The organism is Streptomyces sp. NPDC048623 (assembly GCF_040650755.1).
Taxonomy (GTDB): Bacteria; Actinomycetota; Actinomycetes; order Streptomycetales; family Streptomycetaceae; genus Streptomyces.
Genome location: NZ_JBEZHV010000009.1, coordinates 169,954 through 227,624, shown reverse-complemented (window position 1 = coordinate 227,624; position 57,671 = coordinate 169,954). Strand labels below are relative to the sequence as shown.

Below are 57,671 nucleotides of genomic sequence, written 5' to 3'. Positions count from 1 at the left end.
GCCATGACGTTGAGGTAGTAGAGCGGGTGGCCGGGCTGGGCCACGGACGGGCCGTGCCAGCCGTCGGGGACGAGGACGGCGTCGCCGGTGCGCACCTCGGCAAGGAGTTCGGCGCCGCCGGGGCGGGAGGGGGTGATCCGCTGGTAGGCGTAGCCGGAAGGGGCGGACACCTCGTAGTAGTAGATCTCCTCCAGGACGGACTCGGTGCCTTGGCGGTGCTCGTCGTGCTTGTGGGGCGGGTAGGAGGACCAGTTGCCGCCGGGGGTGATCACCTCGACCGCGATCAGCCGGTCGCAGTCGAAGGCGCCGGCCGCGGCGAAGTTGCGCACCTCGCGGGTGCGGTTGCCGCTGCCCCGGGTCTCGACGGGTACCTCCGGCGCGGAGCCGTAGCGGGCGGGGAGTCGTCGCTCGCACTTCGCTCCTGCCAAAGCGAAGCGGCCTCCCGCACCGGAGGCGATCTGGGCGTGGGCGTCCCTGGGCAGATAGGCGAAATCCGAGACCCCGTCGAACGGGCTCTCCCGGCCCTTCAGTTCGAGAACTTCCCCGTCGACGCGCACCGTACCGCCCCCGGACAGCGGAAGCACCACCCATTCGCTGTTCCCTGTCTCGAAGCGGTGGGTCCCGCCGGGCGGGAGTTCGAGAACGCGCAGCGAGCTGTACGTCCAGCCGGCCCGCTCGGGGTCGATGTCGACGGCGTACGGGCCGCGGGCGGCCGTCCCGGCCGGGACGTGGAGGTTGAGCGTCGAGTCCATGATCTGTCCCTACCCGCGGTCCGGGGGCCTCACCGCCGCGTCCGGGTCATGTCCGGGTCCGGTCCGGGACGCCGTCCGGGACGCCGTCCGGGACGTGTCCGGGTCGTGTTCGAGGTGTCCCGGAGGGTCATCGGGGGCGCTCCGGGATCGAGGCGTCGCCGGTCGCCAGGGCCAGATCGATCTCCTCGGCGTACGGCATGGCGGGCGAGCAGGCGAGCCGGCCGGCCACGATCGCGCCCGCCGCGTTGGCCCGGCGCAGCACCTCCTCCAGGCCGAGGCCGGCGAGCAGGCCGTGGGCGAGCGCGCCGCCGAAGGCGTCGCCGGCGCCGAGGCCGTTGACCACCTCGACGGGCAGCGGCGGGACCTCGGCGGCGGTGCCGTCGGCGGACAGCGCGAGCACGCCCTTGGGGCCCTGTTTGACGACGGCGAGCCGGACGCCCGCCGTGAGCAGGGCGCGGGCGGCGGCGTACGGCTCGCGCTCGCCGGTGGCGACCTCGCACTCGTCGAGGTTGCCGACGGCGACCGTCGCGTACCGCAGCGCCTCCGCGTACAGCGGTCCGGCCTCGGCGGGGGCGTCCCAGAGGGCGGGGCGCCAGTCGAGGTCGAGCACGGTGAGCGGGCCGGGGTCCGCGCCGGTCATGGGCCCGGCCCCGGCCCCGGTCGCGGCGGCGGCGCGCTCGCGCAGCGCCGTGAGGGTCGCGGTGCGGCTGGGTTCGGCGCTCAGGCCGGTGCCGGTGACCCACAGGGCGCGGGCCGCCCGGATCGCCGGGAGGTCCAGCTCGTGGGGGTGGATCTCCAGGTCGGGGGCCTTGGGGCGGCGGTAGAAGTGGATCGGGAAGTGGTCGGGCGGGAAGATCTCGCAGAAGGTCACCGGGGTGGGGTGGGCGGCGACCTCGGTCACCCAGCGCTCGTCCACCCCGAACGCCCGCAGCTCGCGCCGCAGGTACTCCCCGAACGGGTCGGCCCCGGTCCGGCTGATCAGCGCCGTGCGGCTGCCGAGCCGCGCGGCGGCGACGGCCACATTGGCCGGGGAGCCGCCGAGGAACTTCCCGAAGGTCTCCACCCGGGCCAGCTCCACCCCGCTCTGCAGCGGGTAGAGGTCCACTCCGAGCCGGCCCATCGTGATCAGGTCGTACGAGGCCGGGTCGTACGAGTCCGGGCTGTACGAGGCCGGGTCGTGGGGCCGGCCGTCCGGCCGGTGCTCCGGTTCCGCCGTCATCGGCACGTCACCTCTCGCCCGGACCGTGTCTTGTGGATCTCGCCGGGGGCTCACGCTCCCAGGTCTATCCACGGCCCCGGGCGGTGTCAATGACATGTCCTGACATTCGGACGTGCCGCCGGACGCCGTCTTGACGCCCTCCGGAGTCCGCCCCAAGGTGGCATTCATGACGAATCCGTCGCTTCCGCCGTCGCCGTCGTCGCCCCAGCCACCGCCGTCACCGTCCCGGATCCGGGTCGGCTCCGCCCCGGACTCGTGGGGGGTGTGGTTCCCCGACGATCCGCGGCAGGTGCCGTGGCAGCGGTTCCTGGACGAGGTGGCGGGCGCCGGATACAGCTGGATCGAACTCGGTCCGTACGGCTATCTGCCCACCGATCCGGGTCTCCTCGCCGAGGAGACGGGGAGCCGGGGGCTGCGGGTCTCGGCGGCGACCGTGTTCACCGGTCTCCACCACGGTCCGGCCGAGTGGGACCGGACCTGGGCCCATGTCGCCGAGAACGCGGCGCTCGCCCAGGCCATGGGTGCGGAACATCTGGTGGTGATCCCCTCCTTCTGGCGGGACGACCGCACCGGCGCGGTCCTGGAGGACCGCGTCCTGACGGCCGGGCAGTGGCGGCAGCTGACCGGTCTGACCGAGCGCCTCGGCCAGGAGGTGCGCGAGCGCTACGGGCTGCGGGTCGTCGTCCATCCGCACGCCGACACCCACCTCGACACCGAGGAGAACGTCACCCGCTTCCTCGACGCCACCGATCCGGAGCTGGTGGCGCTGTGTCTGGACACCGGGCACTACGCCTACTGCGGCGGCGACAGCGTGAAGCTGATCGAGACCTACGGCGAGCGGATCGGCTACCTCCACCTCAAGCAGGTCGACCCGGCGGTCCTCGCCCGAGTGGTGGCCGAGGAGCTGCCCTTCGGCCCGGCGGTGGCCCAGGGCGTGATGTGCGAACCGCCGGCCGGCGTGCCGGCCCTGGAACCGGTGCTCGACGCGGCGCGGGCCCTGGGCGTGGACCTGTTCGCCATCGTCGAGCAGGACATGTACCCCTGCGATCCGGACGCCCCCTACCCCATCGCGGTCCGTACCCGGCGCTTTCTCCGCTCGTGCGGCCTCTCATGACCATGCGTCACTTTCGTCACGACCGTCGCCCCTTCGTCACGCATATCTCCATTACGCGGGTTTTCCGTCACAGGCGTTCGACAGCCGCTCCCCTCCTGTCGGAAGGGGCCGTTGACCGGGCACAGGCTCAGTGATCACGGGACACGAGTGATCACCAGTGACGTCCGGCAGCACCCCCGACGGCTCCCCCCGCCGCTCTGCCGGGCACGCAGGAGAGGTGCCACGCCATGACGGACAGAAGACTCTGGTCGTACAAGGACATCGCCGCGCACATCAAGGTGCAGCCGGACACCGTCCGCTCCTACCGGAAGCACGGACTGCTGCCCGCACCCGACCACGTGGAGTCGGGCAAGCCGTACTGGCAGCCCGACACGATCCGCCGCTGGGTCGCGAACCGGCCGGGGAACCGGAGCCGCCGGGACTGAGCCGCTCCCCCGTACCAGAGCCTCGGCTCCCGAGGGCCCCGCACCGCGCACCCGCGCGGTGCGGGGCCCTCGGTCATCCGGCGACGGTCTCCTTCTCGGCCCTGTTCCCGCCGCCCTCGCCCTCGGTCTCGTGGCCGGCCGCGCCCGGTGCGGGGGCGGGCGCCCCGGGTATGCCGCCCTCGCTGATGCCGAAGCGGGCATGGAGCCGGCGCAGCGGCGCGGGCGCCCACCAGGTGAACCGGCCGGTCAGCTTCATCACGGCCGGGACGAGCAGGCTGCGCACCACCATGGCGTCCATGAGGACGGCGAGGGCCACGCCGAGGCCCAGCATCTTGGTGTTGGTGACCCGGCTGGTGCCGATGGCGACCATGACCACGGCCAGGATGACGGCCGCGGCGGTGATCAGCCCGCCGGTGCGGCGCAGTCCGTGCCGGACGGCGCCCTCGTGGTCGCCGGTGGCGTCGTACTCCTCCTTGATGCGGGAGAGCAGGAACACCCCGTAGTCCATGGAGAGTCCGAAGGCGACGCAGAACATCAGGACGGGCAGGGTGGTCTCGATGTCGCCGGTGGAGGTGAAGCCGAGCAGTCCGGCGAGGTGCCCTTCCTGGAAGACCCAGACGACCGCGCCGAACATGGCCGTGAGGCTGAGCGCGTTGAGCACGACGGCCTGGAGCGGGACGACGACGCTGCCGGTGAGCAGGAACACGAGGACCAGGGTGACGACAGCGATGATCGCGGCCGCCCAGGGCAGCCGCTCGCCGATGGCGTCCTTGGAGTCGACCAGGACGGCGGCGGCGCCGGTGACGGAGGTGGCGAAGGGGGCCGGTTCAGCGCGCAGTTCGCCGACCACCCGCTGGGCCCCGGCGCCGACGCCCTCGCCCTCGGGGAGCACGGTGTAGGAGGCGTGGGCCTGCTCGCCGGTGCCCGCGGTGACCGGCCCGTCGACCCGGGCGACCCCGTCGAGCGCCTCGATCCGGGCGCGGTAGTCCTGGTACTGGGCGCCGGTGGCCGGGCCCTCGGCGAGCACGGTGAGCGCGCCGCCGGGGTTGCCGGGGAAGCCCTCGCGGAGCTGGTCCTGGACGACCCGGGACTCGGCGGTGGCGGGCAGCTGGCGGTCGTCGGCGGTGCCGAACTTCACGCCGAGGAAGGGCAGTCCGAGCAGCACCAGACCGGTGGCGGTGGCGACGGCGAACCACGGCGCCCGCCGCATGACGAGCCCGGCGGCCCGTCCCCAGCCGGCCCCCTCCGCGCGATCGGCACGATCGGCACCGGGAACGGCCCCGGTCTCGGCCCCAGCCCCGGTCTCGGCCCCGGCCTCGCGCCGCCGCCGGCGGAACACCCGACGCAGGTCCAGGGCGTTGACCCGGTCGCCGAGCAGCAGCAGCGCGGCCGGCAGCAGGACCAGGGCGGCCGCGGCGGCAAGAAGCACGACGGCGATGCCCGCGTACGCGAAGGAGCGCAGGAAGTACTGCGGGAAGACCATCATCGCGGCGAGCGAGACGGCCACGGTGAGAGCGGAGAAGAGCACGGTCCGCCCGGCGGTGCGCAGGGTGGTGGCGACGGCCGTGCGGGTGTCGGCGCCGCCGTCCAGCTCCTCGCGGAAGCGCCGGACCACGAACAGGGCGTAGTCGATCGCGAGTCCGAGGCCGAGGGCGGTGGTGAGGTTCTGGGCGAAGACGGAGACGTCGGTGAACTCGGTGAGGCCGCGCAGCACGGCGTTGGTGCCGAGGATGGCGACGATGCCGATGCCGAGCGGGAGCATCGCCGCGACGGCGCTGCCGAAGACCATGACGAGCAGGACGAGGGTGATGGGCAGGGCGATCATCTCGGCCTTGAGGAGGTCCTCCTGGATGATCGTCTGCATCTCGTGCCGGACGGCGAGCGGGCCGCCGACGGAGACCTCGACCGGTCCGTGGGTGCCCCGGAACTCGGGGGCTATGCGCTGCAGGACCGCGCCGGCAGCCTTCTCCTCGCCGTCGATGCGGGCGGCGATCAGGGCCTGCCGCCCGTCCTTCGAGCGCAGTGCCGACGAGCCGGTCTGCCAGTAGGAGCCGACGCCGTCGACGCCCTCCTGGGCGTCGAGCCGCTCGGCGAGGCGGCGGGCCTCGGCGGCGACCGCGGGGGCGTCGACCCCGGCGGGACCCGCGTCGACCAGGAGCAGCAGATTGGGCTGGGAGGCGGGGAACTCCCGCTCCAGGACCTGGGTCGCGTACGTGGATTCGGCGTCCGGGTCCTCCCAGCCGCCGCTGCCCATCCGGTCGGCGACCCCGCTGCCGGCGAACACCGCGAGCGCGGTGAGGACGAGGGCGACGAGGAGCGAGAGCCGGGGCCGGGCCGTGACGATCCGCGTCCAGCGGCCCGGCCCGCCCCCGGGACTCCCCGAGCCTCCCGCGGCCCCCACGGGCCCCGTGCCCTCCGTGGGCAGGGCTTTCTTGACTTCGGCCATGACGCGGTGTCCCCTTCACCGTGACCCGTGCAGACCCGTGCAGGGGTCGCCTATTGCCATAGACTGGCAAACACGAGCGATCACTCGCGTTTCTCCAGAATGCGAGCGACCTCTCGTGTTTGTCAAACGTGTCGAGGGAGGCTGGGGACAGCCATGTCCGAGGAACCGAAGCCGCGCCGTCGCCAGGCCCGCGGCGAACGCCGGATCAGCCAGCTGCTCCAGGCCGCCGCGAACGTCTTCTGCGCCAAGGGCTACACGGCCGCGAGCACCAACGCGATCGCCCGCGAGGCGAGCGTCTCGCCCGGCACGCTCTACCAGTACTTCCCGAACAAGGAGGCCATCGCCCTGGAACTGGGCGACCGGCTGCTCGCCGAGATGCGGGCCGCCCACGGTCAGGCCTTCACTCCCGCGAACCTGGGACTGCCGCTCCCCCAGCTCGTCGACGCCGTCCTCGACCCGCTGATCGAGTTCAACTGCCAGAACCCGGCCTTCCTCGCGCTCATGCACGGCTCGGAGGTTCCCGGCCGGATCGCCGAGGAGCACGACGCCGTGCACGCCCAGCTGCTCGCCGCGGTCGGCGAGCTGATGGTCCACTACCTGCCCGACAGCGCGCCCGCCCAGCGGGCCCGTATCGCCGACATGATCTTCGCCATCGTGAAGGCGGGACTCACGCTCGTCCTGGCCGCGCCCGAGGGCGCGGAGCGGGACGCGGTCGTCACCGAGCTGAAGACCGTCCTGCTGCGCTACCTCGCCCCCCTTCTCGCCGACCAGCCGTCCACCGCCACCGCCACCGCCACCGCCACCGCCACCGCCACCGACCAGCCGGTCACCACGACTCCGAGCCCGTGACCCGCTCCGGCGCGGACGAGGGCCCGACCCTCCAGTCGGCAGGTCCACCCCGCGATCCATACCCCCTAGGGGTACACTGGGTGGTAGTACGGCGTACGGACCGGCGAACCGCCGGGCCACGCCCCACACAGCGCACCGCCCTCGAAGAGGAGAAGCCATGACCGCCGAGACCCGGACCGAACTCCCGCAGGTGACCTCCTCCTGCTGCTCCTCCACCGGCGGCTGCGGGGGCGGCGCGGCGGACGCGGCCTCGGCCGAGGGCATCACCACCGTCTACGACGTCAAGGGCATGACCTGCGGTCACTGTGAGGGCGCGGTGGCCGGCGAGATCTCCGAGATCGCCGGCGTCGCCTCGGTCACCGCCGTCGCCGCCACCGGCAAGGTCACCGTCGTGTCCGCCGCCCCGCTCGACGAGGAGGCCGTCCGTGCCGCCGTCGACGAGGCCGGTTACGAGCTCGTGGGCCAGGCCTGAGCCGCCGCCCGGGTCGGGCCTGAACCCCGCCTGACCCTCCCCGGGCCGTACGGCCCTCCGTCTCACCCCCGCAGGGCCGTACGGTGTCTCCGTACGGCCCTGCTCCTGTTGGGAACCATCCATGGCACCGCTCACGACCTCCACCGTCACCGAGCTCACGATCGGCGGCATGACCTGCGCGTCCTGCGCCGCCCGGGTCGAGAAGAAGCTCAACCGGATGGAGGGCGTCACCGCGACCGTCAACTACGCCACCGAGAAGGCGCGGGTCGAACACCCTGCCCAGGTGCCGGTCGCGGACCTCATCGCCACCGTCGTCAAGACCGGTTACACCGCCGAGGAGCCCCCGCCGCCGGAGCCCGAGCCCGAACCGGAGACGGAGTCGGAGTCGGAGGCCGGGTCCCCCGAAGGCCGGGAGCAGGACCCCGAGCTCGCCTCGCTGCGGCAGCGACTCGTCGTCTCCGCCGTGCTCTCACTGCCGGTGGTGCTGCTCGCGATGGTCCCGGCCCTGCAGTTCGACAACTGGCAGTGGCTCTCGCTCACCCTCGCCGCGCCCGTGGTCGTCTGGGGCGGGCTGCCCTTCCACCGCGCCACCTGGACCAACGCCAGGCACGGCGCCGCCACCATGGACACCCTGGTCTCCCTCGGCACCCTCGCCGCGTTCGGCTGGTCGCTGTGGGCGCTCTTCCTCGGGGACGCCGGCATGCCCGGCATGCGCCACGAGTTCGACCTCGCCGTCTCCCGCGACCACGCCGCCTCCACCATCTATCTGGAGGTGGCCGCCGGGGTGATCACCTTCATCCTGCTCGGCCGCTATCTGGAGGCCCGCGCCAAGCGGAAGGCCGGTGCCGCCCTGCACGCCCTGCTGCGGCTCGGCGCCAAGGACGTGGCCGTGCTGCGCGGGACCTCGGGAGGCGGGACCACGGAAGTACGGATCCCGGTCGGCGCGCTCGTGGTCGGCGACCGCTTCGCCGTACGCCCCGGGGAGAAGATCGCCACCGACGGCACCGTCGTCGAGGGCTCCTCCGCCGTGGACGCCTCCATGCTCACCGGCGAGTCCGTGCCGGTCGACGCCGCCCCCGGCGACACCGTCACCGGCGGCTGCGTCAACGTCTCCGGCCGGCTGGTCGTCGAGGCCACCCGGGTCGGCGCCGACACGCAGCTGGCCCGGATGGCCAAGCTCGTCGAGGAGGCCCAGAACGGCAAGGCCGAGGTGCAGCGGCTCGCCGACCGGATCTCCGCCGTCTTCGTGCCCGTGGTGCTGCTCATCGCCCTCGGCACCCTCGTCACCTGGCTCCTCGTCACGAGCGACACCACGGCCGCCTTCACGGCCGCCGTCGCCGTGCTGATCATCGCCTGCCCCTGCGCCCTCGGTCTCGCGACCCCGACCGCGCTCATGGTCGGCACCGGGCGCGGCGCCCAGCTCGGCATCCTCATCAAGGGCCCGGAGGTCCTGGAGTCCACCCGCCGCGTCGACACCGTCGTCCTCGACAAGACGGGCACGGTCACGACCGGCCGGATGACCCTGACCGGGGTGCATGTGTACGGGGGCGCCTACGGCGCCGACCGCACCGGCGAGGACGAGCTGCTGCGCCTCGCGGGCGCCCTGGAGCACTCCTCCGAGCACCCGGTCGCCCGCGCCGTGGCGGCCGGTGCCGCCGCACGGGTCGGCGAGCTGCCCGTACCGAAGAGCTTCGAGAACGTGCCGGGACTCGGCGTGCGCGGCTCGGTCGACGGGCATCTGGTCCTGGTCGGGCGGGCCGCGCTGCTCGCCGCCGAGGAGATCGAGATCCCGGCCGGGGCGGCTCCCGGGGCCGTGCACGTCGCCTGGGACGGGCGGGCCCGGGGCACCCTGACGGTCGCCGACGCGGTCAAGGAGACCAGCGCCGAGGCCATCGAGCGGCTGCGCGCCCTCGGTCTCACCCCGATCCTGCTCACCGGCGACAACAAGGCCGTCGCCGAGGCCGTCGCCGCCGAGGTCGGCATCGACGAGGTGATCGCCGAGGTCATGCCGCAGGACAAGGTCGACGTCGTCAAGCGCCTTCAGGCCGAGGGCCGCACGGTGGCGATGGTCGGCGACGGCGTGAACGACGCCGCGGCCCTGGCCACCGCCGATCTGGGCCTGGCCATGGGCACGGGCACGGACGCCGCGATCGAGGCGAGCGACCTGACCCTCGTACGGGGCGACCTGCGGGTCGCGGCCGACGCGATCCGGCTCTCCCGGCGCACCCTGGCCACGATCAAGGGGAACCTGGGCTGGGCCTTCGGCTACAACGTGGCCGCGCTGCCGCTGGCCGCGTTCGGGCTGCTCAACCCGATGATCGCCGGCGCCGCGATGGCCTTCTCCTCGGTCTTCGTGGTGACGAACAGCCTGCGGCTGCGCCGCTTCCGCTAGGGCTGTCGCGTGGATCGGGCCGGATCAGGCCGGATCGGGGACCGGCGTGACCTGTGCTCCGTACGGCGCGTGATCACGCGAATTCACCTACACGTGACGCACAGGACCTTCACAAAGAGATCTAGATCACAGATATTGGGGGGTAACCATCTGGGCTGTTCGCGAGTCTAAGTGGGCGATGCCAAGAACGTCTTGGGGGACGTTCATGGGGATGTCTTGGGGGACGTCCCTGGGCAAGCGCGGCCGGGGCACGTGCACCGGGGAGCTTTGAGCGGCCCTCCCGTACGTACGTACCCCGGCAGACCGCGCGAACAGACGCCCGGCCCGGATCCCGTGGGGGGAATCCGCACCGGGGATATGGGAAGCGCCCCGCTCGCCGACCCGTGGGGGGATCGGCGGCGGGGCGCTTTCGCTACGCGCTCCGGACGCACTCCGGGAGGCGGGCCCGTGATCGGGCCGCCTCGACCGGGAAGCTGCTCGCCCGGGAAGAAGGCGCGGACGAGGACGTCGCGGACCAGGAAGTCGCGGACGAAGGTCAGCGGGCCTCGACCGGGACGAAGTCACGGAGGACCTCGCCGGTGTAGATCTGGCGCGGGCGGCCGATGCGAGAACCCGGCTCCTTGATCATCTCGTGCCACTGGGCGATCCAGCCCGGGAGGCGGCCGAGGGCGAAGAGGACGGTGAACATCTCCGTCGGGAAGCCCATCGCGCGGTAGATCAGACCCGTGTAGAAGTCCACGTTCGGGTAGAGGTTGCGCGAGACGAAGTAGTCGTCGGAGAGCGCGTGCTCCTCCAGCTTGAGCGCGATGTCGAGCAGCTCGTCGGACTTGCCGAGGGCCGACAGGACGTCGTGCGCGGCGGCCTTGATGATCTTGGCGCGCGGGTCGAAGGACTTGTACACCCGGTGGCCGAAGCCCATCAGGCGGACGCCGTCCTCCTTGTTCTTCACCTTGCGGATGAAGGCGTCGACGTCGCCGCCGTTGGCCTGGATGCCCTCGAGCATCTCCAGGACCGACTGGTTGGCGCCACCGTGCAGCGGGCCCCACAGGGCCGAGATGCCGGCGGAGATCGAGGCGAACATGTTCGCCTGCGAGGAGCCGACCAGACGCACGGTGGAGGTCGAACAGTTCTGCTCGTGGTCCGCGTGCAGGATCAGCAGCTTGTCGAGCGCCGAGACCACGACCGGGTCCAGGTCGTACTCCTGGGCCGGGACCGAGAAGGTCATGCGCAGGAAGTTCTCGACGTAGCCGAGGTCGTTACGCGGGTAGACGAACGGGTGACCGATCGACTTCTTGTACGCGTAGGCCGCGATCGTCGGCAGCTTGGCGAGCAGCCGGATCGTGGAGAGGTGACGCTGCTTCTCGTCGAACGGGTTGTGGCTGTCCTGGTAGAAGGTGGACAGCGCGGACACCACGGAGGACAGCATCGCCATCGGGTGGGCGTCCCGCGGGAAGCCGCGGAAGAAGTTCTTGACGTCCTCGTGGACCAGCGTGTGCTGGGTGATCTCGCCCTGGAAGGTGGTGAGCTGGTCCGCCTTCGGCAGCTCGCCGTTGATCAGCAGGTACGCCACCTCCAGGAAGGTGGACTGCTCGGCCAGCTGCTCGATGGGGTAGCCGCGGTACCGCAGGATGCCCTGCTCGCCATCGAGGTAGGTGATGGCGGATTTGTAGGCGGCGGTGTTGCCGTATCCGCTGTCCAGGGTGACCAGACCGGTCTGGGCCCGCAGCTTTCCGATGTCGAAGCCCTTGTCACCGACGGTGCTCTCGACCACCGGGTAGGTGTATTCACCGTCCGCGTACCGCAGTACTACAGAGTTGTCGCTCACGTCATCCCTCACCGACGTAGTGCCTCTTCTTCGAGGTGCCCTGACTGTCTCTACCATCCCCCATTTGGCAGAGCAGAGTGCACTCGGGGTCGCCTATTGGGCCATTCGGCGGCACTCAGTGCCGCCAACCTGCATATCCTGCCCCCTTCGCCCCGGTTCCGGTAGTCCTCCGTGATCTTTCACACGACCGTGCCCCCTGCGAGCCGATGGGCCAGTGAGGTGAAGCGGCGCCCGGCCGAAACCGTGCGCACCGCCTGGGCGATCGCCTTGCGCGAGCCGACCAGGACGACGAGTTTCCGGGCGCGGGTGACGGCCGTGTAGAGCAGATTGCGCTGGAGCATCATCCAGGCGCTGGTGGTGACCGGGATCACGACCGCCGGGTACTCGCTGCCCTGCGAGCGGTGGATGGTCACAGCGTAGGCATGGGCCAGCTCGTCCAGCTCGTCGAAGTCGTACGGCACCTCCTCGTCCTCGTCCGTACGGACGAGGAGCCGCTGTTCGACGGGGTCGAGGGCGGTGACCACGCCCACGGTGCCGTTGAAGACGCCGTTGGCGCCCTTCTCGTAGTTGTTGCGGATCTGGGTGACCTTGTCGCCGACCCGGAAGACCCGGCCGCCGAAGCGCTTCTCCGGGAGGTCGGGGCGGGCCGGGGTGACGGCCTGCTGGAGCAGGCCGTTGAGCGCGCCGGCGCCGGCCGGGCCCCGGTGCATGGGCGCGAGCACCTGGACGTCGCGGCGCGGGTCGAGGCCGAACCTGGCGGGAATCCGGCGGGCGGCGACCTCCACGGTCACCCGGGCGGCGTCCTCGGTCTCCTCCTCGGCGAAGAGGAAGAAGTCCGGCAGGCCGGTGGTGACGGGCGGCAGGCCCGCGTTGATCCGGTGCGCGTTGGTGACCACGCCGGACTCCTGGGCCTGCCGGAAGATCCTGGTCAGCCGGACGGCCGGGACGGGGCTGTCCGGGGCGAGCAGATCGCCGAGGACCTCACCGGCGCCGACCGAGGGCAGCTGGTCCACGTCCCCCACGAGCAGCAGATGGGCGCCCGGAGCCACCGCCTTGACCAGCTTGTTCGCGAGGAGCAGGTCGAGCATGGAGGCCTCGTCGACCACGACCAGGTCGGCGTCGAGCGGCTTGTCCCGGTCGTACGCCGCGTCGCCGCCGGGCTTCAGCTCCAGGAGCCGGTGCACGGTGGAGGCCTCGGCGCCGGTCAGCTCGGCGAGCCGTTTGGCGGCCCGGCCGGTGGGGGCGGCGAGCACCACCTTGGCCCGCTTGGCGCGGGCCAGCTCCACGATCGAGCGGACCGTGAAGGACTTGCCGCAGCCCGGTCCGCCGGTGAGGACGGCGACCTTACGGGTGAGGGCGAGGCGGACCGCCTGCTCCTGCTCCGGCGCGAGCGAGGCGCCGGTGCGGTCCGCGAGCCAGGCAAGCGCCTTGTCCCAGGCGACGTCCTGGAAGGCGGGCAGCCGGTCCTCCTCGGCGGCCAGCAGACGGCGCAGCTGCCCGGCGAGGGACAGTTCGGCGCGGTGGAAGGGGATCAGGAACACGCCGGTGACCGGCAGGCCCTCCGGGCCGGGCACCTTCTCCCGTACGACCCCCTCCGGGTCCTCGGCGAGCTCGCCGAGGCACTCGATGACCAGACCGGTGTCGACCTGGAGCAGCTTCACCGCGTCGGAGATCAGACGCTCCTCGGGCAGGAAGCAGTGCCCCTGGTCGGTGGACTGCGACAGCGCGTACCGCAGGCCGGCCTTCACCCGGTCCGGGCTGTCGTGCGGTATGCCGACGGCCTGGGCGATCCGGTCGGCGGTGAGGAAGCCGATGCCCCAGACGTCGGCGGCGAGCCGGTACGGCTGGTTCTTCACGACGGAGATCGAGGCGTCCCCGTACTTCTTGTAGATCCGCACCGCGATGGAGGTGGACACCCCCACCCCCTGGAGGAAGACCATCACCTCCTTGATCGCCTTCTGCTCCTCCCAGGCCGCGCCGATCAGCCGGGTCCTCTTCGGCCCGAGGCCCGGCACCTCGATCAGGCGCTTCGGCTCGGTCTCGATGACGTCGAGGGTGTCGGTGCCGAAGTGGTCCACGATCCGCTCGGCGATGCGCGGTCCGATGCCCTTGATCAGACCCGAGCCGAGATAGCGGCGTATGCCCTGGACGGTGGCCGGCAGCACCGTCGTGTAGTTCTCCACGGTGAACTGCCGCCCGTACTGCGGATGCGAGCCCCAGCGCCCTTCCATCCGCAGCGACTCCCCCGGCTGCGCGCCGAGCAGCGACCCGACGACCGTGAGCAGGTCGCCGGCCCCACGGCCGGTGTCGACGCGGGCGACCGTGTACCCGCTCTCCTCGTTGGCGTAGGTGATCCGCTCCAGGACCCCTTCGAGCACCGCGAGGCTCCGCACTTCGCTGGACATGCCCCGAAGGTAGCGAAGCCCTCGGACAGCGCGCCGGTCCTGTGGACAACGCCCGCCACCGACGGCGGGGGGACCGCCACGCCGAAGAATTTACCTAAAACCTATTGACTTATGGCATACGGCGCGTAGTAGTGGTTAATAGACGACAACACCGAAAGAGCCACAAAGTCGACGAGGACGTCTAGTCGGCGGAGTGACTTGGACAGGATGTTGTTCAGGCCCCCGGCAAGCCGGCGCGATACCGAGGCGACAGTGACGACTGAAGCTTCAGGACACGTGCAGCACTACCGGGGACTGTTTTTGCCCACGGAGCCTTCGCGCAGGCCTGGGCGCGACGCGAAGGGTCGCCAAACCCGGGGGGCCCCTTCGAGCACCGCGAGGCTTCGCGCTTCGCTGGGACATGACCCGAAGGTAAGCCCTCAAACAACGGGGCGGGCCTGTGGACAGCCGCCTGCGGACGACGCCCGCGCGCAGGCGCGGCCAGCTACCATGTATGGAAGGTGGGATTGTGTCCCACATGACACACATGGATGGTGATCATGGGTGTGACCAACGTCGACGTGGACGACGAGGTGCTCGCCGAGGCCGCGCGACTGCTGGGTACGACCACGAAGAAGGACACGATCAACACGGCACTGGAAGAAGTGATAAGGCGCCATCGACGCAGGGCCGCGTACCAGCGCCTCGCGGAGCGGGGCGCACGAGGTGAACTGGAGCCCACACGTCGAGCCTGGGAAGCCCGCAAGGCCGCCCAGCACGGCGAGGACGCTGAGTGATCACGTACCTCATCGACACCAGCGCATACGTTCACCTCAGCACCGATCCCACCGATCACCGACGCTGGGACGCCGAGATCGAGACGGGCGCCATCGGCATGTGCGAGGCCACCCGAGCGGAGATCCTGTTCACCGCCACCGGCCCGGACGACCGCGACGAGATCGATGAAGACCTCTCCGCCCTGTTCGCGGCCGTCCGTGTACCTAAGGACGCCTGGCGATGGGTGGAAACCGCGCAGTACAAGCTGACCCAGAAGGGGCAGCACCGTGCGGCGGGCGTCGTCGATCTCCTGCTCTGTGCCACGGCGGTCCATCACGGGCTGACCATCCTGCACAGGGACAACGACTTCGCCACAGTCGCCCGCGTCCTCAAGGAGGTCGAGCAACAGGACGTGCGGCTCTTGGTCTGACACCTGGACGACGGTCCGGGCGGGGCGGTTCCCCAGCCTGGTGTCTCGGCAAGCCGCCGTCGGAAAGCGGCAGCTCGTAGACGGCTCGATGTCGGAGCTCTGCGGCGAACTACGCTCGGCGGCTTGGTGAGGCACCAGCCTGATGGCGAGCGTCCTCACCAAGCCGGCGAAACCCACAGCCAACACGGTTGCCGGAAGACCCGACTTCCCGTCACCGAGGCAGCTCAGGGTCTCCAGACTGACCGAACTGGCCGAGGCCGATGTCGTGTTCCGGCCGACGCCCGAAGCCAAGACCGGCGCCCCGGCAGACGCGGTCGGCAGGAAAGGAACCGCACGGTGAGCACGGAGCAGCAGCACAGCGCGAGGTGGGCGCTGACCTCGGTCGCCCTGGTGGTCAGGGGGCCCGAACTCGACCCGGACGCACTCACCGCGAGGCTCGCTCTCCAACCGACCGCGACCCGGCCCCCGGGGCCGAGCCCCTGGGGTCGCCCGGACGACGTCGACGGCGAGTGGCGGCTGCAATGCGACGAGCGCATGACCCGGGACTTCGCGGCGCAGCTCGACACCGTGCTGACGGCGGCCGAGCCGTACGCGGAGCAGTGGCGGGCTCTGACAGCCGAAGGCGTCTCCGTCGCGCTTGTCGTCAGGGGATACGTGGACAACGACTCGCAGCTCGCCCTGACCGCCGAGCAGATGTGCCGGGTGGCCGGCCTCGGCCTGCCCCTGACCCTCACGCCCAGCACGAGCGAACGGTGACCGCCATGTGGACCTCGATGACCACCTCCCTCGCTGTCACAGGGAGCGACCTGGACGCCTCTGCGGTCGAGCGTGCCCTCGGTTTCACCCGGCCGGCGTCGGAAAGGCCCGGCATGTCGGTCCATCACGGACCGGGCTGGTGGGCCTTCACCATCGACGCGGGCTGCTCCGCCGACCTGGGCCGGCAGATCGCGGAGCTGGCCTCGCTCGTCGGCCCGCACCTCGACAAGGTCGGCGTGCTGGCCAGTGCCGGCTGCCATGTCCAGGTGGCCGTATCGGGGACGGTGGAACTCGGGGGCCCGCTGACGCTGTCCCCCGAATCCGTCGACCGCCTTGCCGCGCTCCGCCTGCCGGTCACCTTCACGACCCTGCTGCCGGACAACACCCCGGCGGAGGACCCGCTGGACTGGCTGAGCTGAGCCGGTCCGGCGGGGCCGGGGCAGTCCGCGTCACACCCGCAGGAACGCCTCCGCCGTCTCCTCCAGAACCTCCACACCGTCCCTCGCCCACAGCTCGTCGTTGAAGAGCTCGACCTCGATCGGGCCGTCGTAACCGGCGTCGGCCACCAGCGCGCACCAGGCGGAGAAGTCGATCGCGCCCGTGCCCAACTGGCCGCGGCCGGTGAGGACGCCGGCGGGGAGGGGGGTGGTCCAGTCGGCGAGTTGGACGGAGTGGATGCGGGCGGCGGCGCCGGCGCGGGAGACGGCGGCGGGGGCGCGGTCGTCCCACCAGAGGTGGTAGGTGTCGACGACAACGCCGACCTCGTCCGGCGGGAAGAGTTCGGCGACGGCGAGGGCCTGGTCGAGGGTGGAGATCGCGCAGCGGTCGGCGGCGTACATGGGGTGGAGCGGCTCGATCGCGAGGCGGACGCCGTGGGCGCGGGCGTACGGGGCGAGCGCGCCGATCGCGTCGGCGATGCGGGCGCGGGCGGCGGGCAGGTCGCGGCTGCCGGGCGGGAGGCCGCCCGAGACCAGGATCAGGGTGTCGGTGCCGAGCGCCGCCGCCTCCTCGATCGCCGCGCGGTTCTCCGCCTCCCACCCGTCGGTGGTGAAGAAGCCGCCCCGGCACAGGGTGGTCACGGCGAGCCCGGCGTCCCGCACCAGCGCGGCGGCGGCCTCGACCCCGTACTCCCGCACGGGTTCGCGCCACAGGCCGACGCCGGGGACGCCGAGCCGGACGCACTCGCGGACGAGGTCGGGGAGCGGGAGCTGTCTCACCGTCATCTGGTTGATGCTGAAGCGGTCGAGGTTCACTGGGGGACTCCGTACACGGTGAGGAGCGAGCGCATCCGGGACTCCGCCCGCGCCGGGTCGGGGAACAGGCCGAGACCGTCGGCGAGTTCGTACGCCCGGGCGAGATGCGGCAGGGAGCGGGCGGACTGGAGGCCGCCGGCCATCGTGAAGTGGTCCTGGTGGCCGGCCAGCCAGGCGAGGAACACCACGCCCGTCTTGTAGTAGCGGGTGGGGGTCTGGAAGAGGTGGCGGGAGAGCTCGACGGTGGGGTCGAGCAGGGCCCGGAAACCGGCCGTGTCACCCGTGTCGAGGACCCGCACCGCCTCCGCCGCCAGCGGGCCGAGCGGGTCGAAGATGCCGAGCAGAGCGTGGCTGAAACCGTGCGCGTCACCGGCGATCAGCTCGGGGTAGTGGAAGTCGTCGCCCGTGTAGCAGCGGACGCCGTCCGGGAGGCGCCGGCGCAGCGCGATCTCCCGGCCCGCGTCGAGCAGCGACACCTTGATGCCGTCGACCTTGTCCGGGTGGGCCGCGATCACCTCCAGGAAGACGTCCGTGGCCGCGTCCAGGTCCGACGAACCCCAGTAGCCCTCCAGGGCCGGGTCGAACATCGGGCCCAGCCAGTGCAGGATCACCGGCTCGGCGGCCTGGCGGAGCAGATGGCCGTAGACCTCCAGATAGTCCTCGGGGCCGGTCGCGGTGGCCGCGAGGGCGCGCGAGGCCATCAGGATCGCCTGGGCGCCCGACTCCTCGACGACGGCGAGCTGCTCCTCGTACGCCCGACGGATCGTCACCAGGTCAGCAGACAAAGTGAGTTGGTCGGTGCCGACACCGCACGCGATCCTTCCGCCCACCGCCTTCGCCTCCGCCGCGCTGCGGCGGATCAGCTCGGCCGCCCCCGCCCAGTCCAGGCCCATCCCGCGCTGCGCCGTGTCCATCGCCTCGGCGACGCCGAGCCCGTGGGACCACAGGTGGCGGCGGAAGGCGAGGGTCGCGTCCCAGTCGACGGCGGCGGGGCCGTCCGGGGTGGTGTCGGCGTACGGGTCGGCGACCACATGGGCGGCGGAGAAGACCGTACGGGAGGTCAGCGGGCCCGCACCGGTGAGCGCGAGCGGTTCGGTACGCGGGGTGTACGCGCGCGTGGCGCCGCCCGGCAGGGGAAGGGCGATCACAACGCCACCTCCGGGACCTCGATCCGGCGGCCCTCGGCCGCCGACCGCAGCCCCAGCTCGGCGAGTTGGACTCCGCGCGCGCCCGCGAGGAGGTCCCAGTGGTATGGCTCGCCGAGCACGACATGGCGCAGGAAAAGCTCCCACTGCGCCTTGAAGCCGTTGTCGAACTCGCCGTTGTCCGGCACCTCCTGCCACTGGTCGCGGAAGGACTCGCCCCCGCGCAGCGGCAGATCGGGGTTCCAGACCGTCTTGGGGGTGGCGGCGCGGGGCTGGATCCGGCAGCCGCGCAGGCCCGCGACGGCGGAGCCGTGGGTGCCGTCGACCTGGAACTCGACGAGTTCGTCGCGGTGGACCCGTACCGCCCAGGAGGAGTTGATCTGCGCGATCGCGCCGCTCGCGAGCTGGAAGATGCCGTACGCGGCGTCGTCGGCCGTCGCCTCGTACGGCTTGCCCTGCTCGTCCCGGCGGCGCGGGATGTGGGTGGCGACGGTCGCGGTGACGGAGGTGACGCGCCCGAACAGCTCGTGGAGCACGTACTCCCAGTGCGGGAACATGTCGACGACGATGCCGCCGCCCTCCTCGGCACGGTAGTTCCAGCTGGGGCGCTGGGCCTCCTGCCAGTCGCCCTCGAAGACCCAGTAGCCGAACTCGCCGCGCACGGACAGGATCTCGCCGAAGAAGCCGCCGTCGACGAGCCGCTTCAGCTTGCGCAGGCCGGGGAGGAAGAGCTTGTCCTGGACGACGCCGTGCCGGACGCCCTTCGCCTCGGCCAGGCGGGCGAGTTCGAGCGCGCCGGCGAGGTCGGGGGCCGTGGGCTTCTCCGTGTAGACGTGCTTGCCGGCCGCGATGGCCTTGGTGAGCGCGGTGACGCGGGCGGAGGTGACCTGGGCGTCGAAGTAGATGTCGATGCTCTCGTCGGCGAGGACGGCGTCGAGGTCGGTGGACCACTCGGTCAGACCGTGCCGCTCCGCGAGCGCCCGCAGGGCGTGCTCGCGGCGGCCGACGAGGACCGGCTCGGGCCACAGGGTCTCGCCGTCGCCGAGGTCGAGTCCGCCCTGCTCGCGCAGCGCGAGGATCGAGCGGACGAGGTGCTGGCGGTGGCCCATGCGGCCGGTGACGCCGTTCATGGCGATGCGGACGGTGCGGCGGCGTGCGGTCGGGCGTGTCACGAACTGTTCCTCTCGTGGGAGGGCCGTGGCCCGGTACCCGCCCCCGTGGGGTGGTACGGGCGGCACGGGCGGATCAGGCGGATCAGGCGGATCAGGCGGATCAGGCGGATCAGGCGGATCAGGCAGAGGGGGACGTGAAAGGTGTAGACGGAAAGCTGAGATAGAAAGCGCTTTCTATCGCGTATGACGCTAGCCTGCCGACATGACCGCCGACAAGGGCCCCGGAGGTACGCACGCGATGACCGTCACCCTGGCGGACGTGGCAGCCCGCGCACAGGTCTCCCCCGCGACCGTCTCCCGCGTCCTGAACGGCAACTACCCGGTCGCCGCCGCCACCCGGGAGCGGGTGCTGCGCGCGGTCGACGAGCTCGACTACGTGCCCAACGGCCCGGCGAGCTCGCTCGCCGCCGCCACCTCCGACCTGGTCGGGATCCTCGTCAACGACATCGCCGACCCCTTCTTCGGGATCATGGCCGGGGCCGCGCAGGGCGCCATCGGCGCGCCGGGCGCGGGGCGGGGCGGGGGCGAGAAGCTGGCCGTGGTGTGCAACACCGGCGGCGACCCGGAGCGCGAACTCACCTATCTCACCCTGCTCCAGCGGCAGCGCGCCGCCGCCGTGATCCTCACCGGCGGCTCCCTGGAGGACCCCGGGCACCTCGCGGCGGTGGCCGCGAAACTGGCCCGGCTCACCGAGGCCGGGACGCGGGCGGTGCTGTGCGGGCGGCCCCCGCTCGCCGGATCCGCCGCGGCAACGCTCGCCTTCGACAACCGGACCGGCGCACGGCGGCTCACCGAGCACCTGCTGGCGCTCGGGCACCGGCGGATCGGTTACGTCGCGGGCCCCGAGAACCGCACCACCACCCGGCACCGTCTGGAGGGCCACCGGGCGGCGCTCGCGGCGGCCGGGGTCGCGGAGGGCCCAACGGTGCACGGCCGCTACGACCGCCCCTCCGGCTACGAGGCGACCGGCGAACTCCTGCGCCTGGAGCCCGGCTTGACGGCCGTCGTCGCCGCCAACGACACGGTCGCGCTCGGTGTCTGCGCGGCCCTGCGGGACCGGGGCCTGAGCATCCCCGGCGACGTCTCGGTGGCCGGCTTCGACGACCTCCCCTTCTCGGTCGACGCGGTGCCCGCGCTCACGACGGTACGGCTCCCGCTGCACGAGGCGGGCGCGCGGGCGGGGCGGATCGCGCTGGGCGCGGAGCCGGTGCCGCCGGGCGGGGGCGCGACGATCGCGGCGGAGCTGGTGGTACGGGGCTCGACGGCGCCGCCGCGGAGGTGAGGGCGCCGGACCGGCGTCACGCGGCGCCCCGAGCGTCACCCGGCCTCGGCCTCAGCCCGAGACCCGGCCGGCCCGAGACCCCGCCCGCCCGAGACCCCGCCCGGCGGCCGGCCACCGGCTGGGACATGGCTTCTGTGAGACGGTCCGTGGGTCAGGCCGTGCCCAGACCCGTCGCCGTCAGCACCGCGTCCACCGTCTCCTCGACCGTCTGGTCCGCGTTGTCGATCCAGACGCCCTCGCCGGAGAGTTCGGCGCGCATGGCCTCGTCGAGGAAGGACCAGTCGGTCGTCAGGCGCTTGTGGCGGGCGTTGTTGCGCTCCCAGGCCTTGGCCGGGCCGGGGGCCAGGAAGACGACGTGGAGCGGGCCGGTCCTCACCTGGGTCCGGTAGAAGGCGAGGTGGGAGCGGCGGACCACCACGTCGTCCACGACCGGCACGAAGCCGGCCGTGACGAAACTGTCCGCCAGGAGGCAGGCGTTGCGGGCCCGCAGGAAGATCTGCCGGTCGGCCTCCGGGTCGCCGTCCGGGGTCGGCCAGTGGCCGCCACGGACGATCAGCTCCTGGAGCCGGTCGACCTCGATGTGCGCGGAGCGGGCGAAGCGGGCCGCGAGGGCTTCCGCGACGGTGGACTTGCCGCTGCCGGGGATGCCGGCGAGCAGCACGGCGCCGGGCGCGGGGTCGCGGTCGACAGGTACAAGTTCCATGATCCGGGACTCTATTCCGTCCGCCAGGACGGAAACGGGCGGCCTTCTTCACCCGTACCCGGGTGAAGAAGGCCGCCCTCGCCCTGAACAGCGTCAGATCGCCGCCCGGTAGAAGTACGTCCTGCGGAAGGAGATCTTTCCGTCGCGCACCAGGTACGTGTCGGCGAAGCCCTCGTCCAGCGGGGCTCCGTCCTTGCCCGCGCCGCGGAAGCGGCCCCAGCAGGCCGCCGCGGCGAGGCCGCCCGTCACCTGGGCGACCTCGTGGGCGCCCGAGGCGATGATGCGCTCGTGCTCGTAGAAGTGGCGGATCCGGTCCAGGCCCTCCAGGGCCGGGTAGCCGGGGCGCTCGTAGACCGCGTCGTCGGCGAAGACCTCGCCGAGCTCGTCCCACGAGCGGGTGTCGACCACCTGGAACAGCCGGGCGACCAGCGAGTCGGCGGTCACCGGGGGGTGTGTGCGGGTTGTCACGACCGTGCTCCTTGCATCGCTTGGGTGGAAAACAGGGATGGGGACGGGACCGAGGAGGGTCAGGGCGCGTCGGCGCGGGCCTTGTCGAAGGCCGCCGACAGACGCGCCACGCCCTCCCGCCGCTGGTCCTCGTCGAGGGTGGCGAAGGACAGCCGCAGCACCCGGGATCCGTCCTGCTCGATGCAGAACGGCGCCCCGGGCACGATGGCGAGCCCTTGGGCCAGGGCGTGCTCGTACAGCAGGTCCGAGGTCACCCGGGGATCGTCGACGGTGCACCAGAAGAACAGGCCGCCGCGCGGGTCGTCGAAGACGAGCCAGGGCAGCCGCTCGCGCAGCAGCACCGCCGTGGTGCGCGCCTTGTCCCCGTAGAGGGTGCGCAGCCGGGCGAGGTGGGCGGGGAGGAACGACGGGTCGGCGAGCAGTTCGGCAAGCACGTGCTGGCCGAAGGTGTTGGTCTGGAGGTCGCTGCTCTGCTTCATCGCCACCAGTTCGCCGACCAGGCCGGCGGGTGCGGTCAGGCCGGCCACCCGCAGTCCCGGGCACAGCGTCTTCGACAAGCTCATCAGCCGGATGACGCGGTCGCTGTGGATGTCCGTGGACGGCAGCCGCTCCCCGTCGAAGGCCAGGTCGCCGTACGGGTCGTCCTCGACGACCAGGAATCCGTACCGTTCCGCGAGCCCGGCGAGGATGCGCCGCCGTTCCGTGCTGAGCACGCCGCCCGTGGGGTTGTGGAAGTGCGGTACGACGTAGACGAGTTTGGGCCTGGCGCCGGCGGCCAGCCGCTCCTCCAGGATGTCCACCCGCATCCCGTCCCGGTCGGTGGGAAGGGGCAGCAGCCGGGCTCCGGCGGCCCGGAAGGCCTGGACGGCCCCCAGGTAGCTGGGGTCGTCCAGGGCCACCAGGTCGCCCTCGTCGAGGAGGGTACGGGCGACCAGGTCGATGCCCTGCTGGCTGCCGCCGGTGACCATCACCCGCTCCACGCCGACCGCCGCGCCGGTCTCGCCGGCGCGGCGGGCCAGCGCCTCGCGCATGGCCGTGACGCCCTCCGTCGGGGCGTACTGGAGGGCGGCGGTGGCCGAGCGGGCGAACACCCGCTCGGTCACCTCCGCGAGCCTCGCCACGGGGAAGCTGTCGGGTGCCGGGATGCCGCCCGCCATCGACAGCACGCCCGGCGCGTTCGCCGCGGCCAGGATGCGGCCGATCGCGTCCGACCGGCCCCAGGCCGTGCGCCGGGCGAGCAGCCCCGCGAACTCCCGTGTCTCCGTCATGACGCCACCGCCGTCTTCTCGGGTCCTGGCCGCGCACCGATCTGGGCCGGGAAGTCCTTCAGCCGCCACACCGGCGAGAGCAGCACCACGAGGACGGCGGAGAGGAAGGCCCCCGCGGTCACGAAGAGCGTCTCGCGCAGGCCGATCAGGTCGCCGAGCCAGCCGCCGAGGAGGGCGCCGAGCGGGAGCATCCCCCAGGACACGAAGCGGTAGCCGGCGTTCATCCGGCCGAGCAGTTCGTCCGGGGTGATCGACTGGCGCAGGCTGATGATGTGGATGTTGGCCATCGTGCCGCCCGCGCCGATCAGCGCGAACGTGAGGACGAACAGGGTCAGCGTGAGGATCCCGCCGTTCGCCGGGGCCAGCGGGATGATCACGGGGGCGACGCAGCACAGCAGGAGCGCCGCCAGGATGGCGGGGCCGAGCCCGATGACGCGCTTCAGCCCTCTGGCCACCAGGGAGCCGGCGAGCGACCCCACCGCGCCGGTGCCGAGCAGCAGCCCGATGGTGCCGGGCGACAGGTCCAGGCGCCGGGCCGCGTACAGCACGAAGACGGTCTGCAGCGACATCCAGCACAGGTTGTAGAGCCCGGACTGGAGGGCGCAGGCCCGCAGATGGGCGCTCTGCCAGATGATCCCGATGCCGTCGCCGACGCTCTTCCACAGTCCGGTGCGGCGTTCGGGCACCGTGGGCGGCGGCTCGGGCCTCCGGACCGCGAGCAGCGTGACCACGGACACCAGGTACGAGGCTCCGTTGATGAGCAGCGCGTACGGGGCCGTGACCCAGCCGATGAGCAGACCGGCGAGGCCGGGCCCGCCGATCTGGGCGAGCGAACTGGTGCCCTGGAGCTTGCTGTTGCCCTCGACCAGGTGTTCCTTGCCGATCAGGGTCGGCAGGTACGACTGGTAGGCGACGTCGAAGACGACGGTGAGCACGCCGATGAGCAGGGCGGCCACGTACACGAACTCGATGCGCAGCAGGTCGAGCACGGCGAGCAGCGGGACGGCCGTGACGAGCAGGGCCCGCCCCGCGTTGGCCGCGATCATCAGCGGCCGTCTGCGGACGCGGTCCACCCAGACCCCGACGAGCAGGGTGACGACCAGGAACGGGGCGTAGGAGGCGGCGTTCACCAGACCGACCTGGGAGGAGCTCGCGTCCAGGGTGAGCACCGCGGTCAGGGGCAGCGCCAGGGTGGTGACCTGGGCGCCGATCTGGGAGATGCCCTCGCCCGTCCAGAACTTCATGAACTCGGCGTCACGCCACAGCGCTCCGCGCTCGCGCCCGCCGGCGACGGGGGCGGATGCCCCGTCGCCGGAGTGCGCCGAACCTGCCGAACCTGCCGAACCCGCCGGTCCCGCCGCGTCCGCCGGACCCACCGGGTCCGGCGAGCCGGTCGACTCGGTCACGCCTCCCCCTCGCCGTCACCGGTCTCGGTGACCTGCTCGGTCGCCGGCTCGGCCGCCACGTGGAAGGCGCAGCCGATCTGGGCGCCGCGCAGCATGCTGACGATGCCCACGGACGGGTCGGTGACGCCTCGGGCCAGGGTGCCGGCGTACGAGCCGTCGACCATCAGCGTGCCGTAGGCGACGGCCATGTCCTCGGCGGTGACCCCGTCCTCGGACAGGAACCGCTCGGTGGTCGGCAGCAGGCGCCGCTGGAGGACGAAGGGGCCGTCCACGGCCTGGTGCAGCTTCTCCACCCACTCCTTCTGGTCGGTCGTCCAGCCGGGGGTGACGCCGACCCCGCCGTAGAGCAGCGTGGGCTTGAGGACGAGGAGGTCCTTGTTGGCGACGGCGTAGGGGAGCAGGTCGATCTTCTCGCCCTCGAAGGTGACCTTCTCGTCGCGCACGAAGCGGGTCCACGGCAGGATCCGCTCGATGAGGGCCCGCTCCTCCTCGGTGAAGGCGGCGCGGTTGCGCTCGTCGCTGAGCATCGCGAGGCTGCCCTTGTTGCCGTACAGCTCGCAGTCGAGCGAGGCGAACAGCTCGACGTGGCCCGCCTCGACGGCGTCGAGGAGCGGGTTGACCAGCTCGTACGTGCGCGGCTCGTCGGGCATCTCGCCGGGCAGGAACATCCGGTAGACGACGTCGACGCGGCGGCCCTGGTGCAGGACCTTGCCGTCCTCGTAGCTGAAGTCGCCCAGGTGGCAGACGACGGGCTCGAAGCCGAGGGCCTCGAAGGCGGGGACGACGAACTCCATCCAGCACTTGGACTTCTCGAAGCCGTCGGGCCAGTCGGTGATGGCGAGCAGGGGCTTCTCGATCCCGGCGAGGGCCGGGGCCTGGCGGCGCAGCACCTCGGTGATGCGGGCCAGCGGGTCGGGGAAGACGAGGTTCTCCTCGGCGGCGAAGGCCGCGAACTCCTCGTCCTGGATCAGCGCGCGGGCGAACTCGCCCATCTGCCAGCCGCCGAGCGAGGAGCCGGTGTTCAGCTCCATGAGCCGGAAGCCGCCGGTCTCGCGGTAGAGGTCGGCCCGGGACAGCGGGGGGATCTCGTCGGCCGCGCCGCGCAGGACCAGGTCGGTCTGGGTCTCGCTCATGCCGACGGCCTTGGCGAAGGCGCGCAGGTCGCCGCCGAACAGGCGCTCGGGGACCGACTTCAGGAGCTCGAAGAGGCCGTTCAGGTCGCGTTCGAGGCCGGCCACGTCGTCCGCGCTGAGGAAGACGGGGCGGTTGAGGCCCTCGCCGCCGCCGGCGCCGTAGCGGAACCACTCGACGCCGCGCACGCCGGAGACGGACATCCGGGCCGGGGTGCGCTCGTGGTCGAAGAACCGCCGGGTGACGGCGTTCTCCACGCGCGCGCCGAGCTTGTGGGTGCTCGCGCCGGTCACCTCGGTACGGGAGCGGCCCTCGGCCCGGTCCAGGGCGCGGCGGGTGTCGGCCGGCGTCTCGCCGACGGCGATGAGGGCGGCGGAGCGCGGGGTCAGGCCGCGCGGCGGGAGCTGGAGCTCGTCGCCGGGCTCGGCGAGGGCCACGGCCTCGACCAGGCCGTCGATCTCCGCCGGCTCGGGCAGGACGACCCGGTCGACCGTGCCGTCGTACGACGGGTAGAGGAACCGGATCTCGGCGCTGAGCGCACGCGTCGGGGTGAGGTCGGGGGTGCGCTCGAAGGCGATCTCGGCGGCCGCCTGGGCCAGGTCGATGCCGGTGGCGAGCTGGTGGATGTGCGGGATGAGGTCGCCGCCGAGCCGCCCGTTGAGCTCGATGAGCCGCGGGCCGTCGGCGCTGACGCGCAGCTCGGTGTGGGTGACGCCGTAGTCGACGCCGACGGCCCGGTGGGAGTCCTTGACCAGCTCGACGACCGCGTCCGCCCAGGGCTCGTCCCTCCAGTCGGTGACCAGGTGGCCGACCTCCTCGAAGTACGGGTGCGCGCCGAGGCGCTTGCGGGCGATGCACACCGGGGTGACGACGCCGTCCACGACGGTGCTGTCGACGCTCAGCTCCGGGCCCTCGACGAACTCCTCGATGAGCACGGTGTCGGCGGTGCCGGCGCCCTGGAGGCGGCTGGCCGAGGCGAGGCGGTAGGCCTGGCGCAGGCCGTCCGCGTCCCGGGCCACCATGACGCCGAAGCTGCCGCCGAGGGTGCGGGGCTTGACGACGACGGGGAAGCCGATGGTCTCGGCCACGGCGACGGCCTCGTCCTCGCTCGCCGCCGGGGCGTGCCGGACGGCGGCCATGCCCGCGGCTTCGAGCGCCTTGCGGGTGGCGTACTTGTCCCGGCAGATCTTGGCGGCGGCCGGGTCCATGGCGCGCATGCCGAGCTTCTTGGCCACGGTGGAGACGGCGGCCAGCGACCACTCGTCCCAGGTGACGATGGCGGCCTCGGCCACCTCGCCGCGCAGGTCGGCGACGGAGGGGTACAGCTTGGCCGCGTCCGTCGTGTCGGCGATCCGGTGCGTCTCGACGTACTGCCCCTGCCAGCTGGGCCACTCGGGGGCGATCAGGGTGACCTCGTACCGTGCGGCGAGCGAGGCGAGCGCGTACTCCCGGTACTGACGTATGCGGCTGCCGACCAGGATGACGCGCGGGCGTTCAGTGGTCTTGACGGACACGGTGTGTTCCTTTCCGATGCGGGGCGGCGCTGAAGGCCCCGATGCGACAGGTGGTACGAGGGATGGCGCCCGGGGCGCCGGTGGCCCCGAGATGCCGGTCGGTCAGGCGTTCATCAGGTGCTCATCAGGCGTCCAGGGGGGTGCAGGTGAGCCGGAAGCCGTTCGCGGAGGCCTCGATGGCCCCCTCGACCGCGGCGGTGGACGGGCCGCGGAACCGGAACCGCGTGCCCACGTGCTCGTAACCGCTGATCGGGGGCACCCGCTTGCCGACGGGCACGTGCAGCACCGCGTACGGCTCGGTGCCCTCGGCGGGCGGTACGACCCAGTCGGCGCGCTCGACGCGGCAGGGGGCCGGCACCGGCAGCGGGAGCAGCAGATAGCCGCCGACCTCACCGGCCTTCAGGGTCGGCAGGACCGGTACCCGGCCGAGCTGGATGTCGGCGGCCGCGGCCATCAGGTCGGCGTCGTGGACGTCGCGCCAGGTGAACGGGATCTCGCCGCCGCCCACCCGGGCCCCGCACTCCAGGAACACCAGGACCGGCCGGCCGTCCGCCGCCCTGGTGACGAACGCCTCCAGGTGGAAGACCCAGGGCCGGTCGCCGCCGAGCGCGGCCCCGACGGCGGCCGCGAACGGCTCCACCGCGGCGAGCAGCACCGGGTCGTCCTCCTCGACCGAGCCCAGCCAGTTGCCCTGGGTGAAGTCGGCGCAGGTGCCGCCCACATAGCGGGACGCGGTCCAGCTGCCGAGCGCGTCGCCCTCCCACAGGCCGTCGATGTGCAGGATCGGCGCGTCGACGTACGTCTGGACCAGGAACGGCTCGGCCGCCAGGTCGGCCGCCAGTTCGTCGGCGAGCTCCGGACGCGTGTCCAGGTCGGCCTCCGAGTCGAGCCGTACGACGCCCCTGCTCGCGGTGCCGCGGTGCGGCTTGCAGATCAGCGGCCAGCCGTGCGCGCGCCCGAACTCCCGTACGGCGTCGAGGTCCTGGGCGTGGGTGAGCTCCGGCACCGGAAGGCCGGCGGCCGCCACCGTCATGCACATGAGCAGCTTGTCGCGGAAGACCGCGAGCTGCTCCGGCGTCTGCCCGGCGATCCCGAACTCCTCGCGGACGAGGGCCGCGGTGTCGAGGTCGCCCTCGTTGAGGGCGACCAGCGCCTCCGGCGTGCCGTACCGCTCCACGAGGGTGGTGACGGCGGCCCGCACGGCGGGCAGGTCGTCGGTGAGGCCGACCGTGATCACGGTCTCGGCGCCCTCGGGTATCGAGGTCCGGCCGAGTTCGGTGCTGATGTAGGTGACCCGGTGGGTGCGGTGGTCGATGTAGTCCGCGTACAGGGCGTGGGTGTCCCGCCAGCGGTGCAGGACCATCACATGCGGCCGGGTCCTGCTCATGTCGCCGCTCGTCCCGCCGCTCATTCCGCCGTCCCTTCCACCGAGGCGGAGGCCTGCTCGGCGTCCGCGTCCAGCCACTCCAGCGCGGCGGCGACCATCGCGCGGACACCGATGTTCAGGGCGGGTCCGGCCTGCGGGGCGAAGGTGGAGGAGTGGTTCTGCGGGATGTCCTCGTCCAGGCGCCCGGCGGCGAACGCGGCCGTGAACACCTCGGGGTCGAGACCGCCGTAGAACCAGTACACCGACGGCACCCCGGCCGCCGTCGCCAGGATGCCGAAGTCCTCGCTGGCCGTGGTCGGCCCCATGGTCATCACGGCGCCGTCGCCGAACGCCCTGCGGTGGGCGTCGGCGACCCGCTCGGCGGCCGCCGTGTCGTTGACGGTCATCGGCAGGTGGTAGACGGAGGTGATCTCCGGGTCGGCGGTCGCGCAGGCCGCGGCCGACTCCGCCTTCGCCAGGCGCTCGATCGCCGCGATCACCTTGTCGCGCACCGGGGCCGAGCTGGTGCGGACGTTGATGCCGAGCTCGGCCGTGTCCGGGATGACCGCGGCCGTGGTGCCGGCGTGCAGCTTGCCGACGGTGACGACCACCGGCTCCTGGGCGGCGATCTCCCGCGAGGCGATCGTCTGCAGCTTCAGGACCAGGGACGCCGCCATGACCACCGGGTCGACGGCCGACTCCGGCTTGGAGCCGTGGCCGCCACGCCCGTGCAGGGTGACGGTGATCGAGTCCGTCGCGCCCATCACGACACCGGGGACGGTGGCGAGGAGGCCGACGGGGCCGGGGCCGACGTGCTGGCCGAGCAGCACGTCCGGGCGCGGGAAGCGCTCGAACAGGCCGTCGTCCACCATCTCGCGGGCGCCGTAGCCGCTCTCCTCACCCGGCTGGAAGACGGCCACGACCGTGCCCCTCCACTTCTCGGTGCTGCTCGCCAGCAGCGCGCACGCACCGATCAGCGCGGCGACGTGCATGTCGTGACCGCAGGCGTGCATCACCGGCACCTCGGCGCCGGAGTCGTCGGTCGCGGTCAGGGTGCTCGCGTACGGGAGGCCGGTGGTCTCCTTGACCGGCAGCGCGTCCATGTCGGCCCGCAGCATGACCACGGGGCCCTCGCCGTTGCGCAGGACGCCGACCACACCGGTGCGCCCCACCCCGGTGGTGATCTCCCAGCCCTGCTGCTCCGCGAGGCGTTCCGCGACCAGCGCCGCCGTCCGCTTCTCCTGGAAGGCGAGTTCGGGGTGCGCGTGCAGGTCCTTGTAGTCGGCCTCCAGGCCGGGGAGCAGCGGTTCCAGCGCGTCGAGCACTGCGGTCAAGGCGTCCATGGCGTCCTCACTCGGGGATGGGGGTGACGGAGAGGGGGCTGGGGGCGGTGACGCGAGGGTGCTCGCGTACGCCCCAGGAGGCGAGCAGTGCCCCCGCACAGGTGATCGCGGGCCACCACGGCACCCAGTCGCCGTGGTGCGCGGAACGCAGCAGCTCGGCGAGGGCCGGGAAGGTGCCGCCGAACAGGCTGATCGCGAGGGCGGTCGGCAGACCGACCGCGACCGCCCGGACGGCGGGCGGGAAGAGCCGGCCGGCGAAGACGTTGCTGACGGCGAGGGGCAGGCCGAGCAGGAACAGCAGCACCACCGTGACGAGCTGTACGGGCACATGGCCCGCGCCCATGCCCGCCAGGAGCGGTACGGAGCCGAGGGCGAGGCCCGCGAAGCCGATCCGCAGGACGGTGAGCGCCCCGAACCGGTCGGCCGCCCTGCCCGCGCCGAGCATGCCGGCGAGGAGGGCCACCATGCCGAGCAGCAGGGCCCCGGACGCCTCCTCCTTGGTGGCGGCGCCCGCGTCCCGGGCGTAGGCGGGGAAGTCGACGGTGAGGAAGTAGAAGACGGTGGTGGCGCCCGAGGTGATGGCGAACACCACGGCGAGCGGGCCCAGATGGGCCCGCAGGACGGGCCAGGGGCTCGCCCCGCCGCGCTCCCGCGCGCTCTTCTCGAACGCCTCGCTCTCGGCGGCGCCGCGCCGGATCCACAGGGCGGTCAGTCCGAGCAGGGCACCGAAGACGAAGGCGAGACGCCAGGCGCCGTCCTCGACTCCCGCCTCGCCGAACACCCCGAGGAGCACGCTGAGGACGATGAAGGACAGGGCGCTGCCGAGGACCACGCCGCCGTAGGAGACCGCGCTGTAGAAGTAGCGCTTGCGGTCGGGTGCCGTCTCGGTGACGTAGGCGGCGGCGCTGGGGTTCTCGGCGCCGACGGAAAGGCCCTGCACCAGGCGGGCGGCGACCACGAGGAGCGGGGCCGCGATCCCGATGGCGGCGTGGCCGGGGACGACCGCGAGGAGCAGCGAGCCGCCCGCGATCAGGCCGACGGTCAGGGTGAGCCCGAAGCGGCGGCCCCGGGTGTCGGTGAGCCGCCCGATGATCACGCTGCCGAGCGGGCGCACCAGGAAGCCGAGCGCGAAGCCGAGATAGGCGGCGATCAGGCGGGCGGTGGGCGAGGAGCCGGGGAAGAGCTGCTCGGCGAAGTACGGGGCGAGGATGCCGTAGATCGTCCAGTCGTACGCCTCGACGACCGAGCCGACGCTCGCCGCGAGCAGTTCCCGGCGGGGCTTCCTGGACTTCTTCGGCCCCGCCGCCACAGCTTGGGCGGCGAGCGGGGCGTGCGTGCCGGGGGCGGTCATGTCGTCACTCCGTAGACGCGGACCCGCTCGCCTTCGGCGGACGGGTACGGGACGGCGTGCAGCCGCACGCCGACGGCGGGCAGCTCCGCCAGGCCGGAAAGGCCGGTGAGCAGGGGCAGTCCGGCCTCGGCGAGCGCCTTGGCCTCGGGTCCGTCGCGGTGGCCGCTGTCCGTGGCCACGAGGGCGGCGCCTCGCTCGGCGAGGAGCGCGACCGCGTCCGGGGCGAGCCAGGGGCCGTCGGCGCGGCCGGTGTGGATGACGACGGCGTGCCCGGCGGGCTCGAACGGGGCGAGCGCGAGCCGGTCGGCGACGGGTTCACCGGCGCCGGTGAGGCGGACGAGGACGACGGGCAGGTCGACGAGGCCCTCAAGACCGGCCAGGCCGCCCTTGATGGCCGCCGCCCCTTCCCGGCCGGCCGCTGTCGCGTCCGGCCGGTCGAGGCGGGTTCCGGGTCCGGTCAGGTCGACCGTGCGCCGGCCGGACTCGGCCGCCGCCCCGGTGTTCCGTGACCCCTTGTGCGGCTCCTGGATCAGCTCCTTGCGGCTGATGGACGTACTGCCGACCATCAGCAGCCCCAGGTGCCGTACGAGCAGCTCGCCCAGCTCGGCGTCGTCGATGGCGTCGCCGGGGATGTCGAGGCGGAACCCCTCCGTCGACAGTGATCCCCCGTTGCTGAAGACCACCGTGGCGTCGAAATCGACCCGCCACTGGCCGGACCGGCCGGACCGGCCGGGACCCGTTCCCGTCGTCATGTACTCGTCCTCACGTTCTCGCGTTCGTCGCTTCGCGTCGTGCCCTGCGTCTCCGGAGTTCTCAGGCGCAGTCGACGAGGGCCTTCTCCAGAGCGCCGACCACTTCGTGGATCTCCTCCTCCGAGATGGTGAGGGGCGGGAGGAGCCGCAGCACGGCGCCGTGCCGACCGCCGCTCTCCAGAAGCAGACCGTGCTTCAGACAGGCCTTCTTGATGCGGCGGGTCCGGTCCCCGTCGGCGGGCTTGGCGCCGAGGGCGTCGGCGGGCCCGTCCGGGTCGACGATCTCGATGCCCCACATCAGGCCGCGGCCGCGGACGTCGCCGATCTCGGGGTGGTTCAGGGCGAGCCGGCGCAGCAGACCGCCGAGCACCTCTCCCTTGACGGCGGTCTTCTCGACGAGACCCTCGTCGGCCATGACCCGCAGGGTGGCGGCGCCCGCCACCAGCGCGATCTGGTTGCCGCGGAAGGTGCCCGCGTGGGCGCCGGGGCGCCAGGCGTCGTACTTACGGTTGTAGAGCAGCAGCGAGAGCGGGAAGCCGCCGCCGATCGCCTTGGAGACGAGGACCGCGTCGGGCTCGATGCCGGACTCCTCGAAGGCCCACATCGTGCCGGTGCGGCCGCAGCCGGCCTGGATCTCGTCCAGGACGAGCGGGATGTCGAGGCGGGCGGTGATCTCGCGCAGTCCGCGCAGCCACTCCACGGGCGCGGGGATCACGCCGCCCTCGCCCTGCACGGCCTCCACGAAGACGGCGGCCGGCTTGGTGATGCCGCTCTCCGGGTCGGTGAGCAGCCGCTCCAGATAGGTGAGACCGACCTGGACGCCCTGCTCCCCGCCGAGCCCGAACGGGCAGCGGTAGTCGTACGGGTACGGCAGGTGGTGCACGTCCGGCATGAGCGACGGCACCGGCTCCTTGGCGCCGAGGTTGCCGGTGAGGGCCAGCGAACCGGCCGTCATCCCGTGATAGGCGCCGTGGAAGGCGAGCACGGTACGGCGTCCCGTGGCGGTCTTGAACAGCTTCACGGCCGCCTCGGTCGCGTCGGCGCCGGCGGGGCCGCAGAACTGCGTGAGGAAGGTGTCCGCCATCGTGCCGGGCAGCCGCTCGTAGAGGGCCGACAGGAACGCGTGCTTGGCCGGTGTGGTCAGGTCGAGCGCCTGCTGCACCTGGCCGGAGTCCAGGTACTCGCGCACCCGGCGCAGCACCTCGGGGTGGTTGTGGCCGAGGGCCAGGGTCCCGGCGGCCGCCAGGCAGTCCAGGTACCGGGTGCCGCGGCCGTCCTGGATGCGGGCGCCGTGTCCTTCCCGGAGCACCTCCCCGAAGGCGGTGGCATAGGTCCGGGCACCGGATTCGCGGGCCCGGACGTACTCGTAGATCTCGTCCGGCGTGAGGGTGGTCACGTCATCACTTCCCAGTGGGGGTACGGGAGGTACCGGCGGTACCGGCGGTACGGGCGTCCGCGACCATGACCTGGCCGAGGGCGATTCCCCCGTCGTTGGTCGGGACCTGTCGGTGGACGTAGGTGTCGAAACCGTCGGCGGTCAGCCCGGTCAGACAGTTGAGCAGCAGGAACTCGTTGAGGAACACACCGCCGGAGAGCACGACCTGCGACACTCCGGTCTCCTCGCGCAACGCGCGGCAGCGCTCGCGGACCATCTCCACGACGGCGGTGTGGAAGCGGCGGCTGATCCGGTCGGTGGGCAGGCCCGCCGCGATGTCGGCGGCCATGGCCCGGATCACGGGCCGGGGGTCGACCTCGACCGGGCCGCCGGCGTCCTCGGCGGGCAGTTCGGCGCCGAAGCGGTACGCCTGCTCCGTGGCGGCGTCCCGGAGCAGCAGGCCCTCCAGCTCGATCGGCCCCTGTGCCTCGTACTCGGCCTTGGCGCACACCCCGGCAAGCGCGGCGGCGCCGTCGAAGAGCCGGCCCATGCTGGACGTGGCCGGGGAGTTGATGCCGCGCGCCGCCATCGTGGCGTACACGTGCCGCTGCTGGTCGTCGAGGACGGCGAGGGCGGGGAAGGCGGCCGCCGCCCGCTCCCGGTCGCCGTCGAAGGCGTCGAGCGCGAGGGCGTAGCCCGTACGGATCGGTTCGCGCACCGCCTGGTCGCCGCCGATCAGCGGCAGGCTGCGGAGCCGGCCGACCCGCCGGAAGTCGGCGTAGTCGCCGAGCAGGAACTCGCCGCCCCAGACGGTGCCGTCCAGGCCGTAGCCGAAGCCGTCGAAGATCACTCCGAGGGTGGTTCCGGTGACGTGGTTCTCGGCCATGCAGGAGGCCATGTGCGCGTGGTGGTGCTGCACCTCGACGACGGCCGTGTCCGCGCCGTCCTCGTCGAGCGCCGCCCGGGTCGAGCGGAACTGGGGGTGCAGGTCGTGCGCGGTGATCCGCGGCTTGAGGTCGTAGAGACGCGCGAGGTGCCGGGCGGTGCGGCGGTGGGAGGCGAAGGTCTCGTCGTTCTTCAGGTCGCCGATGTGCTGGCTGAGGAAGACCTTCGAGCCGTGCGACAGGGCGACCGTCGTCTTCAGCTCCGCGCCGAGGGCGACGGCGGGCACCACTTCGCGGCCCACCTCCACCGGGTACGGCGCGTAGCCGCGGGCCCGGCGGATGAACTGCAGGAGCGGCTCGTCGAGTTCGGCGTGGGTGGAGAGCCGGACGACGGAGTCGTCGACCCGGATCTCGATGTCGCGGTCGTGGTACAGGATGACGTCCGCGATCTCGAAGAGCTGTTCGAGGGCTTCCTCGTTGCGGTACGCGATCGGGTAGCCGGAGATGTTGCCGCTGGTCATCACCAGGGCCTCCAGGCCCGGTTCGTCCAGGAGCAGATGGTGGTGGGGCGCCGACGGCAGCATGATCCCGAGGTTGGGGTTCCGGGGCGCGACCGATTCGGGCAGGCCGTCGGGCTGCTTGCGGGCGAGCAGGATCGGGCGGGCCGGGGAGCGCAGGACGTCGATCTCGTCCTCGGAGAGGACCGCGAGGCGCTGCGCGGTGGCCAGGTCCCGGACCATCACGGCGAAGGGCTTGGAGTCGCGGCGCTTGCGGCGGCGCAGCAGGGCCACGGCCGCCGGCTGGGTGGCGTCCACGGCGAGGTGGAAGCCTCCGACGCTCTTGATCGCCACGATGCCGCCGTCGGCGAGCACCTGGGCGGCCCCGCGCAGGGCCGTGTCGCCCTCGGTGGTGACGCCCTCCCGGTCGGTGAGCAGCAGCCGGGGGCCGCACTCCGGGCAGGCGTTGGGCTGGGCGTGGTAGCGCCGGTCCAGCGGGTCCTCGTACTCGGCCTTGCAGGCCGCGCACATGGTGAAGGACGCCATGGTGGTCATCGGCCGGTCGTAGGGCAGGTCCTGGATGATCGAGTAACGGGGCCCGCAGTTGGTGCAGTTGATGAACGGGTAGCGGTGGCGCCGGTCCCTGGGGTCGCGGAGCTCCCCCTGGCAGTCGCCGCAGACATGGGTGTCGGCGGGGATCAGCGCGGAGCGGGCGCCGGACTGTTCGCTGTGGACGATGGTGAAGGGGCCCACGGGCACGCTGCCCGTGGGGAGCCCCCGGGTCACCATGACACCGTCGACACGGGCGAGTTCGGGCGCGCGGTCCTTGAGACCCGCGGCGAACTCGGCCAGGGAGGCGGCCGGTCCGGACGCCTCCACCAGCACACCCTCGGGGTCGTTGCGGACCCAGCCGGACAGGCCCAGTTCGTGGGCCAGTTTGTAGACGAACGGCCGGTAGCCGACGCCCTGTACCACCCCGGTGACCCGTAGCCGCCATGCGTCGGCGTGCGGGGGCGAGCTCGGGGTGTCCGGCGGAGAGGTGACGGTGCTCATGGCTATCTCCTCAGTTCCTGGATCCGGTCCTCAGCACAGACGGGGCAGTTCGGCCCCGAGCAGTTCCTCGAGCTGCGTCTCCCGGCCGTCGGCGTCCCGCAGCAGCACCAGGGCGTCGGTGTCCTCGGAGATCTCGCCGATGGTGACGGCCTGTTCGCCGTACGGGAGCGAGCGCAGCGCCGCCAGGACGTCGGCCTCGGCCGCCGGCTCGACGAAGAGGGCCAGGCAGCCCTCGTTGGCGCAGTGCAGCGGGTTGATGCCCAGCATGTCGGCGGCCATGGCCGTCTCGTGCTGGATCGGCAGGCTGGTGGTCTCGACGCGCACGGTGTGCCCGAGCTTGCCCGCGTACTCGTGCAGGACCGCGCAGAGGCCGCCGCGGGTGACGTCGCGCATCGAGCGGACGGCACCGGCCGGCACCCGGTCGAGCACGGTGTCGATGAGGTTGTTCAGCGGCGCGCAGTCGCTGCCGACCCGCTGCTCGAAGCCCAGGCCCTCGCGGATGGAGAGCAGGTGGACGGTGTGGTTGCCGATGGGCCCGCTGAGGATGACCTTGTCGCCGGGGCGCACGTCCGTCATGGAGAGCGGCTCGCGCTCGAAGACGCCCACGCCCGCGGTGTTGATGTAGAGCTGGTCGGCCTCGCCCTTGCGGACCACCTTGGTGTCGCCGCCGACGATCTGCACGCCGGCCTCGCGGGCCGTCTCGCGGATCGACACGAGCACCTGCTTGAGGCGCTCGATCGGCAGGCCCGTCTCCAGGATCAGGCCGAGGGTGAGGTACTTGGGGCGGGCGCCCGCCACGGCGAGGTCGTTGACCGTGCCGCAGACGGAGATCTTGCCGATGTCGCCGTTGCCGAAGAACGGCGGGTCGACGACGAAGGAGTCCGTGGTCATGGCGATCCGGCCGGTCTCGACCGGGAGGATCGCGCTGTCCTCCATGATGCCGACGTAGACGTCGCCGAGGGTCTCGGCGATCAACTGGACCAGTTCCTGGCTCAGTTTGGCGCCGGTGCCGTGGTCGAGGAGGATCTCGTCACTGCTGGACGTGCCGGCGGCCGTGGGGCCGGCCGTGGGTGCCGTGCTCGTGGTCATGGCTGTTCCTTCCGCCGGGAGGGCCGTGGTCACGGGGTCTTGATGTTCTTGCGGGGCAGCGTGCCCTCGGCGTCGAGGACGCTGAGCACCTCGGCCGAGTCGGAGACGGTGGCGCAGTAGCCGGCCAGCCACTCCAGGGCCCGGTCCTTGTCCTCCTGACGGGCGGAGACGACGCAGTCGGCGGGGACCCAGATGTTGTAGCCGCGGAAGAAGGCGTCGGCGGCGGTGGTCTGGACGCATATCTGCGTCTGCATGCCGGTGATGAGCACGGTGTCCACGCCGAGGGCCTGGAGACGGTCGTGCAGGTCCGTCTCGTAGAAGCCGGAGTCCTTGCTCTTCTCCATGACGACGTCCTCGGGGGCGAGGAACTCGGTCATGATCTCGGCGCCGTGGGTGCCGCGCTGGACCGGGAGGTGGCCGTCGTAGCGCTCGGCGTTCGGGTCGTCGGGGTCGTTGACCAGCTGGAGGTGGAAGACGTGGTGGCCGCGGCGGCGGATCTCGTCGAGGAAGGCGACGAAGTGCGGGGTGGCGGCGGCGACGGCCGCGACGCGCTCGGGGTTCTTCTCCACGAGCTCGTACTGGAGGTCGTTGGTGAGAACGGCGATCTTGGACATGGGTGTGCCCTTCGGTGTGGCCGTGGATGGTGGCGGTGCCGGGCGCGGGAGGGCGCACGGCGGGGACCCGGGGACGGTCGGCGACGTGTCACGGCACGGCGGGCCGCGCCGACGCTGTGCGGCGCTGCGCTGCCGGCGCTGTGCGGCCGGTGCCGTGCGGCCGGTGCCGTCGAGGAGTCGGTGGCGGAGGCAGGGGCGGCAGGGCGGCGCCTGCCCCGCGGGACGCGAACGGGTCCGGGGAGAGCGGGTGCTGTGTGGTGCGGTGCTGTGCGCGATGCGTACCGCCCTTCGGCAGGGCGGCTTCGACGGGCACGAGAGGCCTGGCCCGCGAGGGGTCGGCCCGTGCGGGGCCGGGGCTCGCGAGGAGCCGGCCCGCGAGGGGTCAGCTCGCGACGGCGACGCTCTCGCTCTGCGGCTCGTACAGCCAGGTGCCGGTGGCCTCGAAGTGGGCCAGGATGTCGGCGATCCGCGCGTACAGATAGTGGCCGGTCACGGGCTCGCGGCCGTCGACGCGGGCGTAGTCGGGCAGCACGCCGTACGGGCGGAAGCCGAGCCGCTCCCAGAGCACCAGCGGGCCGTCGTCGCGGACTTCGAGGGTGATGACCTCGCAGCCCATGTCGCGGGCGTGGTGCAGGGCCTCGGACCAGCCCTCCAGGAGGAACTGGCCCCGGCTGTCGGGGGCGATGACACAGCGGCGCATGTCGACGATGTGCCGGCGGGCCGGCAGCGGTGCCCGGGCGAGGGTCACCATTCCGACGATCCGGTCGTCGGCGTCGTCACGGACCGTCAGGACGTCGAGCGCGCCCTTGCGCAGCTCGGCGTCGAAGGCCTGCATGAAGGGCAGGCCCTTCTCCTGGCCGAGCGGCTCGTAGAAGCCGAGGGTCTGCTCCTTGACCGCTACGGCGTCCATCAGCTCGATCATCTCGCGCATGTCCTTCTCGGACAGTTCGCGCGGCCATTCGTATCGCATGGGTCTTCCTGTGGTTGGACCGGACGGTGGGCAGCCCGCGGGGACACCGGACACCGTGGCCCACGCGCCCGGCGCTGCGGCGGGCAGCGTGGGCGTACGTGCGCTGATGCGGTGTCCGGTGTCACCAGGGGGTGTGCGGGTTCCCGGACAGGCCCTCGGTTCGTCGTCCGCCGAGGCACTGTCGCCGGGGAGACCTCAGACCGCGGCGGCCCGGGACTGCAGGTTGGTCTGCACCGCGGCGGCGGGGGCCGCCTGCGTCAGGAGCGACAGGTCGCGGCCGGCTCCGAGCACGGTCGAGGCGTAGACCTCGACGAAGTAGGACACGAAGAGCGAGTTGATCTTCGTGAGGTGCTCGACGAAGCGCTCCTCGTCGTCCTCGTCCTTGATCACTCGCATGATCATGTTCCAGACCATGTCGACGTGGTCGTCGTCGATGTCGAGTGCGAGGTGGGCCCGGGCGCCCTTGGTGTTGCCCGCGCCGACGTGCTGCTCCATGATGTCGAGCCAGTCCGGCTGGGTCTTGCCGGCGATGTACTCGAGGTAGAAGCCGCTGATCATCGAGGCGAGCGGGCCCTCGGTGGCGAGCGTGTAGTAGAAGTACCCGTTGAGCAGCTCGGTGGCGAAGGTCGGACGGATCGCGTAGATCTCCTCGTCCGTCATCCCGACCTTGTGCAGGTCGCCCGCGAACATGCGGTCGTGGCGACCCTCTTCGGCACCGTAGAGACCCCACTCCTTGGCGAGCTGGGGGTCGCGCGAGGCCCAGTAGTTGGCGATCAGCGGGTCCACCGCGCGCTTGAGACCGATCCGGATCATGGTCTCGACGTTGTGGCGCTTGTAGAGGTCCATGTCGAACTTGTCCGCTTCGAGCATGCCCTCCGCGCCCTTGCTCCGCTCGTAGAAGTCCGCTTCGAACTTCAGGAGGAGCTCGTCCACGCGCTTGCGGAACTCGGGACGCTGAAGGTTGGAGTACGTGTTGTACGACTTGCTACGAGGCATGGTCATCCCCACCCGAGATCATCGGTCACATTGGTCTGCCCGGTCCCGGCGAGGAAATCGTGTCCCCCCGGGACCGCGGTGCCCTGCGCGAGAAAGAAGGAAAGAGCCGAGAGAGCCGTGATAGCGAGAATGCGTCTCGCAACACGAGCCATGGAAACCCCCTACTTTTCGAATGGACGTCGAGGTCGTCAGCGCCGCGTAAACATCCTCGCGGGGAGAGCGTTTTCAGGGCCAGTCCCCTCTGGGATCATGTTGCACCTGGCGAAAACATGACAGGGGGATACATTGGACGAAACCGAAGAAAAAGCAGACATAGCACCGCCACCGCTCCACGACCAAGCGGGCCGCCTCTATCGCTTCGTCGCCGAGTCGCCGGGGTGCACCGCCGAGGCGGCGTCCGCCGCCCTCGGCACGGGCCGGCGGGAGACCGACGAAGCCGTACGGGAACTCCGCGAGCTGGGACTCCTGAGCACCGACGGCACGGAAGCCGGGCACCTGTTCCCGCACCCGATCGAATTCGCCCGCGTCAAGGTCCTCAACCCGCTCCAGCGGGACCTGAACCGCAGGCAGGCACTGATCGACGGGCTCAGGAGCGGCCTGGACGAACTGGAGCTCCACACCCGCCCGCAGCGCACGGAGGGCTCGCTGGAGATCGTCCCCGAGCTGTCCGACGTACGCCGGCTCATCTCCGGCTTCGCGGAGGAGTGCTGCGAGGAGGCACTGGCCTCACAGCCCGGTGGCGCGCGCGAGGAGGAGGTGCTCGCCGACAGCATGGACCGAACGACCAAACTGCTGCGCCGGGGGGTACGGATGCGCAGCCTCTACCAGCACACCGCACGCTTCAGCCCCACCACCCTCTCGTACGTCGCGCTGGTCACCCCGCTCGGCGACGCCCAGGTGCGGACGCTCGCCAGCGGTTTCCCGCGCTGCATCATCTTCGACCGCAAGATCGGCATCCTGCCGCTGCTCAACGGGTCGAAAGGCGCGGTGATCGTGCACGACCCGCAGATCGTCTCCTTCGTGGCGGACGCCTTCGACCGGGCCTGGACCCTCGCCTCCGACCTCTCGCCGGACGAGGGGCGGGCCGACCGGGTCGCCGCCACGTCGGAGATTCAGAACACCATCATCTCGCTGCTCATCCAAGGGGAATCGGACAAAAGAATTTCCCAGGTCGTCGGCATTTCGCTACGCAATTGCCAACGGCATATCTCACACATCATGAAGAGCATCGGTGCCCGTAACCGGCTGCACGCCGGCTACCTGCTGAGCAAGGAGCCGTTCAGCGGCCACTAGGCAGCGGGACCGAGGAGGAGGCTCCCTCGACCACCTCCTCCTCGGTCTTCGGCGACGTCACCGGCGACCCCTTCCACAGGGACGTCAGCGCCACGCCTCCGACGAGGAGCACCGCCGCGCACCAGCGCAGGGCGCTCACGCCCTCCCCGAGGATCAGCGCCGACGACGACATGCCGAAGACCGGGACGAGGAGCGAGAACGGGGCCACGGACGAGGCCGGGTAGCGGCGCAGGAGCCAGCCCCAGGCGCCGAAGCCGAAGATGGTGGTGATCCAGGCGACGTAGACGATGACGCCGGCGCCGGTCCAGTCGAGTCCGCGCAGGGCCGCGAGATCCCGGTCCGGGCCCTCCGTGAGGAGCGAGAGCGCGAGCAGCGGCAGTACGGGCACGGTGCTGACCCAGACCATGAAGTTGAGGGCGTCCGGCGGGGCGGCCTTGCGGGTCAGGGTGTTGGAGACGCCCCAGCAGACCGCCGCGCCGATCACCAGGGCGAAGCCGATCATGGGACCCGAGGTGCCCTCGTCGACCGCCGCGACCGCGATGCCCGCGAGGGCGATCCCCATGCCCGCCATCTTGACGCCGCCCGGCCGCTCACCGAGCGCGAGGAAGGCGAAGAGGGCCGTGAACACGGCCTGGACCTGGAGGATCAGGGAGGACAGACCGGCCGGGGCGCCCAGGTCCATGCCGACGAAGAGCAGGCCGAACTTGGCGACGCCGAGGACGAGCCCGACGCCCACGATCCACTTCCACGCGACCTTCGGACGGCCCACGAAGAACACGGCGGGCAGGGCGGCGACGAGGAAGCGGAGGGCCGAGAAGAGCAGCGGGGGGAAGTGGCCGAGGCCGATCTCGATGACGACGAAGTTGACTCCCCAGACGGCGGCGACCAGGGCGGCGAGGGCGATATGTGCGGGGCGCATGGTTCGAGGATCGCCGCCGATGACCATGAAGCACCAGCGCGGATCCGTACATGGTTGGATGAAGCATCGCTACATCCAGCCCTCCCGGGAGGTTCGCGTGCTGGATCTCGTACGTCTGCGGGCGCTGCACGCCGTCGCCGTGCACGGCACGGTCGGCGCCGCCGCCACCGCCCTCGGTTACACCCCGTCCGCGGTCTCCCAGCAGATCAACAAGCTGGAACGGGAGACCGGCACCACGCTGCTCGAACGGCAGGGCCGGGGCATCCGCCTCACCGACGAGGCCCATCAGCTGGCGGCCACGACCAGCCAGCTGCTCGCCATCATGGAGGAGGCGGAGGTACGGCTTGAGGAGCGGCGCGGCCGGCCCGCCGGACGCCTCGCGATCGCCTGCTTCCCGAGCGCCGCGCGCGGTCTTATGCCCCGGGCCCTGGCGCAACTGACCCGGCAGCACCCCGATCTCGACGCCCGCCTCACGGAGGTGGACCCGCACGTGTCGATCGACCTGGTGGCGCGGGGCGCGATCGACCTGGCCGTGGCGCACGACTGGGACATCGCGCCGCTGCCCGTACCGCCGGGGGTGGAGCAGGTGGTCATCGGCGACGACCTGTGCGACATCCTCGTCCACCGGGACCATCCGCTGGCGGCGCGCGCGTCGGTGTGCCGGGAGGACCTGGTGGCCGAGCGGTGGATCTCGCAGCCGCCGGGGACGGTGTGCCACGACTGGCTCGTACGGACGCTGCGGGCCACGGGGTACGAGCCGCTGATCGCCCATCAGGCGGCGGAGAACCACACCCAGGTCGCCATGGTCGCGGCCGATCTGGGGATCGCGCTGGTCGCGCGCCTCGGCCGCGGGACGCTGCCGCCGGAGGTGACGCCGGTGCAGCTCACCCCGGCTCCGACGCGCCGGCTGCACGCCCTGTGGCGGACGGGTGCGGCGCGGCGCCCGGCGATCCGGGAGACGGTCCGTACGCTCCAGGAACTCTGGCCCTCGATCGCCTCCGCGGCGTGAGGCCCGCGCAGGGCTGGTGCGAGGCGGGCGTGAGGCGGGCGTGAGGCGTGCGTGAGGCGTGCGGGGGCGATTCCTGCGCGGATCCTTGACCTGGCAGTTACTTTCGGGCTATCCGTGGCACCTTGGCAGTTTCCTTCACGGAAGGAGCACCAGTGCACCACCGCGCCTCATCCCCTTCCTCCCCCTCCAGACGCACCGTCCTCACCGTGACCGCGGCCGCGGCGGCCGCCGCCGTCACGGGCGTGACCGTTCCCGCCGCCCACGCCGACGAGCAGCCGGCCTCCGCCGGCCTGCCGCTCTCCGACGACAGGCTGCGCGCCCTGCTCTCCGGGATGTCCCTGGAGGAGAAGGTCGGCCAGCTGTTCGTCATGCGGGTCTACGGACACTCCGCCACCGCCCCCGACCAGGCCGACATCGACGCCAACCTCAAGGAGATCGGCGTCCGCACGGCCGCCGAGCTGATCGAGCGTTACCACGTCGGCGGCATCATCTACTTCGCCTGGGCGCACAACACCCGCGACCCGCACCAGATCGCGGACCTGTCCAACGGCATCCAGCGCGCCGGGCTCGCCCAGGCGACGCCGCTCCCCCTGCTCATCTCCACCGACCAGGAGCACGGCGTCGTCTGCCGGGTCGGCGCGCCGGCCACCCTGATGCCCGGCGCGATGGCGCTCGGCGCGGGCGGTTCGCACGCCGACGCCCGCAAGGCCGCGCAGATCGCGGGCGCCGAGCTGGCGGCCGTCGGCATCCGGCAGAACTACGCGCCCGTCGCCGACGTCAACGTCAACCCGGCCAACCCGGTCATCGGGGTCCGCTCCTTCGGTGCGGACCCCGAGGCGGTGGCGGCGATGGTCTCCGCCCAGGTCAAGGGCTACCAGCAGGGCGGGGTCGCGGCGACCTCCAAGCACTTCCCGGGGCACGGCGACACGGCCACCGACAGCCACTACGGCCTGCCGACCATCACCCACACCCGCGAGCAGTGGACCGCGCTCGACGCGCCGCCGTTCCGCGCGGCGATCGCCGCCGGCATCGACTCGATCATGACCGCGCACATCGTGGTGCCCGCGCTCGACCCGAGCGAGGACCCGGCGACGCTGTCCCGGCCGATCCTCACCGGCATCCTCCGCGAGCAGCTCGGCTACGACGGCGTGGTGGTCACCGACGCGCTCGGCATGGAGGGCGTGCGGACCAAGTACGGCGACGAGCGCGTCCCCGTCCTCGCGCTGAAGGCGGGCGTGGACCAACTGCTCAACCCGCCGGACCTGTCGATCGCCTGGAACGCGGTCCTGCAGGCCGTGAAGAACGGCGAGCTGACCGAGGCCCGGCTCGACGAATCGATCCTGCGGATCCTGCGGCTCAAGTCCAAGCTGGGGCTGTTCAAGGACCCCTACGTCAGCGACGCGGACGTCGACCGTACGGTCGGCACCGCCGCGCACCTGGCGCACGCCGACCGGATCGCCGAGCGCACCACGACACTGCTCGTCAACGAGGGCGGCTTCCTGCCGGTCAGCCGGCTCAGCCACCCCAGGGTCCTGGTCGTGGGCGCCGACCCGGCCTCGCCGTCCGGCACCACCGGCCCGCCCACCACCACCCTGGCCGGCGCCCTGACCGGACTCGGCTTCACGGCCACGGCCCTGTCGACCGGGACCGCGCCGACCGCGGCGAAGATCGAGGAGGCGGTGGCCGCGGCGGCCGGGCAGGACCTGGTCGTGGCCGGCACGTACAACCTGACGGCGACCAGCACCCAGCGGACCCTGATCGCACGGCTCGTGGCGACCGGGGTGCCGGTGGTGACGATCGCGATCCGCAACCCGTACGACGTGGCCCGGACCACCGGCCAGCGGGCCACGCTCGCCACCTACTCCTGGACGGACGTCGAACTGCGCGCCGCCGTACGGGTCTTGGCGGGCCAGGCCGACCCGCAGGGCCGGCTGCCGGTCCCGGTGCAGGACGCGGCGGACCCGGCGAAGGTGCTGTACCCGGTGGGCTACGGACTCTCGTACCGCTGACGACGGGCGAGCCCGCACCCCGTGTCGTGACGGGGTGCGGGCTCGGGCTCGGTCCTTCTACGCGCTCACCGGCTCACGGGCGCAGGCCGTGCTCCCGGGTGGCGTCCTCGTCGACCGGCTTGTCGATCCGGGCGTCGAAGCGGGCCAGCGGCTGCGCGGCCTGGACGGCGGGGGCGTCGACCCCGGCCCAGGCGAGGATGCGGGCGGTGGCGACGGCCTGCTCGGGCGCGACCAGACCGGCCACGTTGGCACCGTGGTTGGCGCCCGGCGCGACGTACACGTAGCTGTCGCGGGCACCCTTGCCGAGGCGGAACTGCTCCGAACCCCACGGGTCGTTGCCGCCGTACACGAACAGCATGTGGTTCGCGTTGTGGCGGACCCAGGTGTCGACGTCCCGCATGGCCCACGGCTTGAACGTCATCGGGATGTCGCTCGGCACGAAGCTGCTGGCGGGCTGGTAGCCGTAGCGGGTCAGGCCCGCCAGGTGGGGCTGCTTGATGGTGGGCGAGCCGAGCTCGGTGGCCGCCTGGTAGTAGTACGGCGTGTAGTACTCCAGGCCCTGGTCGGTGTAGGCGGACCAGCCCGAGTAGGCGTCGATCGTCTCGTAGACGGTGTCGTCGCTCGCGGTCGCCGCGTCCGGGATCTGGTCGCAGACGTCCATGCCGTAGTACTGCCAGAAGCCCCACACGAAGTCGAGGACGACGGCCTCGTAGGCCTTGTCGAGCGAGCCGACCGTGTTGAAGGTGGCGCCGTTCTCCTTGGCCCACGCCTCGTACTTCTTCTCCAGCGGCTCGCGGCGCACGAGCGCCTCGCGCTGCATGCTGTTCAGACGGTCGCGGCAGTCCTTGGTGCCGACGGTCTCGAAGAACCGGTCGTAGGCCGAGTCCTCCTTGTTGACCACGTCGTTGGGCGCCACGTACGCCACCACGCCGTCCATGTCGCGCGGGTAGAAGCGCTCGTAGTAGGTGGCGGTCATACCGCCCTTGGAGGCGCCGGTGGACAGCCAGTTCTTGCCGTAGATCGTCTTCAGCGCCGTGAAGATGCGGTGCTGGTCGCTGGCGGCCTGCCAGATGTCGAGCTGCGACCAGTCGGCGGGCTGCGGCCGGGACGGCGTGAAGAAGCGGTACTCCATGGAGACCTGGTTGCCGTCGACGATCCGGGTCGGCTCCGTGCGACTGGGCGTGGTGCTCAGTCCGTAGCCGCTGGTGCGGAAGACGGTGGGGCGGTCCGTGTCCTTGTGCAGGATCGCGATCCGCTGCTGGAACGTGCCGGCCCACGGGCGGCGGTGGTCGATCGGCTGCTCGTAGTTCAGGACGAAGAAGCGGTAGCCGGCGTACGGCTTCTCCTCGATCAGGCTCATCCCGGGTATCGCCAGGATGCGGTCCTTGATGTCCGCGCTCTGCGCCTCGGCGACGGCCCTGCTGTCCATGTCCGGTTCCGCGGCGGTGGCCACGCCGGTGGAGCCCACGGTGCCTATGAGCACCGAGAGCGACAGCAGCCATCTGAGCGACTTGCGCATGCACCCTCCCCTTGGTTCACAACGGTCCCGTGAACCTAGCGGGGTGAACGTGCGGACCGCCAGACCTAGTTGGGCCTTACGCCGGAGTGTTTCCTGTGCTTCAGCAGAGGATCCAGCCGGTGGACACGGAGCGCCCGTCGATGGTGGCGGACACCCGCACACAGCGGTTCAGCGCGTGTACGGTCACCGGCCCGGCCTGCCGCCCGAACCGCCCGGAGTCCACGGCCGCCCGGCCGCCGCGCGGCTGCACGGACACGGACATCGGCCGCAGCGGCCCGGGACGCTTCGCGACGGCGACCGCGCACGCGTACTGCCGGGTGCGGTAGATCCGCAGCTCGCCGGTGGCGAACCCGACGGTGCGGGCGGGCCGTCCGGCGCAGACGGACACGGCCTCGGCGCTCCCGGCGGGCGGCCCGGCGAGCACGAACAGCCCGGCGGCCGTGACCAGGGTCAGGAGATACGCCGCAACCCGCCGCCCCGCGCTCTGTACGGCCCCCGCGCCCATGTCCGCCCCTCCCTCTGGTTCCCCCGCACGCACTCGTACAGGTTTACGACGCGGGCGGGGCGGGTTCGGTTGCGGGCGCGTCACGGGGGTCGGCACGTCAGCCCGTGAAGTGGCCGAGGACGAGGGCGAGGAAGGTCGCCTCGGCGCCGAGCAGGATCCAGAGCGCGGCCGTGCGGCTGGTGGCGGGCGGGTCGGACGGGGCCGTGTCCGGGGTGCTCAGGGCCCAGATCCAGGCGACGGCCGCCACGGCCAGCGTGGCCAGGTACGCCCAGCCGGGGACATCGCCGCAGGTCCCGCGCATCACACAGGCCGTGCCGCTCTCCGAGGCCAGCGCGAGGATCACGACGAGCACGGTCGCGGGCACCAGGAGCAGCCCGGCCCACAGGGCGCGGGTGCGCAGCCGGCGCGCCGCCGTGGGGGCGGGCCGGGGCGCCGGGAGGGGCGGGAGGAGGTCGTCGCTCATGACGCCGATCCAACCGCGCCCCCGCCGTGCCCGGCATGGGCGTTCGTACTCAACCGGGGTGCACCCCGTCCTCAGTGGGCCTCGGCCGCCGCCGGTTCCGGCTCGGTGTCCTCGCCGATGAAGGTGCGCCAGAGGGCGGCGTACTGCCCGTCCAGGGCGAGGAGTTCGTCGTGGGTGCCGTCCTCGGCGACGCGGCCGTGGTCCATGACCACCACTCGGTCGGCGCGGGCCGCGGTGGTGAGCCGGTGGGCGACGACCAGGGTGGTGCGGCGGCCGGCGAGGCGGTCGGTGGCCGCGTTGACCTGGGCCTCGGTGGCCAGGTCGAGCGCGGCGGTGGCCTCGTCGAGGAGCAGCACGTCGGGGTCGACGAGTTCGGCGCGGGCCAGGGCTATCAGCTGGCGCTGGCCCGCCGAGAGGTTCCGGCCGCGCTCGGCGACCTCGTGGAGGTAGCCGCCGTCGAGGGTGGCGATCATGTCGTGGGCGCCGACCGCGCGGGCCGCCGCCTCCACCTCGGCGTCGGTGGCGTCCGGGCGCCCGTACGCGATGGCGTCGCGCACCGTCCCCTCGAAGAGGTACGCCTCCTGCGGGACGACGCCGAGCCGGTGCCGGTACGCGGTGAGGTCGAGGTCGCGCAGGTCGGTGCCGTCGGCGGTGACCCGGCCCGCGGTCGGGTCGTAGAACCGGGCGACCAGCTTGACCAGGGTGGACTTGCCGGCGCCGGTCTCGCCGACGAAGGCGACGGTCTGCCCGGCCGGGATGCGCAGGTCGATCCCGGTGAGCGCCGCCTCGTCGGGGTCGGCGCCGCCCCCGCCGTACGCGAAGGACACGTCCTCGAAGGCGATCTCGCCGCGCAGCGACGGCACGGCGAGCGGGGTGCCCGCGGCGGCGGTGGAGGTCGGCTCCTGGAGCAGTTCCTGCATCCGCTTGAGGGAGACGGCGGCCTGCTGGTAGCCGTCGAAGACCTGCGAGAGCTGCTGCACGGGCGCGAAGAACAGGTCGATGTAGAGGAGGTAGGCGACCAGCGCGCCGGTGGTGAGGGTGTGGTCCTCGATGCGGTGGGCACCGACGATCAGGACGGCCGCGGCGGCCACCGAGGACAGCAGCGTGACGAACGGGAAGTAGACCGAGATCAGCCACTGGCCGCGGATCCGGGCGGCGCGGTAGTCCTTGCTGCGCTCGGTGAACCGCGCGGCGCCGGAGCGCTCGCGCCGGAAGGCCTGCACGATCCGCAGCCCGGACACGGACTCCTGGAGGTCGGCGTTGACCACGCTGATCCGCTCGCGGGCCAGCTCGTAGGCCTTCACGCTGGCGCGGCGGAAGAAGAACGTCGCGACGGCGAGGACCGGGAGGGTCGTGAAGACGACCAGGGCGAGCTGGAGGTCGAGCACGAGCAGCGCGCCCATGATGCCGAAGAAGGTGACGACGGAGACGAAGGCGGTGACCAGGCCGGTCTGCAGGAAGGTCGACAGGGCGTCGACGTCCGTGGTCATCCGGGTCATGATCCGGCCGGTGAGCTCGCGCTCGTAGTAGTCCAGGCCGAGGCGCTGGAGCTGGGCGAAGATCTTCAGCCGGAGCGAGTAGAGGATCCGCTCGCCGGTGCGGCCGGTCATCCGGGTCTCGGCGGTCTGCGCGATCCACTGGACGAACACCGTCACCAGGGCGAGCGCGGACGCCGCCCAGACGGCGCCGATGGCCAGCCGGTTGACGCCCTCGTCGATGCCGTGCCGGATCAGGACCGGCAGGAGCAGGCCCGCGCCCGCGTCGACCGCGACCAGGCCGAGGCTGACGAGCAGCGGCAGGCCGAAGCCGTGGAGCAGGCGCCGCAGGCCGTACGACTCCTCGGGCGCGACGGCCCGGGTCTCGTCGACGTCCGGGGTCTCGGTCGCCGGGGGCAGGGCCTCGACGGCGGCGAGCAGCTCCGGGGTGGCCCCGGCGCCCTTGGCCTCGCGCTCCTCGGCGCTCTCGTCCCGCACCCACAGGGTGGGGGTGATGCCGCGCTCGGCGTCGAACTCGGCGTCCAGCTCGGCCCGCAGCGTGCGGTCCTCGGGCAGTTCGCCGGGGAGCACGTGGCCGGGCGAGACGGCGCCCAGCTCGTCGGGGTCGGTGAGCAGCCGGCGGTAGAGCGCGGAGCGCTCCTCCAGCTCCTCGTGGGTGCCGATGTCGGCCAGCCGGCCGCCGTCGAGGACGGCGATCCGGTCGGCGAGCCCGAGGGTGGAACGGCGGTGGGCGATGAGCAGGGTGGTGCGGCCGGCCATGACGGCCTTCAGGGCCTCATGGATCTCGTGCTCCACCTTGGCGTCGACGGCCGAGGTGGCGTCGTCGAGGACGAGGAGGCGCGGATCGGTGAGGATCGCCCGGGCCAGCGCGACGCGCTGGCGCTGCCCGCCGGAGAGGGTCAGGCCGTGCTCGCCGACCTTGGTGTCGTACCCCTCGGGCAGCTCGGCGATGAACCGGTCGGCCTGGGCGGCGCGGGCGGCCGTCTCGATCTGCTCCTGGGTGGCCTCGGGGACGCCGTACGCGATGTTGGCGCGGACCGTGTCGGAGAACAGGAAGCTGTCCTCGGGGACCAGGCCGACGGCGGCGCGCAGCGAGTCGAGGGTCAGCTCGCGCACGTCGTGGCCGCCGACGAGGACGGCGCCGTGCGTCACGTCGTAGAAGCGGGGCAGGAGCAGCGACACGGTGGACTTGCCGGAGCCGGAGGCGCCGACGACGGCGACGGTCTCGCCGGGCCGGATCTCCAGCGAGAAGCCCTCCAGGACCGGGCTCGCCTTGCCGTCGGCGTTCTCGTACGCGAAGGACACGTCGTCGAACTCGACGGTCGCGGGCGCGTCGGCCGGGAGCTCCTTGGTGCCGTCCTGCATGGTCGGTTCGGTGTCGATGAGCTCCAGGACCCGCTCGACACCGGCCCGGGCCTGCTGGCCGACGGTGAGCACCATGGCGAGCATGCGGACCGGGCCGACGAGGGAGGCGAGGTAGGCGGAGAAGGCGACGAAGGTGCCGAGGGTGATCTGCTCCTTGTAGGCCAGCCAGCCGCCGAGGGCGAGCACGGCGACCTGCCCGAGGGCCGGGACGGCCTGAAGGGCGGGGGTGTACTTCGCGTTGAGCCGGATGGTGCGCAGCCGGCCCGCGAACAGCTTCCGGCCGGCCGCGCGGATCTTGCCGGTCTCCTGCGCCTCCTGCCCGAAGCCCTTCACGACGCGGACGCCGGTCACGGCCCCGTCGACCACACCGGCGACGGTGGCGGCCTGCTGCTGCGCGTACCAGGTGGCGGGGTGCAGACGGGCCCGGCTGCGGCGGGCGATCCACCACAGGGCGGGGGCGACGGCGAGGGCGACGGCGGTGAGCGGCAGGGACAGGGCGGCCATCACGCCGAGCGAGATGAGGAAGAGGAGGACGTTCCCGATGGTCATCGGGAGCATGAAGAGCAGGCCCTGGATCAGCTGAAGGTCGCTGGTGGCGCGCCCGACGACCTGCCCGGTGGACAGCTCGTCCTGACGCCGCCCGTCGAGCCGGGTGATCGTCCCGAACATCTCTGTGCGCAGGTCGTGCTGGACGTCGAGGGCGAGGCGTCCGCCGTAGTAGCGGCGGATGTAGGTGAGGACGTAGACGACGACGGCGGAGGCGAGCAGCAGTCCGGTCCACAGGCCGAGGGACCCGGTCCTGTCCCCGATGACGTCGTCGATGATCACCTTGGTGATGAGCGGTACGAGCGCCATCACGGCCATGCCGGCCAGCGACGACCCGAGTGCGAGCACCACGTCGGCCTTGTACCGCCAGGCGTACCCCCAGAGCCTGCGGGCCCAGCTCTGGCCCCGCTCCCCCGTCTGCTTCTGCCCCACCGCCGCCACGTGGCGCCTCCCGTTCGTCCTGCTCTACCGGAAGGGCCAACACGGTTGATGTGGGATTTCATCCCGCCGCAACAAATCAGGGCCGGGGATCGGGCGAAGACCGGTCCGGGGTCCTAGGACCTCGGGCCGGGGAGGGGATGGAGGGACTAGAAGGGACCGGGCAGGAACACCGAGATGTCGTTGCCGGTGTCCGCGATCAGGACATTGCTCCACACCAGGGTCATCGGCGGGCTGCACTTCGGCTGGAACGTGGCGGTGACCGTGATGTTGAAGTTGGCCTTGCCGTTCTGGACCGGGACCGTCTGCGTGGCCCCGAAGCCTTCCTTGTTCTCGGCCGACGGCTCGTTGTTGCCGCGGTTGACGCACTGGGCATCGGCCGTCACCGAGATGTCGACGGACTGCTGGTTGCCGAGGCCGGCTTCCTTGCCCTTGACCGTCAGGCTGCTACCGGAAGTGGTCACGCTGGGAGTCCCGACGAAGTGAGGACTGACGGCTTCGGCAGAGGGGGCGAGGAAGCCCACGATGGCGATCGCTACCCCGGCGGGCAGCAGGAAGGAGGAATGACGACGCATGAGGCCTCACCTCACTTGCTCGCATATGTCCTCAGACTATGCCCGACCGTAGGTGCCTGCCTCCGGACCCTCCTCCGGACTCACAGGTGCGTCGGCTCGAACATCCGCAGCAGCGCCGGGAGGACCACCACCGACGGGCCCGGGGTCTTCAGGGCCTCGGCGAGGTCCTGGGTGAGGGTCTCCGGGCTGGTCAGGGTGCCCGGGACGCCGAAGGACTCCGCCAGGGCGACGAAGTCCGGGCGGGCCAGTTCCGTCGCCGTGGCTGCGCCGAAGGCGTCCGTCATGTACTCGCGCAGGATGCCGTAGCCGCCGTCGTCCACGATCAGCCACGTCACGTCGTACCCGTACTGCTTCGCCGTCGCCAGCTCCGCGAGCGAGTACATCGCGCCGCCGTCGCCGGAGACCGCGAGGACCGGGCGGGTGGGGTCGGCCGCGGCGGCGCCGAGGGCGGCGGGGAAGGCGTAGCCGAGGCCGCCGGCGCCCTGGGCGGAGTGCATCGTGTTCGGGTGGCGCGCGTCGAAGGCGGACCACGCCCAGTACGCCAGGATCGTCATGTCCCAGAAGCTCGGGGCCCGGGCCGGAAGGGCTTCGCGGACCGAGGCCACGACCTGCTGCTCCAGGGCCAGGTCCTGGGCGGCGAGGCGCGAGCGGACCTTGTCCAGGACGCCCCGCACCCGCTCCGGGGCACCCGCGTCCTCCCGTACCGCCACCGTCTCCAACAAAGCCTGGAGCGCGAGGCGCGCGTCGGCATGGATACCGAGGGCCGGGTGGTTGGACTCCAGCTTCCCGGCGTCGGCCTCGATCTGGATCACCCGGCCGCGCGGCGCGAAGGTGTGGTAGTTCGAGGACAGCTCGCCGAGGCCGGAGCCGACCACGAGCAGGACGTCCGCGTCCTCCAGGAAGTCCGTGGTGTGCCGGTCCTCCAGCCAGGACTGCAGGGACAGCGGGTGCGTCCAGGGGAACGCGCCCTTGCCGCCGAAGGTGGTGACGACGGGCGCCGTGATCCGCTCGGCGAGCGCGAGCAGCTTCCCCGAGGCGTCGGAGCGGATCACCCCGCCGCCCGCGATGATCACCGGGCGTTCGGCGTTCGCGAGGAGATGCGCGGCGAGCGCCGTCAGCTCCGGGCGCGGCGCGATCTCGTCCGGCGTCGCGTCCATGGCCGTGACCACCGGCAGCGTCGTCTCCGCGAGCAGCACGTCCTGCGGGATCTCCACCCACACCGGCCCGTGCGGGGCGGTGAGCGCGGACCGCCACGCGGCGGCGATCGCGGACGGGATCTGCGACTGCGTCCGCACGGTGTGCACAGACTTCACGACGTCCCGGAACGACGCCTGCTGGTCGCGCAGCTCGTGCAGATAGCCGTGCCGCCCGCCGCCGAGCCCGGCGACCGGGATCTGGCTCCCGATGGCGAGCACCGGCGCGGAGGCGGCCGCCGCCTCCTGGAGCGCGGCGAGCGACATCAGCGCGCCAGGTCCGGTGGAGAGCAGCAGCGGCGCCGCCTCGCCCGTGATCCGCCCGTACGCGTCGGCGGCGAACCCCGCGTTGTTCTCGACGCGCAGCCCCACGTACCGCAGGCCGGACCGCCGCAGCGCGTCGAACATCCCGAGCGCGTGCTGCCCGGGCAGCCCGAACACGGTCGTGGCACCGAGGCCGGTGAGGCTCTCGACGACGAGGTCACCGCCGATGCGGCCCGGGGGCGGGTTGAGGGCGGCCTCCGTCTGCGCGGCGGTCGGTCGCAGGACCAGGTCGTGGTCGTGGGTCATGGGGGTCCCTTCGGAGGGCGGCGCCGACGGCCGTGTTGTGGGCAATCGTTCCGCAGGGCGGAACGGGCGGGCACAACACGGCCACCGGGCCGCACCCGGCCGCGCGCCTCGGCCCGCTACCGCCCCGCCGTCACTCCGCGCCGGAGGCGCGCCCGGCCGCGATCTGCCGGGACATGATCGTGGTCAGCTCGTACGCCGTGTGGGAGGCGGCCACGGCCGTGATCTCCGCGTGGTCGTACGCCGGGGCGACCTCGACCACGTCCGCCGAGACCAGGTTGCAGGACGAGAGACCGCGCAGGATCTCCAGGAGCTCGCGCGAGGTCATGCCGCCCGCCTCCGGCGTGCCGGTGCCGGGGGCGTGCGCCGGGTCGAGGCAGTCGATGTCGATGGAGATGTAGAGCGGGCGGTCGCCGATGCGCTGGCGCAGCTGGTCGGCGACCTCGTCGGCGCCGCGGCGGTAGATGTCCGCGGACGTGACGATGCCGAAGCCCATCTTCTCGTCGTCCGTGAGGTCCTGCTTGCCGTAGAGCGGGCCGCGGGTGCCGACGTGCGAGAGGGCGGAGGTGTCGAGGATGCCCTCCTCGACGGCGCGGCGGAACGGCGTGCCGTGGGTGTACTCGGCGCCGAAGTACGTGTCCCAGGTGTCGAGGTGCGCGTCGAAGTGCAGCAGGGCCACCGGGCCGTGCTTCTTGGCGACGGAGCGCAGCAGCGGCAGGGCCACGGTGTGGTCGCCGCCCAGGGTCATCATGCGGGCGCCGGTGGCGAGCAGGTCGTCGGCGGCGGCCTCGATCGTCTCGACGGCCTCGTTGATGTTGAACGGGTTGGCCGCGATGTCACCGGCGTCGGCGACCTGGGCGAGGGCGAACGGGGAGGCGTCCTGCGCCGGGTTGTACGGGCGCAGCAGGCGGGAGGCCTCGCGGATCGCGTTGCCGCCGAAGCGGGCGCCGGGGCGGTAGGAGACGCCGCTGTCGAAGGGGATGCCGACCACGGCGACGTCGGCGGTGCCGACCTCGTCGAGCCGCGGCAGCCGGGCGAACGTCGCGGGACCGGCGTACCGCGGGATGCGGGACGAGTCGATCGGGCCGCGCGGGGTGCTCTGGTCGCTGCTGCTCATGGGCGGGTCCTCCTGGGATGAATCGGTCCGGCGACTCGACAGTAGGGGTCCGGACAGCGGCGGAGAAGTGTGCGTTTCCTCCACAGTACGGCCGTGTGGTGTACGAAGGATCCATGACCACGCCCGCCGCGCCGGAGACCGCGCCCCCCACCTCCCCCGTCCCGCTCGCCGCGCTGCTCGCCCGGCGGGACCTCGGGCTCCGGCTGCTCGCCGGGCCCGGAGACGTACCGCTGCACTGGGTGCACGCCTCGGAGATGGCCGACCCGTACCCGTATCTGCTCGGCGGCGAGCTGCTGCTCACGGCGGGCGTGCAGCTCACCGACCCGGCGCGGTTCGTGGAGCGGGTGGTGGAGGCGGGCGCGGCGGCGCTCGGGTTCGGCGTGACGCCGGTGTACGACAGGGTGCCGGCCGCGCTCGTCGAGGCCTGCGAACGCCTCGGCCTTCCGCTGATCGAGGTGCCGCCCGAGACGCCGTTCACGGCGGTGGCCCGGGCGCTGTGGCGGCTGATGGCGGAGGCCCGGCTGCACGAGCTGCGCCGGGTGAGCGAGGCCCAGCAGTCCCTGGCGACCGCCGCCGCCCGCCCGGCCCCGGTGCCGGCCGTGCTCGGCGCGCTCGCCTCCCGGCTCGGCGGGCGCGCGGTTCTGTACGGCCCTGGACCGGGCGGCGGTACGGAGTCGGCGGCGGCCGGCCGCGAGATCCCGCCGGAGGCGGCCCGGGCCCTCGCCGGCCTCGCGGACCTGGTCGGGCCCCGCCCCGGCGGCGGCCCCGCCTCCGCGAGCGGGGACGGCGGCGGGCTGCGGCTCGCCGCGTACGCGCTGGGCGGCGGCGACGGCATGACCCTGGGGATCGCGACCGAGCGGCGCGAGCCGGGCGACCACACCATCACCGGGGTCGCCGTCGTCCTGCTCTCCCTGCTCACCGCGCCGCACCGGGGCGCCGACGTGTCGGTACGGGACGGGGCCCTGGTCCGGCTGCTGCTCGGCGCGCCGGTGGCGGAGGTGGCACGTGCGCTCGGCCCGGGGCCGTGGACGGTGGTCCACGCGCGGGGCGGCGACGGCACCCCGTTCGCGGCGGCGAGCCTGGCGGCGGCGCTCGGGACACCGCTGGCGGACCCGGGTGCCGGGGAGACTCGCCCCGGCGACGATCCGGGGGCCGGGGAGGCTCGCCCCGGCGACGGCCCGGGTGCCGGGGAGGCTCGCCCCGGGGTCGTACGGCTGCTGCTCCCCGCCTCCACCGCCGTCACCGCCCAGCCCGGCTGGACCCTCGGCGTCAGCGCCCCCGCCGAACCGGCCGCCCTCGCCGCCGCCGACACCCAGGCGGCCCGCGCCCTGCGCCGCGCGGAGGCGACCCGTACGCCTCTGGCGCGCCAGCGTACGAACGGCCTGGCCGGGCTGGTCGACCCGGCCGAGGCCGCCTCGTACGCGCGCGTGCTGCTCGCTCCCCTCACCGAGGCGCAGGCCGAGACCCTGCGCACCTGGCTCTCCCTGCACGGCAGTTGGGACCGGACGGCGGTGGCCATGGACATCCACCGCAACACCGTCCGCCAGCGCATCGCCCGGATCGCGGCCCTCCTCGACCGCGACCTGGACGACCCGGACGTACGCATGGAGCTGTGGTTCGCCCTCGGCGCCCGGCGACCCGAGCCGAGGCGGGGGCAGCGTGCGCGGCGTCACTATGGACACTTTCAACAACCGACCGGTAACTTGGACTGAGCAAGCGCTTAGACAAGTGCTGCGTGCCGGACTGACGCCGGACAGACCAGGACAGGACCCGAAGGAGGCGGCTCGTGCGCCGTACCGTATTCAACGAGGACCACGAGGCGTTCCGGGAGACCATCCGGGCCTTCATCGAGGCCGAGGTCGTCCCCGTCTACGACGAGTGGTTCGCCGCCGGCCAGGCGCCCCGCGACTTCTACTACAAGCTCGGTGAGCTGGGCGTCTTCGGCATCAACGTGCCGGAGGAGTTCGGCGGCGCCGGTCTGGACACGCACAAGTTCGAGGCCGTCCTGTACGAGGAGACCTCCCGCGCGGGCGTGGCCTTCGGCGGCTCCGGCGTGCACGTGCTGCTCGCCCTCCCGTACATCAAGATGCTCGCCACCGACGAGCAGAAGAAGCGCTACCTGCCGAAGTTCGTCTCCGGCGAGGAGATGTGGGCGCTGGCGATGACCGAGCCGGGCACCGGCTCCGACGTCGCGGGCATGAAGACCACCGCCAAGCTCTCCGAGGACGGCACCCACTACGTCCTCAACGGCGCCAAGACCTTCATCACCGGTGGCGTCCACGCCGACCGCGTGATCGTCTGCGCCCGCACCTCCGCCCCGTCGGCCGAGGACCGCCGCTTCGGCATCTCCCTCTTCGCCGTGGACACCAAGTCCGAGGGCTACTCCATCGGCCGCAAGCTGGACAAGCTGGGCCTGCGCACCTCCGACACCGCCGAGCTCGCGTTCGTCGACGTCAAGGTGCCGGTCGAGGACCTGCTCGGCGAGGAGGGCAAGGGCTTCTCCTACCTCGGCCACAACCTCGCCTCCGAGCGCTGGGGCATCGCCTTCGGTGCGTACGCGCAGGCCAAGGCCGCCGTGCGGTTCGCCCAGCAGTACGTGACCGAGCGCACCGTCTTCGGCAAGCCGGTCGCGCACTTCCAGAACACCAAGTTCGAGCTGGCCGCCTGCCAGGCCGAGGTGGACGCGGCCGAGGCCGTCGCCGACCGCGCCCTGGAGGCCCTGGACGCGGGCGAGCTGACCCCGGCCGAGGCCGCCTCCGCCAAGCTCTTCTGCACCGAGGTCGCGCACCGCGTGATCGACCGCTGCCTCCAGCTGCACGGCGGCTACGGCTACATGAACGAGTACCCGATCGCCCGCCTGTACGCCGACAACCGCGTCAACCGCATCTACGGCGGCACCAGCGAGATCATGAAGTCGATCATCGCCAAGTCGATGGGCCTGTAAGTGCCCGACGAGCACAACGCACTGGATGACCTGCTCGATCTGCTCGACCTTGAGCGGATCGAGCGGGACATCTTCCGCGGGCAGTCCCGTGCCACGATCGTCCCCCGCGTCTTCGGCGGCCAGGTGGCCGCCCAGGCGATGGTGGCGGCGGGCCGGACGGTCCCCGAGGACCGCCTCGCGCACTCCCTGCACGCGTACTTCCTGCGCCCCGGGGACCCGGGCGCGCCGATCGTCTACAGC

General features: G+C 72.3%; 47 protein-coding genes (2 of these 47 only partly in view). 16 read left to right on the top strand and 31 right to left on the bottom strand.

The genetic code is table 11. The features are described 5' to 3' along the window. Positions 1–752 carry the 5' portion of a 5-deoxy-glucuronate isomerase gene (gene iolB / locus AB0C73_RS16255; RefSeq protein WP_362529836.1) on the bottom strand. 67 nt of this gene lie to the left of the window's left edge, so 752 of the gene's 819 nt are visible here — the first part of the coding sequence; it begins with the start codon at positions 750–752; its stop codon lies off the left edge, out of view. Between the two features lie 127 nt (positions 753–879). Beyond that, positions 880–1,971, bottom strand: coding sequence for a 5-dehydro-2-deoxygluconokinase (gene iolC / locus AB0C73_RS16250; RefSeq protein ID WP_362529834.1), 1,092 nt, complete (start codon positions 1,969–1,971; stop codon positions 880–882). A gap of 166 nt (positions 1,972–2,137) precedes the next feature. Between iolC and AB0C73_RS16245 the strand changes: the two genes are divergently transcribed. Together AB0C73_RS16245 and AB0C73_RS16240 are read left to right on the top strand one after the other, a co-directional pair. Then, positions 2,138–3,085: a sugar phosphate isomerase/epimerase gene (locus tag AB0C73_RS16245; RefSeq protein ID WP_362529832.1), complete on the top strand. Its 948-nt coding sequence runs from the start codon at positions 2,138–2,140 to the stop codon at positions 3,083–3,085. Between the two features lie 227 nt (positions 3,086–3,312). Continuing rightward, positions 3,313–3,510 carry a MarR family transcriptional regulator gene (locus tag AB0C73_RS16240; RefSeq protein ID WP_362529830.1) on the top strand — a complete coding sequence of 66 codons (198 nt, stop codon included), beginning with the start codon at positions 3,313–3,315 and terminating at the stop codon, positions 3,508–3,510. A gap of 73 nt (positions 3,511–3,583) precedes the next feature. Here the strand turns inward: AB0C73_RS16240 and AB0C73_RS16235 are convergent, their stop codons facing one another. Beyond that, entirely contained in the window at positions 3,584–5,956 is a 2,373-nt protein-coding gene (locus AB0C73_RS16235; protein WP_362529828.1) for an MMPL family transporter, read from the bottom strand. A 153-nt stretch (positions 5,957–6,109) separates the two neighbouring features. Here AB0C73_RS16235 and AB0C73_RS16230 point away from each other — a divergent pair, with 153 nt between their 5' ends. The 3 genes from AB0C73_RS16230 to AB0C73_RS16220 all read left to right on the top strand — a co-directional run bounded on the left by AB0C73_RS16230 (position 6,110) and on the right by AB0C73_RS16220 (position 9,669). After that, the gene (locus tag AB0C73_RS16230; protein WP_362529826.1) at positions 6,110–6,805 is read left to right on the top strand and encodes a TetR/AcrR family transcriptional regulator; all 696 of its coding nucleotides are present in this window, start codon (positions 6,110–6,112) and stop codon (positions 6,803–6,805) included. Positions 6,806–6,962: 157 nt separating this feature from the next. Beyond that, entirely contained in the window at positions 6,963–7,277 is a 315-nt protein-coding gene (locus AB0C73_RS16225; protein ID WP_362529824.1) for a cation transporter, read from the top strand. Between the two features lie 121 nt (positions 7,278–7,398). Next, the gene (locus tag AB0C73_RS16220; RefSeq protein WP_362529822.1) at positions 7,399–9,669 is read left to right on the top strand and encodes a heavy metal translocating P-type ATPase; all 2,271 of its coding nucleotides are present in this window, start codon (positions 7,399–7,401) and stop codon (positions 9,667–9,669) included. Between the two features lie 535 nt (positions 9,670–10,204). Here AB0C73_RS16220 and AB0C73_RS16215 read toward each other — a convergent pair. Next, the gene (locus tag AB0C73_RS16215; protein ID WP_362529819.1) at positions 10,205–11,494 is read right to left on the bottom strand and encodes a citrate synthase; all 1,290 of its coding nucleotides are present in this window, start codon (positions 11,492–11,494) and stop codon (positions 10,205–10,207) included. Positions 11,495–11,673: 179 nt separating this feature from the next. Beyond that, positions 11,674–13,887: an ATP-dependent RecD-like DNA helicase gene (locus AB0C73_RS16210; RefSeq protein ID WP_362530001.1), complete on the bottom strand. Its 2,214-nt coding sequence runs from the start codon at positions 13,885–13,887 to the stop codon at positions 11,674–11,676. Positions 13,888–14,438: 551 nt separating this feature from the next. Between AB0C73_RS16210 and AB0C73_RS16205 the strand changes: the two genes are divergently transcribed. The 4 genes from AB0C73_RS16205 to AB0C73_RS16190 all read left to right on the top strand — a co-directional run bounded on the left by AB0C73_RS16205 (position 14,439) and on the right by AB0C73_RS16190 (position 16,260). Beyond that, positions 14,439–14,675: a type II toxin-antitoxin system VapB family antitoxin gene (locus AB0C73_RS16205; protein WP_362529817.1), complete on the top strand. Its 237-nt coding sequence runs from the start codon at positions 14,439–14,441 to the stop codon at positions 14,673–14,675. Further along, on the top strand, positions 14,672–15,085 hold the full coding sequence (locus tag AB0C73_RS16200) for a PIN domain nuclease (RefSeq protein ID WP_362529814.1): 414 nt from the start codon (positions 14,672–14,674) through the stop codon (positions 15,083–15,085). The genes AB0C73_RS16205 and AB0C73_RS16200 overlap by 4 nt, the downstream gene beginning before the upstream one ends. Positions 15,086–15,421: 336 nt before the next feature. Beyond that, positions 15,422–15,841 carry a DUF4279 domain-containing protein gene (locus tag AB0C73_RS16195; RefSeq protein WP_362529811.1) on the top strand — a complete coding sequence of 140 codons (420 nt, stop codon included), beginning with the start codon at positions 15,422–15,424 and terminating at the stop codon, positions 15,839–15,841. Positions 15,842–15,954: 113 nt separating this feature from the next. After that, positions 15,955–16,260 (top strand): hypothetical protein, encoded by a 306-nt coding sequence (locus tag AB0C73_RS16190; protein WP_362529808.1) that lies wholly within the window; start codon positions 15,955–15,957, stop codon positions 16,258–16,260. A gap of 30 nt (positions 16,261–16,290) precedes the next feature. Here AB0C73_RS16190 and AB0C73_RS16185 read toward each other — a convergent pair whose 3' ends face one another. The 3 genes from AB0C73_RS16185 to AB0C73_RS16175 are packed head-to-tail and all read right to left on the bottom strand — an operon-like array spanning position 16,291 to position 19,369. Then, entirely contained in the window at positions 16,291–17,064 is a 774-nt protein-coding gene (locus tag AB0C73_RS16185; protein WP_362529998.1) for a sugar phosphate isomerase/epimerase family protein, read from the bottom strand. A 26-nt stretch (positions 17,065–17,090) separates the two neighbouring features. Then, positions 17,091–18,242 carry a dihydrodipicolinate synthase family protein gene (locus tag AB0C73_RS16180; RefSeq protein WP_362529806.1) on the bottom strand — a complete coding sequence of 384 codons (1,152 nt, stop codon included), beginning with the start codon at positions 18,240–18,242 and terminating at the stop codon, positions 17,091–17,093. Further along, positions 18,239–19,369, bottom strand: coding sequence for a Gfo/Idh/MocA family oxidoreductase (locus tag AB0C73_RS16175; RefSeq protein WP_362529996.1), 1,131 nt, complete (start codon positions 19,367–19,369; stop codon positions 18,239–18,241). The genes AB0C73_RS16180 and AB0C73_RS16175 overlap by 4 nt, the downstream gene beginning before the upstream one ends. Before the next feature lie 280 nt (positions 19,370–19,649). Between AB0C73_RS16175 and AB0C73_RS16170 the strand changes: the two genes are divergently transcribed. Further along, positions 19,650–20,693, top strand: a complete 1,044-nt coding sequence (locus AB0C73_RS16170) for a LacI family DNA-binding transcriptional regulator (RefSeq protein WP_362529993.1) — start codon at positions 19,650–19,652, stop codon at positions 20,691–20,693. A 151-nt stretch (positions 20,694–20,844) separates the two neighbouring features. On the opposite strand, the gene AB0C73_RS16165 is transcribed toward AB0C73_RS16170, so the two are convergent. The 15 genes from AB0C73_RS16165 to AB0C73_RS16095 form a co-directional block, all read right to left on the bottom strand. Then, entirely contained in the window at positions 20,845–21,396 is a 552-nt protein-coding gene (locus AB0C73_RS16165; protein WP_362529804.1) for an AAA family ATPase, read from the bottom strand. Positions 21,397–21,489: 93 nt separating this feature from the next. Then, the gene (locus AB0C73_RS16160; RefSeq protein WP_362529802.1) at positions 21,490–21,864 is read right to left on the bottom strand and encodes a nuclear transport factor 2 family protein; all 375 of its coding nucleotides are present in this window, start codon (positions 21,862–21,864) and stop codon (positions 21,490–21,492) included. Between the two features lie 59 nt (positions 21,865–21,923). Beyond that, positions 21,924–23,132, bottom strand: coding sequence for a PLP-dependent aminotransferase family protein (locus AB0C73_RS16155; RefSeq protein ID WP_362529800.1), 1,209 nt, complete (start codon positions 23,130–23,132; stop codon positions 21,924–21,926). Beyond that, on the bottom strand, positions 23,129–24,538 hold the full coding sequence (locus AB0C73_RS16150; RefSeq protein ID WP_362529798.1) for an MFS transporter: 1,410 nt from the start codon (positions 24,536–24,538) through the stop codon (positions 23,129–23,131). The genes AB0C73_RS16155 and AB0C73_RS16150 overlap by 4 nt, the downstream gene beginning before the upstream one ends. Then, entirely contained in the window at positions 24,535–27,183 is a 2,649-nt protein-coding gene (locus AB0C73_RS16145; protein ID WP_362529796.1) for an ATP-grasp domain-containing protein, read from the bottom strand. Before AB0C73_RS16145 ends, AB0C73_RS16150 begins: the two co-directional genes overlap by 4 nt. Positions 27,184–27,307: 124 nt before the next feature. Further along, positions 27,308–28,570: a biotin carboxylase gene (locus AB0C73_RS16140; protein WP_362529793.1), complete on the bottom strand. Its 1,263-nt coding sequence runs from the start codon at positions 28,568–28,570 to the stop codon at positions 27,308–27,310. A gap of 20 nt (positions 28,571–28,590) precedes the next feature. Further along, positions 28,591–29,892, bottom strand: coding sequence for an amidohydrolase (locus AB0C73_RS16135; RefSeq protein WP_362529790.1), 1,302 nt, complete (start codon positions 29,890–29,892; stop codon positions 28,591–28,593). Positions 29,893–29,899: 7 nt separating this feature from the next. After that, on the bottom strand, positions 29,900–31,243 hold the full coding sequence (locus AB0C73_RS16130) for an MFS transporter (RefSeq protein WP_362529788.1): 1,344 nt from the start codon (positions 31,241–31,243) through the stop codon (positions 29,900–29,902). Continuing rightward, complete coding sequence (locus tag AB0C73_RS16125) at positions 31,240–31,995, bottom strand: hypothetical protein (RefSeq protein WP_362529786.1); 756 nt, start codon at positions 31,993–31,995, stop codon at positions 31,240–31,242. The genes AB0C73_RS16130 and AB0C73_RS16125 overlap by 4 nt, the downstream gene beginning before the upstream one ends. 61 nt (positions 31,996–32,056) lie before the next feature. After that, a complete protein-coding gene (locus AB0C73_RS16120) occupies positions 32,057–33,391 on the bottom strand; it encodes a diaminobutyrate--2-oxoglutarate transaminase family protein (RefSeq protein ID WP_362529783.1) in 1,335 nt (444 codons plus the stop codon). A gap of 4 nt (positions 33,392–33,395) precedes the next feature. Then, positions 33,396–35,804: a carbamoyltransferase HypF gene (gene hypF, locus AB0C73_RS16115; protein ID WP_362529781.1), complete on the bottom strand. Its 2,409-nt coding sequence runs from the start codon at positions 35,802–35,804 to the stop codon at positions 33,396–33,398. Positions 35,805–35,834: 30 nt separating this feature from the next. Next, entirely contained in the window at positions 35,835–36,893 is a 1,059-nt protein-coding gene (hypE, locus tag AB0C73_RS16110; protein WP_362529779.1) for a hydrogenase expression/formation protein HypE, read from the bottom strand. 29 nt (positions 36,894–36,922) lie between these two features. Beyond that, entirely contained in the window at positions 36,923–37,507 is a 585-nt protein-coding gene (locus tag AB0C73_RS16105; protein ID WP_362529776.1) for an isochorismatase family cysteine hydrolase, read from the bottom strand. Positions 37,508–37,889: 382 nt separating this feature from the next. After that, complete coding sequence (locus AB0C73_RS16100) at positions 37,890–38,477, bottom strand: GNAT family N-acetyltransferase (RefSeq protein WP_362529774.1); 588 nt, start codon at positions 38,475–38,477, stop codon at positions 37,890–37,892. Positions 38,478–38,672: 195 nt separating this feature from the next. Beyond that, positions 38,673–39,473 (bottom strand): hypothetical protein, encoded by an 801-nt coding sequence (locus AB0C73_RS16095; RefSeq protein WP_362529771.1) that lies wholly within the window; start codon positions 39,471–39,473, stop codon positions 38,673–38,675. A 285-nt stretch (positions 39,474–39,758) separates the two neighbouring features. Between AB0C73_RS16095 and AB0C73_RS16090 the strand changes: the two genes are divergently transcribed. Then, entirely contained in the window at positions 39,759–40,766 is a 1,008-nt protein-coding gene (locus AB0C73_RS16090) for a LuxR C-terminal-related transcriptional regulator (RefSeq protein ID WP_362529768.1), read from the top strand. Here AB0C73_RS16090 and AB0C73_RS16085 read toward each other — a convergent pair. Beyond that, the gene (locus AB0C73_RS16085; protein WP_362529765.1) at positions 40,753–41,685 is read right to left on the bottom strand and encodes an EamA family transporter; all 933 of its coding nucleotides are present in this window, start codon (positions 41,683–41,685) and stop codon (positions 40,753–40,755) included. The two genes, AB0C73_RS16090 and AB0C73_RS16085, sit on opposite strands and share 14 nt — an antisense overlap. 97 nt (positions 41,686–41,782) lie before the next feature. On the opposite strand from AB0C73_RS16085, the gene AB0C73_RS16080 reads away from it, so the two are divergent. Both AB0C73_RS16080 and AB0C73_RS16075 read left to right on the top strand, forming a co-directional pair. After that, positions 41,783–42,694, top strand: a complete 912-nt coding sequence (locus AB0C73_RS16080; RefSeq protein WP_362529762.1) for a LysR substrate-binding domain-containing protein — start codon at positions 41,783–41,785, stop codon at positions 42,692–42,694. 206 nt (positions 42,695–42,900) lie between these two features. Then, on the top strand, positions 42,901–44,703 hold the full coding sequence (locus AB0C73_RS16075) for a glycoside hydrolase family 3 protein (protein WP_362529759.1): 1,803 nt from the start codon (positions 42,901–42,903) through the stop codon (positions 44,701–44,703). Positions 44,704–44,776: 73 nt separating this feature from the next. Here AB0C73_RS16075 and AB0C73_RS16070 read toward each other — a convergent pair whose 3' ends face one another. The 7 genes from AB0C73_RS16070 to speB all read right to left on the bottom strand — a co-directional run bounded on the left by AB0C73_RS16070 (position 44,777) and on the right by speB (position 54,487). After that, the gene (locus tag AB0C73_RS16070; protein WP_362529757.1) at positions 44,777–46,222 is read right to left on the bottom strand and encodes an aminopeptidase; all 1,446 of its coding nucleotides are present in this window, start codon (positions 46,220–46,222) and stop codon (positions 44,777–44,779) included. Between the two features lie 100 nt (positions 46,223–46,322). Further along, positions 46,323–46,727, bottom strand: coding sequence for a hypothetical protein (locus AB0C73_RS16065; protein ID WP_362529756.1), 405 nt, complete (start codon positions 46,725–46,727; stop codon positions 46,323–46,325). Positions 46,728–46,824: 97 nt separating this feature from the next. After that, entirely contained in the window at positions 46,825–47,190 is a 366-nt protein-coding gene (locus AB0C73_RS16060) for a hypothetical protein (RefSeq protein WP_362529754.1), read from the bottom strand. 71 nt (positions 47,191–47,261) lie between these two features. Then, positions 47,262–51,038, bottom strand: coding sequence for an ABC transporter ATP-binding protein (locus tag AB0C73_RS16055; protein WP_362529751.1), 3,777 nt, complete (start codon positions 51,036–51,038; stop codon positions 47,262–47,264). A gap of 146 nt (positions 51,039–51,184) precedes the next feature. Next, on the bottom strand, positions 51,185–51,610 hold the full coding sequence (locus AB0C73_RS16050; protein WP_362529749.1) for a hypothetical protein: 426 nt from the start codon (positions 51,608–51,610) through the stop codon (positions 51,185–51,187). 80 nt (positions 51,611–51,690) lie between these two features. Further along, entirely contained in the window at positions 51,691–53,373 is a 1,683-nt protein-coding gene (locus AB0C73_RS16045; protein ID WP_362529748.1) for a thiamine pyrophosphate-binding protein, read from the bottom strand. Between the two features lie 130 nt (positions 53,374–53,503). Then, positions 53,504–54,487 (bottom strand): agmatinase, encoded by a 984-nt coding sequence (gene speB / locus AB0C73_RS16040; RefSeq protein ID WP_362529745.1) that lies wholly within the window; start codon positions 54,485–54,487, stop codon positions 53,504–53,506. Between the two features lie 113 nt (positions 54,488–54,600). Here speB and AB0C73_RS16035 point away from each other — a divergent pair, with 113 nt between their 5' ends. From AB0C73_RS16035 to AB0C73_RS16025, 3 genes are all read left to right on the top strand, one after another. After that, positions 54,601–56,199 carry a PucR family transcriptional regulator gene (locus AB0C73_RS16035; protein WP_362529742.1) on the top strand — a complete coding sequence of 533 codons (1,599 nt, stop codon included), beginning with the start codon at positions 54,601–54,603 and terminating at the stop codon, positions 56,197–56,199. 74 nt (positions 56,200–56,273) lie between these two features. Then, positions 56,274–57,431, top strand: a complete 1,158-nt coding sequence (locus AB0C73_RS16030; RefSeq protein ID WP_362529739.1) for an acyl-CoA dehydrogenase family protein — start codon at positions 56,274–56,276, stop codon at positions 57,429–57,431. Then, positions 57,432–57,671 carry the start of an acyl-CoA thioesterase II gene (locus tag AB0C73_RS16025; RefSeq protein ID WP_362529736.1) on the top strand. It continues 636 nt past the right edge of the window, so the window shows 240 of its 876 coding nt (coding positions 1–240); its start codon is at positions 57,432–57,434; its stop codon lies beyond the right edge, outside the window.

Excerpts from the sequence above, each read along its gene's own strand:
- iolC (WP_362529834.1), bottom strand. The coding sequence starts at position 1,971 with ATGACGGCGGAACCGGAGCACCGGCCGGACGGCCGGCCCCACGACCCG.
- AB0C73_RS16245 (WP_362529832.1), top strand. The coding sequence starts at position 2,138 with ATGACGAATCCGTCGCTTCCGCCGTCGCCGTCGTCGCCCCAGCCACCG.
- AB0C73_RS16240 (WP_362529830.1), top strand. The coding sequence starts at position 3,313 with ATGACGGACAGAAGACTCTGGTCGTACAAGGACATCGCCGCGCACATC.
- AB0C73_RS16235 (WP_362529828.1), bottom strand. The coding sequence starts at position 5,956 with ATGGCCGAAGTCAAGAAAGCCCTGCCCACGGAGGGCACGGGGCCCGTG.
- AB0C73_RS16230 (WP_362529826.1), top strand. The coding sequence starts at position 6,110 with ATGTCCGAGGAACCGAAGCCGCGCCGTCGCCAGGCCCGCGGCGAACGC.
- AB0C73_RS16225 (WP_362529824.1), top strand. The coding sequence starts at position 6,963 with ATGACCGCCGAGACCCGGACCGAACTCCCGCAGGTGACCTCCTCCTGC.
- AB0C73_RS16220 (WP_362529822.1), top strand. The coding sequence starts at position 7,399 with ATGGCACCGCTCACGACCTCCACCGTCACCGAGCTCACGATCGGCGGC.
- AB0C73_RS16205 (WP_362529817.1), top strand. The coding sequence starts at position 14,439 with ATGGGTGTGACCAACGTCGACGTGGACGACGAGGTGCTCGCCGAGGCC.
- AB0C73_RS16190 (WP_362529808.1), top strand. The coding sequence starts at position 15,955 with ATGTCGGTCCATCACGGACCGGGCTGGTGGGCCTTCACCATCGACGCG.
- AB0C73_RS16185 (WP_362529998.1), bottom strand. The coding sequence starts at position 17,064 with ATGACGGTGAGACAGCTCCCGCTCCCCGACCTCGTCCGCGAGTGCGTC.
- AB0C73_RS16175 (WP_362529996.1), bottom strand. The coding sequence starts at position 19,369 with ATGAACGGCGTCACCGGCCGCATGGGCCACCGCCAGCACCTCGTCCGC.
- AB0C73_RS16170 (WP_362529993.1), top strand. The coding sequence starts at position 19,650 with ATGACCGTCACCCTGGCGGACGTGGCAGCCCGCGCACAGGTCTCCCCC.
- AB0C73_RS16165 (WP_362529804.1), bottom strand. The coding sequence starts at position 21,396 with ATGGAACTTGTACCTGTCGACCGCGACCCCGCGCCCGGCGCCGTGCTG.
- AB0C73_RS16155 (WP_362529800.1), bottom strand. The coding sequence starts at position 23,132 with ATGACGGAGACACGGGAGTTCGCGGGGCTGCTCGCCCGGCGCACGGCC.
- AB0C73_RS16140 (WP_362529793.1), bottom strand. The coding sequence starts at position 28,570 with ATGAGCAGGACCCGGCCGCATGTGATGGTCCTGCACCGCTGGCGGGAC.
- AB0C73_RS16135 (WP_362529790.1), bottom strand. The coding sequence starts at position 29,892 with ATGGACGCCTTGACCGCAGTGCTCGACGCGCTGGAACCGCTGCTCCCC.
- AB0C73_RS16130 (WP_362529788.1), bottom strand. The coding sequence starts at position 31,243 with ATGACCGCCCCCGGCACGCACGCCCCGCTCGCCGCCCAAGCTGTGGCG.
- AB0C73_RS16125 (WP_362529786.1), bottom strand. The coding sequence starts at position 31,995 with ATGACGACGGGAACGGGTCCCGGCCGGTCCGGCCGGTCCGGCCAGTGG.
- hypF (WP_362529781.1), bottom strand. The coding sequence starts at position 35,804 with ATGAGCACCGTCACCTCTCCGCCGGACACCCCGAGCTCGCCCCCGCAC.
- hypE (WP_362529779.1), bottom strand. The coding sequence starts at position 36,893 with ATGACCACGAGCACGGCACCCACGGCCGGCCCCACGGCCGCCGGCACG.
- AB0C73_RS16105 (WP_362529776.1), bottom strand. The coding sequence starts at position 37,507 with ATGTCCAAGATCGCCGTTCTCACCAACGACCTCCAGTACGAGCTCGTG.
- AB0C73_RS16100 (WP_362529774.1), bottom strand. The coding sequence starts at position 38,477 with ATGCGATACGAATGGCCGCGCGAACTGTCCGAGAAGGACATGCGCGAG.
- AB0C73_RS16095 (WP_362529771.1), bottom strand. The coding sequence starts at position 39,473 with ATGCCTCGTAGCAAGTCGTACAACACGTACTCCAACCTTCAGCGTCCC.
- AB0C73_RS16085 (WP_362529765.1), bottom strand. The coding sequence starts at position 41,685 with ATGCGCCCCGCACATATCGCCCTCGCCGCCCTGGTCGCCGCCGTCTGG.
- AB0C73_RS16070 (WP_362529757.1), bottom strand. The coding sequence starts at position 46,222 with ATGCGCAAGTCGCTCAGATGGCTGCTGTCGCTCTCGGTGCTCATAGGC.
- AB0C73_RS16065 (WP_362529756.1), bottom strand. The coding sequence starts at position 46,727 with ATGGGCGCGGGGGCCGTACAGAGCGCGGGGCGGCGGGTTGCGGCGTAT.
- AB0C73_RS16060 (WP_362529754.1), bottom strand. The coding sequence starts at position 47,190 with ATGAGCGACGACCTCCTCCCGCCCCTCCCGGCGCCCCGGCCCGCCCCC.
- AB0C73_RS16050 (WP_362529749.1), bottom strand. The coding sequence starts at position 51,610 with ATGCGTCGTCATTCCTCCTTCCTGCTGCCCGCCGGGGTAGCGATCGCC.
- AB0C73_RS16045 (WP_362529748.1), bottom strand. The coding sequence starts at position 53,373 with ATGACCCACGACCACGACCTGGTCCTGCGACCGACCGCCGCGCAGACG.
- speB (WP_362529745.1), bottom strand. The coding sequence starts at position 54,487 with ATGAGCAGCAGCGACCAGAGCACCCCGCGCGGCCCGATCGACTCGTCC.
- AB0C73_RS16035 (WP_362529742.1), top strand. The coding sequence starts at position 54,601 with ATGACCACGCCCGCCGCGCCGGAGACCGCGCCCCCCACCTCCCCCGTC.